The sequence below is a fragment of the Mycobacterium sp. OAS707 genome (assembly GCF_014873705.1).
Lineage (GTDB): Bacteria > Actinomycetota > Actinomycetes > Mycobacteriales > Mycobacteriaceae > Mycobacterium.
In genome coordinates this window covers 1701650-1758597 of record NZ_JADBDS010000001.1, presented here as the reverse complement: position 1 = coordinate 1758597, position 56948 = coordinate 1701650, and the positions used below count along the sequence as shown (strand labels likewise).

At 65.8% G+C, this 56948-nt stretch carries 57 protein-coding genes (2 of these 57 running past the window's edge); 43 read left to right on the top strand and 14 right to left on the bottom strand.

Annotated features, from left to right (window positions below; translation table 11 throughout):
* On the bottom strand, positions 1-936 hold the 5' portion of the coding sequence (locus GGC64_RS08715) for a DMT family transporter (RefSeq protein WP_192721985.1). It extends 60 nt beyond the left edge of the window; the window shows 936 of its 996 coding nt (coding positions 1-936); the start codon lies at positions 934-936; its stop codon lies beyond the left edge, outside the window.
* Positions 937-1011: 75 nt separating this feature from the next.
* On the opposite strand from GGC64_RS08715, the gene GGC64_RS08710 reads away from it, so the two are divergent.
* On the top strand, positions 1012-1566 hold the full coding sequence (locus tag GGC64_RS08710; protein ID WP_192722467.1) for a CGNR zinc finger domain-containing protein: 555 nt from the start codon (positions 1012-1014) through the stop codon (positions 1564-1566).
* A gap of 6 nt (positions 1567-1572) precedes the next feature.
* Here GGC64_RS08710 and GGC64_RS08705 read toward each other — a convergent pair whose 3' ends face one another.
* From GGC64_RS08705 to GGC64_RS08690, 4 genes are read right to left on the bottom strand one after another with little or no spacing between them, the layout of a single operon-like run.
* Positions 1573-3630 carry an FAD-dependent oxidoreductase gene (locus GGC64_RS08705; RefSeq protein WP_370582028.1) on the bottom strand — a complete coding sequence of 686 codons (2058 nt, stop codon included), beginning with the start codon at positions 3628-3630 and terminating at the stop codon, positions 1573-1575.
* Positions 3627-6830, bottom strand: a complete 3204-nt coding sequence (locus GGC64_RS08700; RefSeq protein WP_192721984.1) for an adenylate/guanylate cyclase domain-containing protein — start codon at positions 6828-6830, stop codon at positions 3627-3629. The genes GGC64_RS08705 and GGC64_RS08700 overlap by 4 nt, the downstream gene beginning before the upstream one ends.
* The gene (locus tag GGC64_RS08695; protein WP_192721983.1) at positions 6827-7387 is read right to left on the bottom strand and encodes a hypothetical protein; all 561 of its coding nucleotides are present in this window, start codon (positions 7385-7387) and stop codon (positions 6827-6829) included. Before GGC64_RS08695 ends, GGC64_RS08700 begins: the two co-directional genes overlap by 4 nt.
* Positions 7384-8949 (bottom strand): hypothetical protein, encoded by a 1566-nt coding sequence (locus tag GGC64_RS08690; RefSeq protein WP_192721982.1) that lies wholly within the window; start codon positions 8947-8949, stop codon positions 7384-7386. The genes GGC64_RS08695 and GGC64_RS08690 overlap by 4 nt, the downstream gene beginning before the upstream one ends.
* A gap of 84 nt (positions 8950-9033) precedes the next feature.
* Between GGC64_RS08690 and GGC64_RS08685 the strand changes: the two genes are divergently transcribed.
* Both GGC64_RS08685 and GGC64_RS08680 read left to right on the top strand, forming a co-directional pair.
* Positions 9034-9720 carry a hypothetical protein gene (locus GGC64_RS08685; protein WP_192721981.1) on the top strand — a complete coding sequence of 229 codons (687 nt, stop codon included), beginning with the start codon at positions 9034-9036 and terminating at the stop codon, positions 9718-9720.
* Positions 9717-10769 (top strand): polyprenyl synthetase family protein, encoded by a 1053-nt coding sequence (locus tag GGC64_RS08680; RefSeq protein ID WP_192721980.1) that lies wholly within the window; start codon positions 9717-9719, stop codon positions 10767-10769. The genes GGC64_RS08685 and GGC64_RS08680 overlap by 4 nt, the downstream gene beginning before the upstream one ends.
* A gap of 3 nt (positions 10770-10772) precedes the next feature.
* Here GGC64_RS08680 and GGC64_RS08675 read toward each other — a convergent pair whose 3' ends face one another.
* Positions 10773-11780: a DUF4331 family protein gene (locus GGC64_RS08675; protein ID WP_192721979.1), complete on the bottom strand. Its 1008-nt coding sequence runs from the start codon at positions 11778-11780 to the stop codon at positions 10773-10775.
* Positions 11781-11983: 203 nt separating this feature from the next.
* Here GGC64_RS08675 and GGC64_RS08670 point away from each other — a divergent pair, with 203 nt between their 5' ends.
* Genes GGC64_RS08670 through eccB form a run of 3 tightly spaced genes read left to right on the top strand, consistent with a single transcriptional unit; the run spans position 11984 to position 14801 of the window.
* Positions 11984-12892 (top strand): Rieske 2Fe-2S domain-containing protein, encoded by a 909-nt coding sequence (locus GGC64_RS08670; protein ID WP_192721978.1) that lies wholly within the window; start codon positions 11984-11986, stop codon positions 12890-12892.
* Positions 12889-13368, top strand: a complete 480-nt coding sequence (locus tag GGC64_RS08665; protein ID WP_192721977.1) for a hemerythrin domain-containing protein — start codon at positions 12889-12891, stop codon at positions 13366-13368. Before GGC64_RS08670 ends, GGC64_RS08665 begins: the two co-directional genes overlap by 4 nt.
* Positions 13369-13424: 56 nt before the next feature.
* The gene (gene eccB, locus GGC64_RS08660; RefSeq protein ID WP_192721976.1) at positions 13425-14801 is read left to right on the top strand and encodes a type VII secretion protein EccB; all 1377 of its coding nucleotides are present in this window, start codon (positions 13425-13427) and stop codon (positions 14799-14801) included.
* Here the strand turns inward: eccB and mycP are convergent.
* Positions 14766-16133, bottom strand: coding sequence for a type VII secretion-associated serine protease mycosin (gene mycP, locus GGC64_RS08655; RefSeq protein ID WP_370582027.1), 1368 nt, complete (start codon positions 16131-16133; stop codon positions 14766-14768). The two genes, eccB and mycP, sit on opposite strands and share 36 nt — an antisense overlap.
* Positions 16130-17434 (bottom strand): type VII secretion integral membrane protein EccD, encoded by a 1305-nt coding sequence (gene eccD / locus GGC64_RS08650; RefSeq protein WP_192721974.1) that lies wholly within the window; start codon positions 17432-17434, stop codon positions 16130-16132. Before eccD ends, mycP begins: the two co-directional genes overlap by 4 nt.
* A 119-nt stretch (positions 17435-17553) precedes the next feature.
* Between eccD and eccCa the strand changes: the two genes are divergently transcribed.
* From eccCa to GGC64_RS08625, 5 genes are all read left to right on the top strand, one after another.
* The gene (gene eccCa / locus GGC64_RS08645; protein ID WP_192721973.1) at positions 17554-21132 is read left to right on the top strand and encodes a type VII secretion protein EccCa; all 3579 of its coding nucleotides are present in this window, start codon (positions 17554-17556) and stop codon (positions 21130-21132) included.
* Positions 21114-22265: a type VII secretion-associated protein gene (locus tag GGC64_RS35250; RefSeq protein WP_192721972.1), complete on the top strand. Its 1152-nt coding sequence runs from the start codon at positions 21114-21116 to the stop codon at positions 22263-22265. The genes eccCa and GGC64_RS35250 overlap by 19 nt, the downstream gene beginning before the upstream one ends.
* Before the next feature lie 83 nt (positions 22266-22348).
* Positions 22349-22672, top strand: coding sequence for a WXG100 family type VII secretion target (locus tag GGC64_RS08635; RefSeq protein WP_192721971.1), 324 nt, complete (start codon positions 22349-22351; stop codon positions 22670-22672).
* Positions 22673-22683: 11 nt separating this feature from the next.
* Complete coding sequence (locus GGC64_RS08630; protein ID WP_192721970.1) at positions 22684-22980, top strand: WXG100 family type VII secretion target; 297 nt, start codon at positions 22684-22686, stop codon at positions 22978-22980.
* Positions 22981-23154: 174 nt separating this feature from the next.
* Complete coding sequence (locus GGC64_RS08625; RefSeq protein ID WP_192721969.1) at positions 23155-23448, top strand: hypothetical protein; 294 nt, start codon at positions 23155-23157, stop codon at positions 23446-23448.
* On the opposite strand, the gene GGC64_RS08620 is transcribed toward GGC64_RS08625, so the two are convergent.
* Positions 23445-23642, bottom strand: coding sequence for an excalibur calcium-binding domain-containing protein (locus GGC64_RS08620; protein WP_192721968.1), 198 nt, complete (start codon positions 23640-23642; stop codon positions 23445-23447). The genes GGC64_RS08625 and GGC64_RS08620 overlap by 4 nt on opposite strands.
* Before the next feature lie 204 nt (positions 23643-23846).
* On the opposite strand from GGC64_RS08620, the gene GGC64_RS08615 reads away from it, so the two are divergent.
* The 11 genes from GGC64_RS08615 (at position 23847) to GGC64_RS08565 (ending at position 34165) form a co-directional block, all read left to right on the top strand.
* Entirely contained in the window at positions 23847-25109 is a 1263-nt protein-coding gene (locus GGC64_RS08615; protein WP_192721967.1) for a helix-turn-helix domain-containing protein, read from the top strand.
* A gap of 100 nt (positions 25110-25209) precedes the next feature.
* Positions 25210-26733: an aldehyde dehydrogenase gene (gene adh / locus GGC64_RS08610; RefSeq protein WP_192721966.1), complete on the top strand. Its 1524-nt coding sequence runs from the start codon at positions 25210-25212 to the stop codon at positions 26731-26733.
* 52 nt (positions 26734-26785) lie between these two features.
* Positions 26786-27847 (top strand): alcohol dehydrogenase AdhP, encoded by a 1062-nt coding sequence (gene adhP / locus GGC64_RS08605; RefSeq protein WP_192721965.1) that lies wholly within the window; start codon positions 26786-26788, stop codon positions 27845-27847.
* A 139-nt stretch (positions 27848-27986) separates the two neighbouring features.
* Positions 27987-28445, top strand: a complete 459-nt coding sequence (locus GGC64_RS08600; RefSeq protein WP_225951214.1) for a hypothetical protein — start codon at positions 27987-27989, stop codon at positions 28443-28445.
* 173 nt (positions 28446-28618) lie between these two features.
* Positions 28619-29062, top strand: coding sequence for a 50S ribosomal protein L13 (rplM, locus tag GGC64_RS08595; protein WP_192721963.1), 444 nt, complete (start codon positions 28619-28621; stop codon positions 29060-29062).
* On the top strand, positions 29059-29550 hold the full coding sequence (rpsI, locus tag GGC64_RS08590) for a 30S ribosomal protein S9 (RefSeq protein ID WP_370582026.1): 492 nt from the start codon (positions 29059-29061) through the stop codon (positions 29548-29550). Before rplM ends, rpsI begins: the two co-directional genes overlap by 4 nt.
* Positions 29551-29713: 163 nt before the next feature.
* Entirely contained in the window at positions 29714-30133 is a 420-nt protein-coding gene (locus GGC64_RS08585) for a hypothetical protein (RefSeq protein ID WP_192721962.1), read from the top strand.
* Positions 30134-30495: 362 nt separating this feature from the next.
* Entirely contained in the window at positions 30496-31056 is a 561-nt protein-coding gene (locus GGC64_RS08580; RefSeq protein ID WP_192721961.1) for a hypothetical protein, read from the top strand.
* 112 nt (positions 31057-31168) lie between these two features.
* Entirely contained in the window at positions 31169-32506 is a 1338-nt protein-coding gene (glmM, locus tag GGC64_RS08575; protein ID WP_192721960.1) for a phosphoglucosamine mutase, read from the top strand.
* Between the two features lie 43 nt (positions 32507-32549).
* The gene (locus tag GGC64_RS08570) at positions 32550-32846 is read left to right on the top strand and encodes a type VII secretion target (RefSeq protein WP_192721959.1); all 297 of its coding nucleotides are present in this window, start codon (positions 32550-32552) and stop codon (positions 32844-32846) included.
* A gap of 2 nt (positions 32847-32848) precedes the next feature.
* A complete protein-coding gene (locus GGC64_RS08565) occupies positions 32849-34165 on the top strand; it encodes a hypothetical protein (RefSeq protein ID WP_192721958.1) in 1317 nt (438 codons plus the stop codon).
* A 508-nt stretch (positions 34166-34673) separates the two neighbouring features.
* Here GGC64_RS08565 and GGC64_RS08560 read toward each other — a convergent pair.
* On the bottom strand, positions 34674-36104 hold the full coding sequence (locus tag GGC64_RS08560; RefSeq protein ID WP_192721957.1) for a PLP-dependent aminotransferase family protein: 1431 nt from the start codon (positions 36102-36104) through the stop codon (positions 34674-34676).
* 28 nt (positions 36105-36132) lie between these two features.
* Here GGC64_RS08560 and GGC64_RS08555 point away from each other — a divergent pair, with 28 nt between their 5' ends.
* Both GGC64_RS08555 and GGC64_RS08550 read left to right on the top strand, forming a co-directional pair.
* Entirely contained in the window at positions 36133-36555 is a 423-nt protein-coding gene (locus GGC64_RS08555; RefSeq protein ID WP_192721956.1) for a hypothetical protein, read from the top strand.
* Positions 36552-36914, top strand: a complete 363-nt coding sequence (locus GGC64_RS08550) for a hypothetical protein (protein WP_192721955.1) — start codon at positions 36552-36554, stop codon at positions 36912-36914. The genes GGC64_RS08555 and GGC64_RS08550 overlap by 4 nt, the downstream gene beginning before the upstream one ends.
* Before the next feature lie 20 nt (positions 36915-36934).
* Here GGC64_RS08550 and GGC64_RS08545 read toward each other — a convergent pair whose 3' ends face one another.
* Positions 36935-37807 (bottom strand): LysR family transcriptional regulator, encoded by an 873-nt coding sequence (locus GGC64_RS08545; RefSeq protein ID WP_192721954.1) that lies wholly within the window; start codon positions 37805-37807, stop codon positions 36935-36937.
* Positions 37808-37878: 71 nt separating this feature from the next.
* Here GGC64_RS08545 and GGC64_RS08540 point away from each other — a divergent pair, with 71 nt between their 5' ends.
* From GGC64_RS08540 to GGC64_RS08520, 5 genes are all read left to right on the top strand, one after another.
* On the top strand, positions 37879-38595 hold the full coding sequence (locus GGC64_RS08540) for an SDR family oxidoreductase (protein ID WP_192721953.1): 717 nt from the start codon (positions 37879-37881) through the stop codon (positions 38593-38595).
* A 168-nt stretch (positions 38596-38763) separates the two neighbouring features.
* Entirely contained in the window at positions 38764-38901 is a 138-nt protein-coding gene (locus tag GGC64_RS08535; protein WP_192721952.1) for a hypothetical protein, read from the top strand.
* 32 nt (positions 38902-38933) lie between these two features.
* Positions 38934-39710, top strand: coding sequence for a PASTA domain-containing protein (locus GGC64_RS08530; protein WP_192721951.1), 777 nt, complete (start codon positions 38934-38936; stop codon positions 39708-39710).
* 30 nt (positions 39711-39740) lie between these two features.
* A complete protein-coding gene (locus GGC64_RS08525; protein WP_192721950.1) occupies positions 39741-40214 on the top strand; it encodes a DUF6636 domain-containing protein in 474 nt (157 codons plus the stop codon).
* Complete coding sequence (locus tag GGC64_RS08520; protein ID WP_192721949.1) at positions 40204-40887, top strand: hypothetical protein; 684 nt, start codon at positions 40204-40206, stop codon at positions 40885-40887. The genes GGC64_RS08525 and GGC64_RS08520 overlap by 11 nt, the downstream gene beginning before the upstream one ends.
* A gap of 3 nt (positions 40888-40890) precedes the next feature.
* Here the strand turns inward: GGC64_RS08520 and GGC64_RS08515 are convergent, their stop codons facing one another.
* Together GGC64_RS08515 and GGC64_RS08510 are read right to left on the bottom strand one after the other, a co-directional pair.
* Positions 40891-41931: an LLM class F420-dependent oxidoreductase gene (locus tag GGC64_RS08515; protein ID WP_192721948.1), complete on the bottom strand. Its 1041-nt coding sequence runs from the start codon at positions 41929-41931 to the stop codon at positions 40891-40893.
* 37 nt (positions 41932-41968) lie between these two features.
* Complete coding sequence (locus tag GGC64_RS08510; RefSeq protein WP_192721947.1) at positions 41969-42814, bottom strand: hypothetical protein; 846 nt, start codon at positions 42812-42814, stop codon at positions 41969-41971.
* A 55-nt stretch (positions 42815-42869) separates the two neighbouring features.
* On the opposite strand from GGC64_RS08510, the gene glmS reads away from it, so the two are divergent.
* Complete coding sequence (gene glmS / locus GGC64_RS08505; RefSeq protein WP_192721946.1) at positions 42870-44732, top strand: glutamine--fructose-6-phosphate transaminase (isomerizing); 1863 nt, start codon at positions 42870-42872, stop codon at positions 44730-44732.
* 51 nt (positions 44733-44783) lie between these two features.
* Positions 44784-45161 (top strand): DUF1622 domain-containing protein, encoded by a 378-nt coding sequence (locus tag GGC64_RS08500; protein ID WP_192721945.1) that lies wholly within the window; start codon positions 44784-44786, stop codon positions 45159-45161.
* Here GGC64_RS08500 and GGC64_RS08495 read toward each other — a convergent pair.
* Positions 45150-46019 (bottom strand): alpha/beta fold hydrolase, encoded by an 870-nt coding sequence (locus GGC64_RS08495; protein WP_192721944.1) that lies wholly within the window; start codon positions 46017-46019, stop codon positions 45150-45152. The two genes, GGC64_RS08500 and GGC64_RS08495, sit on opposite strands and share 12 nt — an antisense overlap.
* A gap of 84 nt (positions 46020-46103) precedes the next feature.
* On the opposite strand from GGC64_RS08495, the gene GGC64_RS08490 reads away from it, so the two are divergent.
* The 12 genes from GGC64_RS08490 to groL all read left to right on the top strand — a co-directional run.
* Positions 46104-46574 (top strand): CGNR zinc finger domain-containing protein, encoded by a 471-nt coding sequence (locus GGC64_RS08490; RefSeq protein WP_225951211.1) that lies wholly within the window; start codon positions 46104-46106, stop codon positions 46572-46574.
* Positions 46575-46615: 41 nt separating this feature from the next.
* Positions 46616-48037 carry an NAD(P)H-hydrate dehydratase gene (locus GGC64_RS08485; RefSeq protein WP_192721942.1) on the top strand — a complete coding sequence of 474 codons (1422 nt, stop codon included), beginning with the start codon at positions 46616-46618 and terminating at the stop codon, positions 48035-48037.
* Positions 48038-48049: 12 nt separating this feature from the next.
* Entirely contained in the window at positions 48050-49432 is a 1383-nt protein-coding gene (locus GGC64_RS08480) for a glutamate decarboxylase (RefSeq protein WP_192721941.1), read from the top strand.
* Positions 49433-49486: 54 nt separating this feature from the next.
* Positions 49487-50653, top strand: coding sequence for an alanine racemase (alr, locus tag GGC64_RS08475; RefSeq protein WP_192722464.1), 1167 nt, complete (start codon positions 49487-49489; stop codon positions 50651-50653).
* Positions 50654-50667: 14 nt separating this feature from the next.
* Positions 50668-51771 (top strand): alpha/beta fold hydrolase, encoded by a 1104-nt coding sequence (locus GGC64_RS08470; protein WP_192722463.1) that lies wholly within the window; start codon positions 50668-50670, stop codon positions 51769-51771.
* Positions 51764-52261 carry a tRNA (adenosine(37)-N6)-threonylcarbamoyltransferase complex ATPase subunit type 1 TsaE gene (gene tsaE, locus GGC64_RS08465; RefSeq protein ID WP_192721940.1) on the top strand — a complete coding sequence of 166 codons (498 nt, stop codon included), beginning with the start codon at positions 51764-51766 and terminating at the stop codon, positions 52259-52261. Before GGC64_RS08470 ends, tsaE begins: the two co-directional genes overlap by 8 nt.
* Positions 52246-52839, top strand: coding sequence for a tRNA (adenosine(37)-N6)-threonylcarbamoyltransferase complex dimerization subunit type 1 TsaB (gene tsaB, locus GGC64_RS08460; RefSeq protein WP_192721939.1), 594 nt, complete (start codon positions 52246-52248; stop codon positions 52837-52839). The genes tsaE and tsaB overlap by 16 nt, the downstream gene beginning before the upstream one ends.
* Positions 52836-53288 (top strand): ribosomal protein S18-alanine N-acetyltransferase, encoded by a 453-nt coding sequence (rimI, locus tag GGC64_RS08455; RefSeq protein WP_192721938.1) that lies wholly within the window; start codon positions 52836-52838, stop codon positions 53286-53288. Before tsaB ends, rimI begins: the two co-directional genes overlap by 4 nt.
* Positions 53285-54310, top strand: a complete 1026-nt coding sequence (gene tsaD, locus GGC64_RS08450; protein ID WP_192721937.1) for a tRNA (adenosine(37)-N6)-threonylcarbamoyltransferase complex transferase subunit TsaD — start codon at positions 53285-53287, stop codon at positions 54308-54310. Before rimI ends, tsaD begins: the two co-directional genes overlap by 4 nt.
* Positions 54307-54804, top strand: a complete 498-nt coding sequence (locus tag GGC64_RS08445) for a nuclear transport factor 2 family protein (protein WP_192721936.1) — start codon at positions 54307-54309, stop codon at positions 54802-54804. Before tsaD ends, GGC64_RS08445 begins: the two co-directional genes overlap by 4 nt.
* A gap of 177 nt (positions 54805-54981) precedes the next feature.
* Positions 54982-55284, top strand: coding sequence for a co-chaperone GroES (gene groES / locus GGC64_RS08440; RefSeq protein WP_015305122.1), 303 nt, complete (start codon positions 54982-54984; stop codon positions 55282-55284).
* Positions 55285-55363: 79 nt separating this feature from the next.
* A protein-coding gene (groL, locus tag GGC64_RS08435; RefSeq protein ID WP_192721935.1) for a chaperonin GroEL crosses the window boundary here: on the top strand, positions 55364-56948 show its 5' portion. Its footprint extends 41 nt past the window's final position; the window shows 1585 of its 1626 coding nt (coding positions 1-1585); the start codon lies at positions 55364-55366; the stop codon falls past the right edge of the window.

Here is a 56948-nt window from a genome sequence, read left to right as displayed (position 1 = left end):
CTTCTCGGTCCGATCGCCCTGCCGAGCGAGCGTCAGCCCGACCAAAACGACGACACCGCCGATCGCCTGTGTCGGCGTCACGGCCTCGCCCAGCAAAACCCAGGCGGCCAGCACGGCGAACATGACCTCGGAGAGGCCGACCAGAGACGCGAATCGCGGCTGCAACCGGGCGATGCCCATGATGCCGAGCGTGTAAGCGATGGCGGTGGGAATCAGGGCCAGCGCGATGACGGGCACCAGCCACGACATCGTCCACCCCGCGACCACGGCCTCGGTGGTGGTGAACGTCAACGGCATCAGCCCGGTGACACCCAGGGTCGCGACGGCCGCAGCGCCGACAATCAGGCCTGCGGTCGCAAGCGTGATCGAGTTCAGGCCGTCTCCGTCGGCGGCCACCGAGGAGGACATCAAGAAGTAGCAGGCGGCGCACACGGCGGCGGCCAGCGCCCAGCCGACGCCGACCAAATTGATGTGGGCGCCCGCAAAAACGTTGAGTACCAACATGATTCCGACGATTGCCAGGGCGACTCCGGTCAGCGTCAGTGCGCTTGGCCTGCGTCGACTGGTGGCCCAGACCCACCCGACCACCAGGATCGGGGCGGTGTACTCCAATAGCAGTGCGACGCCGACGGACATGTGCGCCACGGCATTGAAATAGCAGAGCTGCGCGCCCGCAATGGGGATCAGTCCGTAGGCGACTACGGTCTTGCTGTGCTGCAGTGCCTCGCAGACCCAACCGGGTTTCAGGACTGTGGCGAAGATGATCATCAGCAGGGCGCCGCCGGCGAGGCGTGCGGTGACAGCGGCCGTCGGGCTCCAGCCCGCCTCCATCAACGACTTGGCAAACGGCCCGGAGCAGCCGAAGGCGAAGGCGGACCCGACCGCGAGCAACAGACCGACTCGGAAGTGGTCAACCGTTGGCTGTGTGGTCGCCATGGGTGCACCTCCGGGATGTAATGAGTAAAATCTGCTTTGGTCGTGACGCTACGCCGGGAAGGGGTCATGGGTCAAATGCTTTTCAGTCATGACACCGAGATCACCCTGCGCGCGGCATGTGCCCTGATCAACAGCGATCGGGTGGATGGTGAGCATCTCCATGACGCCGCCGCTCTCGAGGCGTTTCTGGATGGCTGGGGCTATACCGGTCGGCGTGACCACGACAGCGCCGAGCTGACGTCCATTCATCGGCTGCGCGAGCGGCTGGGCCTGATCTGGGCGACCGCCGACGACGAGGTCCGGACCGTCGAGCAGGTCAACGGGCTGCTGAGCGACACCAAGGCGTCGCCGTGGCTGACCCGTCACCCCGAGATGCCGGAGTGGCATCTGCACCTGGCGTCACAGCACGATCCGCTCTGGCAGCGGATGGGGGCCGAGTTCGCGATGGCGCTTGCCGACCTGATCCGCATCGGGGAACTGCGACGGCTGAAGGTCTGCGCGGCGCCGGACTGCGAAGCGGTGCTGATCGACCTGTCGCGCAACCGGTCGGGCAAGTTCTGCGACACCGGCAACTGCGGCAACCGCCAGCATGTGGCGGCGTATCGCGAGCGCCGGTCTAAAGGCGAGTGAGCGAATTCAAGGTAGGTAGAAACCGCGGATGCGGTGATACCGGCCGCGGGCGAGCAGCGCGTTGGCAGCCTGCAGGCCAGACATGACGGCGGCCTCGATGCAGCCGGCATTCATACCGCAATCGGTCCAGTCGCCCGCCAGCACCAGATTGTCGTAACCGCTTTCGTCGGGCCGCAGACGGTACCGATCGGAACCGGGCACCGACTGCACATACCGATCTGACGGATCGATGTTCACGCTGACGTGCTGGGTAGCCATCGCCGAGCGACCGCGTTGACCGTCCGCGCCGCAGAGCAGGTGCCACGCGAACCCTGTATCGCCGACGGCGTTGGGGAAGTAGAGGCCGAGGTTGGCGTCGACGTATGCAGTTGCCTGTGCGAGCACTGAGCGCACATGCCTCTCTACGTATGCGTCGGGCTCCTCGGTGACGGGCCAAGGTGCGTTGAGGCTGCCGCAGAAGTAGGCCACCGTGCCCGGCCGAGTGTCGTCTGGCCAATCCTCTGCCCACAGCGTTTGCGGCATTGAGGCCCAGGTTTCGAACGGCCTCAGGTAGGCGCTGATCGTGACGCCTGGCTCCTGCCACCCGAGAGCGGGTTCGGATGGCTGAAGCCACATCTGAAATGCCTGCGTCGCGACAGTACGGACGTGGCTGATCATTTCCCGCCATTCGGGTCGATCGCGGATGAGTTCATCGGCGACGACGGGGATCATGCCGAGCGACACGGCGAGCACCACCTGATCGAAATCCTTGCCGCGCTTAAGGACCCGTGTCTCGATGTCGTTGCGGTCGCCGAAGTGCGATTCGAGGTCCTTGATGCCCGGCCGAGGCTCGATTTGTTCGGCGATCGGCGCGTCGGGGAATACGGGAAGCCCACGAACGGTCGACAGCGGTTCGTAATGGCGGCGGCCGCCGGCCAGGCGCACCTGCCGACCAATGGTTATCGCTCCGATGGCGTGGTGGTTGGCGTCAAGATGCAACGCGTCGAGCCGATGAAAGAACTCGAACTCCACTCCGCGCCGGCGCAAGGCCTGATAGAGCGGTGCGATTACGACGTCGCCCATTCCCGCAGACATCTTCCAGAAGATCGCGCCCTTGTACTCGAACAACACCAGACCGATGAGGAAGATCATCAAACCCGCTGCGACGGCTGGTCGTTCGGGATCGGCTTCTTCGTAACCGAACACCAGATCGTAAACACCACGCACCAACGGAAACTCGAGTACGTCAGGGTGTCCGCCATGGCGAAGGATCCACTGCCCGAAATCCTCGTCGTTGATGGCGCGGAAGCCGCGCGGATCCGTGACCAGGTTGTCGACGATGATGCCGCGGACCACCGAGGTGACGAGCGATATCAACAACCAGGACCGTTTGTGGTCGGGGCGGTGGTCATAGTCGATGGCGCAGCGGATGGCGTCCATCGCATGCTCGAAGAGCTTGACGGGGGTGGTTTCGAGGGTGTGTGGATTGGGAAGCGTCAGCATGGCCGCGATCAGCGCGCGTTGCACCGTTGCGATCCAACTGCCCGGAGCGTATGGCGCTGTTGTCATTGCGAGGCCGACGGGCGTCGCGTCTCGTTGCGAGTCCGCGAAGTCGAGCACGAGCTGCACCGCGCGTTGCACGAATCCCACCACGGTCATCTCGCGACCGTTGCCGTCCTGATCGCCTGGCAGCCGGCTGTTTCTGCTGAACGTGCCCAGCCAGGTCAACCAATCGTCGCCCCACTGGTCAGCAAGGCCCAAATTGTCGGCAGGAAGCATCGCTTGATCCCAGGTGTGGATCGGCGCGCCGGGATCGGTTGTTGCCCTGTCGAGTTCGGCATAGCAGTCACGCAGAAGCGCGAAAGCGTTCTCGTAGGATCCGAGCCAAATGTGTAAACCGTGCTCCTCGATGCGGCCGTTGGCACCGCGGCTGGATGCGCCCTTGCCGCCAAGGCGCCATCCTCGTTGGTACACGGTGATCGATTCGAAGCGGTCGCGCCATCCGGCTTCGCTGAGGCGCCATGCAGCGCTCAACGCGGCCATCCCGCCGCCGAAGACGACGACCTTTTCTCTCGGCCGCTTCACCCGAGAAGTGCCCGGGCGCGGGTCAGTTCGGGCCAGGTACTGCCCTGCGGAAAGCGTGCGAGCGCGTCGATCAGCATCTGATGCGCCGAGTCGGCATGGAGTTCGAAACTGTCTGCGGCAATGCGCAATTCGAAGATGGTCGCGGCCTGACGGCGCGCCAGGTCTGCGGCGGCGCTCAAGTCCGCTCGACGCGAATCCAAGTCGTCGGTCGTGTGGGCGCGCAACCGCAACAACTCGGCGTCATAGAAATGCATACCTGTCTCATCGGCGAGTTGCAGCGCGATCTGCAAACGATCGCGCGCGGCATCGCGCTGACCGGCCGCGGTCAGCAGGCGGGCCAGCGCCGCGTCATAGATCGTGATGAGTGACCTGACGGCCAACGCACGCCACAGGTCGACATAGGAGGTGATGGTCGCGATGTGCATCTGTAACTCTGCCGGGTCAACCGCGTCGCTGGCGAGCGACGACAGTGCGCTGATCATCGATTGCTGTGCGGCGCCGACCATTGCCCATGAGTCGAAGCCGTGTTGCATACCGCCGTTGGCCAGTGCGGTGGCGACCTGCATCGCGCGATCCAGTTGGCCGGCTTCCATCCGGATCAGCACCTCCATCTGGCGGGCATACGCCAAACTGAACGCGCCTTGGGGAAACGCGAGTGCCTCGCATCGGCGTTCGGTCCGCTCCAGTTCAGCCTCGGCGCTGGCCAAGTCACCCTGGATGTAGTAGGCCAGCGCGAGATGTGTGTAGATCGATGCCGTCCCCTCATTGGGCATGAACCAGACCGCCTCGAGTTCCTTTGCTCCTTCTTCGTTTCGTGATGACGCGGCTCCTTCGAGCCTCTCGCGCGCAGTGTCGAAATCGCCGCGGTACCAAGCCAGCATGCCGAATCCGGCGTCGTTATAGGGCAGAAACCACTTGCGCCGCCCGGTCAAACTCGCTCGTACGGATTGCAGCAGTCGTTCCACTCGGTCGAGATCGGCGCGCATCGCGTAGTAGCCGTACAGCGCGACCAACGTGGAGAAGAACTCGTCGTCAGCCAAATGACTGCTGGACAACTGAAGACACCGTTCGAAGTCGGCGGCGGCGTTCGGGCTCGCCACGCCTTCCGCTGCCGAGACGAGAAAGCCGCGCCTGAGGCGGAGAGCGATCTCGAGCTGATCTCGGTCCTGCCCGGCCGGTGAGCGCTCGGCCTGTTCGACCGCGTGGCCAAGATACGTGCGGGCCTCGCCGAGCGCGCCTCGGCGCCGCGCGTCTGTCGACGCTTGCCGAAAGGCCTTCGCTGCTTCTGCGTACCGCTCTGCGTGCTCGTAATGCCGTGCCACCAATGGCCAGTCGGGGTTGGTGTCGCTGGCGGCGGCGAGGGCATCGGCGACCCGGCTATGCAGTCGCCGACGGAGACTCGGCGGCGAAAGTTCGGCCGCGACTTCGCGTATCAGTTCGTGCCGGAACCGCCAGCTGTGCTCATCGAGCGGCTCGAGAACCCGACCGTCGGTGAGTTCGCGTAGGACGCGGTCTGCGTGCTGCGGGTCAAGGTCGACGACAGATAACAGAAGGCCTCGGTCGATGCGGCCGCCGATGACGGCGGCGGCCTCGCCAACGAGCACGGCATCCGCGCTGGACCGCAGCCGCGCGATCAGCGCTTCATAAAGGGTGTCGGGCACCCCGACGCTTTCTGCCGCATCAGTCTGCTGATCCTTCAGCTTCGCCACGACTTCCTCGATGTAGAGCGGGATTCCGTCACAACGCCGACGTACCGCCCCGCGGGTATCCGTAGTCATCTCAGGATGAAGCGCGACTATCAACTCATCCGACTCATCGTCGGTCAACGGGTTCAGATGAAAGACCCGAGCTTTGGGACTGTCGGGTAACGATGCTAAATCCCGCCCGGTCATGACCATTAGCATGCGGCCGCCGAGGTCGGTGTCCAGCAAGGAATTCACCAGTTCAGCACTGTCTTCATCGAACCAGTGCATGTCTTCCACAAGTAGCAACACGGGACCATCGCGCATACATGCGACGAGATAGTTGCAGACCGCGGCGACGATCTGCTCGTAGAGCGCTCTGCCCTCCGCGTGCACCTGTTCGTAGCCGTATCGCGCATCGATGCCAAGTACAGGTGCCAGGAGTGGGACTACCGTCGCCGGATTCAGCGACTGCCGCCGGATCTCGGCTTCGAGATGCTCAAGGCGCTCTGTTGGATCTGACGTGCGGCTGATGCGGCATCGCCGCTCGAGCAGTCGGCGTACCGGCCACAGGCCCACGTCCGAATGGAAAGGCGATCCAATCAGTTGGAGCACCATGGCATTCGACCGCTCGGCCATCTCGACTGCCGCCCAGGCAAGCCGGCTCTTCCCGATCCCCGCCTCTCCCTGAAGCACCACGCCCGGGGTCCGAAGGCCACCCGATTGCGCCTCGTCCCAGCGGTCCGTCAGATAAGCGATCTGGCTGCGGCGGCCGATCAACGGGCCGAGCACCACCTTGGACACTTCGCGCTCACCGATGATGCGGAAGTGCCGGACCAAGCCCTCCACTCCCTTGACCCGTTCGGGCAGTTGCGCTTCTAGTTCGAAGCTGTCGCGAATCAGCGGCTCAATCGAGTCCGACACGGCGACGGTTCCGGGGTCGGCGAGACCACACATCCGCTCCGCCAGATTGGCCGCGAATCCGTAGACGTCAAGTTGTGCGGTATCCAGGTAAACGACTCCACGGTGAATGCCCACCCGCACATCGATCCCGAAACCGAATTGCTGCCGCACACGATCGCTCAGATCCGATACGGAGCGGATGATGTCGATCGCGGCCGATGCCGAGCGCTGCACGTCGTTTTCGTGCGCCTGGGGATGGCCGAACACAGCGAGGAGTCCGTCACCCTTCGTAGCACCGATGTAGCCCTCGTACTGTTCGACGATGCTGCGCACTTCGTCGCGGTAGCGACCAACGACGGTGCGATAGATCTCGGGCTCGACCCGGGTCGACAGTGCCGTCGAGCCGACCAGATCCGCGAACAGGATCGTTATTCGCCGGATCTCGCCGTGTCCAGACGGCGCCGCCAGCAGCTCTTCGGCGTCGCTGTTGGTTCGGTCGAGGTCGAGCACCTGACCGGCCAATGCGTCCGCCGCTGCGCGATCTCCGCTGTTGATCGCGTCGACGGCCCGGTCCAGCAGCTCGTCGATACTCGGCTGATTAACGTGATCAGTCACAGGCCGATGGCAACGTCCACGACTTGCTGGTCGCCTGCATCCGCTTTGGTCGCGGGTCGCGCCACCATCGTCACCTGGCCGAAGTAAAAACCGCTTTGAAGATTGGTTCGGTCGACGACAAGCCGGAAGTGTTCGGTTCCAGTTGGAAGGATCCCTGATGTCAGTCTGTCGTCCTCGCCGCTCTTCACCGCTTCGAAACCGATTCGAGCGCCGGGGATGGCGTCGCCAAACCCTCGACTCAGCGGAGACGTAACCGTCACTTCGTATTCGGAGTTCTGGTAGGGGCCAACGGGATACGGGTCCGACCGAGCCACATTAGCCGCCGACTTGAATCCGGGACCGGCAAGAAGCGTTTCGGCCAGCTCCATGCCGTCGAGCAGATTGCCGTCGACGAGTTGCCTTACAGATCGTACGTAGTCGTCGTAACCGTACTTGCCGGCCGACATCTTTTGGGAAGCATCTTCGGCGATCGCACCGCTTCGCCGAAGCATCCTGACCCAGATCTTTGCCATGTACTCGGCAAGCACGACAGGCTTGCTGGTTGCCGGATTCGTCATGGCGAACCATCCCCCTGCGGTTCGTTGGCTGGTGGGCTGCCTGCAGCGGGCCGGGTCGGAACACGGTTGAGCATGTCCTGCAACAGTCGCCATGGCTCGCTCGCCAGCTGCGCGCCGACCTTGCTGGTGTAGTCGACCATTTCCTTGACGGAGAGGTCGCCCTTGACCCACTTGTCAGCAATGACAACCGCGTCCTTCGTGGTGCTTTCGATGAAGTCGGCCATCCGGGTCGACGCTTCGGCCATCAGGATTCCCGCGACAGGAGGCACGCCAGCTCCGCCATCATCGGATGCCGTGGTCGCAGACGCGCGGTTGGAGCCTTGGCCTGCGGGGTCAGGCTCAGGTGAGAGCTGCCATGGAACCAGGGCGTCATCGGCGTCTTGGAGGGCGCCGCCCCTAAGTGCACAGTCGAACATCATCATTTCGCCGATCGAAACCCATCCGAGCACAGAGGCGTAGATGGCGACGGCCGTCGGGCTGAGGCCATCGATCGCGACCATCTTGCTGGTGAGGACCCGGGTGCCCTGGCCGTCGTTTGTTGGGATCAGAACGATGTATCCGCTGTCGACGCGCACCTGACCGGTGTCGCCGGTGCCCTTGCGCTTATCAGCGAGGTCGTAATTGATAATCGCGCTGCCACCCCGCTCCTGCTTCCAATACTTCAGCGCTGTCTTGATGACGTAAAGGTCCTTGTCGGTGCTGACCAACTCCAGCACCTGGCTGCGGCCTGCGGCCGGCTTCAGCTTCTGCATATCGACGAAGAAGGTGTTGCAGTTGTCCCAATTCAGAGGATCGACTATCGCCTTGACCTGGTCGATGCTGATAGCTGACCGCTCGAATTCGGTAGTGAGCAACGCGGCCAGGACGCCATCAGACTCGATCACCTCACCGGTGCACTTGCCCCGATACTCCCCACGTAGGGCGTCGGGCGCGTTGTCCATGCGGACGACGGGCCCGGTGCTCTCGCCGTGTACGGAGATCGCGGGGATCGCCGCGACCTGCGGCGCCACCAGGCCCTCGTCCGCAGCTTGGGCCATCATGACGGCCCAGTCGCCGCGGCCGGTAAACGCTTGCGTCATCTCGTTGAGGCGATCCACGCGACCATGGCGAGGCATCGGTGCGGAATCGGCACTGCTCAGCGCGTTGTCGTCGCCAGCCTGGCCGAGGGCCTCGTCCAGTCGGGTCGTATCGACGGTCTCGAGCACGGGGATGCGCTCACGAGGTACCAAGTCAGTGCCGATCAGGCTTCGCATCGCGGCGGTCGCATAAGTGAGACGAGCCCGCTCTCGCGGACCCATCACCTGTGATGCGGCGTCGAATCCTCCACCGCCGCCAGTGAGTTCGTCGAGCGCTTCGTCGAGGGTGGGGAACTCTGCGGCCGCCGGGTCAGTCGCATGCCGACGCACGAAATCCTGAATCTCGGCGTACCAGCCGCGTTGGCCCGGTCCTGTCGTGCCCGGCAGAAACTGCTCGATCTGCTGTCGCACCTGGCTGTCCGGGTTTTCCATCACGACTTGGTCGAAAGCGCCATACACCGCTAACAGAGAATGGCCGACAGCCATTTGCTCCTCCTACCCCCCGCTGGCGCGCTTAGCATACCGTGGAGCGTACGCAAACCAGTCTGATTTGCGGGGGAGGATCTGCAGGTGAGCCGGGGTTTTGGCGATGACGGCAACATAACGGAGGTGCCGTGGGCGTCGGTCTTCGACCCGGCCGCCAATGTGCGCGCGCTGAACGCAATCCAGGCCCAGGGTTTCCGTGCTGCCAGCAAGCTGGTCGACCGCTTCGTCGGGGCGATCAATGACAAAGGTCCGGGAGAAACGTCCACGGGTTCTGCCGCAGATCTGGCCGAGGAGAATGGCGCCGGCCGGCGAAACAATCCGGATATCGAGAGACTGATGAATATCTGGTGGGCGATGGCGGGTCAGTTTCTCGTGGGTTCGGCGAAGTTCTCGAATTTGCCATTTGCCGGCCCGGCGACGCTTGAGTTCGGCCGGACCGGCGGCAACGGGACTCTTGAGCTTCACGCCGACGCGCCGGGTCGAGCGAGCACAGAGGTGTGGCTGCACAACAATGGTCCCGATCAGCTCGGCGAGATTCGGCTGCGGTGCAGCGATTTACTGGCCCACGACGGCGACATGGTGCCGGCGGCCACAGTGCACTGCGATCCGAATCCTGTTCCTATGCCGCGACGTTCGAGTCGAGGCGTCGAGATCGGGGTTGACGTGACCGGGGACGTCCGGCCTGGCGTGTATCGGGGAAACCTTCTGGCCGACGGTCATCCCGACGTCTGGCTTCCAGTAGTACTGACCGTCACATCGCTGCTGCCGTGACGAGCACCGCCGACCGTGCCGAGCTCGTCGCTGAGGTCGACGCCCACCTGCGCGGAGTGGCCAAGGTGGTTCGTCGCGCGATGCTCGACGCCATGCCGGACGGTGAACCGGCGCAATGGCTGTACGGGCCGATGCGCGAGTACCCGTCGCGGCCGGGCAAGGCGCTGCGGCCCGCGCTGTGTCTGTCCGCCAGCAGGGCGTTCGGCGCAGAGCCCGAAGCTGTCATGGGTATAGCGGTCGCAATTGAACTGCTGCACAACGCTTTTCTGGTTCACGACGACGTCGCCGACGGCAGCGAGATGCGCCGTGGCCGACCGACGCTTGCCGCAACGCACGGCATGGCCGCCGCGCTCAACGCCGGTGACGGCCTTGCCATCATTGCTGGGCAGGTGCTGCGAAAGGCGACCCGGCGACTGGATGGCGATCTCGCCGACCTGGTGTGGCATGAATTCGACACCATGGCCATGCGCACGCTGGAGGGCCAGGCCATCGAAGTCGGCTGGCAACTCGACAATGTCGAGGATCTAGGGCCCGACGACTACCTCGAGCTGATCATGCACAAAACGTGCTGGTACACCACGATCCACCCGCTACGTGTCGGCGCATTGGTGGGATCAGGCGGTAAGGCCGACCTGGCGCCGTTGGTGCGCTTCGGGTTTCACTTCGGCGCCGCCTTCCAGATTCGCGACGACCTACTCAACCTCGTCGGGGACGAGCGTTCCTACGGTAAGGAGATCCTCGGCGATCTGTACGAGGGTAAGCGCACGCTTCCGCTCGTCCATCTGCTCGCCAACGCGTCGGGCGTCGACCTCGAGTTTGTTCGAGACTATTTATGGCGCAACCGTTCCGAACGATCAGCTGACATGGTGAACGCGGTGCGCGCGCTGATGGACGACTACGGCAGCATCGCGTTCACCTCCGAATACGCCGAAGGCATTCTGTTGGTCGCCGAGGAGTATTTCGAGCAGGCGTTCGTCGATGCCCAACCGGGTCCAGATCTCGATTTTCTGCGCGCCTTGGTGCCTTATGTGTGGGCCCGCTGGCGCTGACGGTCACTGGTGCGGCGGTCCGAGGTACGGGAACTCCGCCAGGGTGTCGGTGTGCGGGCTCAGACCCGACGGCGGGCACTCGCCCTTGGTCAGGAACGCCAGCCGGTAGTCGATGACGTCGTCGGTGAAGACGCGGCCATTCGGGTACTTCGCCGGCTTCGACGGGTTGAACGTCAACATGTCGGGCAGCGTGCCTTCGGTGTCGATGGCCGCGATGGCTTCCTCGCGCGAGTAGTCACCGGTGTGGCCCAGTTGGTGGATGAACATGTCGATCCACCGCTCCCGGTCGTGCACCGGCTCGCTGGCGTTGTACTCCTCTTTGGTGTCGTCGGTATTGAAGAAGCTGCTGACCGACGGGTGACCTGCGCGGTCGACGTGAAGCAGCCTGCCGTTTTTCCGCACGCTGCAACGGCCCCAGATCCGGATGTCGGGGTCGGCCCCCAAAAAGCTGGTCGGCATCTCGATGGCGGTGGAGAACACGTTGGCCTTGGTGTTGGAATCGACTCCGGTCCAAGGGGATTCGCCGGGCAGCGTCAGATCGGTGAAGTTGCGCTTACCGGAGGTGTCGAACAGCTGCTTGACGCCGTCGAAGTCGAAGAAGAATGCGTCACTGCGGGCGCCTGCGAAGAACGTGAAGTCGCCTGAGGTGGCGATGTAGGGCTCGTCGCCGACGAACGAAACCGGAACGTTCGTGAAGATCCGTTCGCCGACGGCTTCGGCCTCTTCGGCTTCGTCATTGGCCGCCAAGTAGACGTCGACGGTCTGCTTGCCGTCCTTGGGTTCTGAGAAGACGTAGCTGAAAGCTATGTCGTTCAACAGATCTCCGTCGTTGTCGATCGCGACCCGGTAGATCGCGTCGGGGTGCAGCGCGTCGGCCAGCGGGTTGGCATTCATGATGATCACGGTCCGGCCCGGGTCGGCGGGCGAAACGAACGCGTAGAGATCGCACAGATCGAGACGCTGATCGCCGAGCGGCGGTCCAAGGGACAGGCCGGTGAAATGGTTGGACATGCAGCGGAACGTACATCTGTTTTGTCGCGGCTCGCGACATATCAGGGAAAATTCACGTAACCGTCAGGTACGTCTACCGGCTTGCCGCCACCGTGCTTCCGATTGAACCGAAGCCGGCGGCGTTTCGTGTTTCTGGTGACGGGTCAGGGTGTGCGGGGACGGCCGGCCGAAGTTTCAACACGCAGAACCTGGGGAGGGCTGCCGTGGTACATCAGCCGCGTTCCAGACCGGATCACACGCGACAAATCGGATTCCGAGCAATCGAGAAGCTTGGTCGTCAACGGTGGCTGGATCGTCCGAGCTATCGACTCGAACACGTCCTTGCGGTGAGCTTCGCAGCGCTCGGCCGCAATCGGGAGCGTGTGAGCAACGCGCTGCACGGGACGTGGCTGGGGCATCCGCTTCACCCGGCCTTGACCAGCCTGCCGACGGGCGCAGTCGCCACGGCGGTGACGTTGGACGCAGTGAGCGTGCTCCCGGGCCGCACGACCATGCGCGACGCGTCGACGGTGGCGCTGGGCGTTGGCATTCTCGGCAATCTCGGCGCCGCCGCAACGGGTGCGACCGATTGGCAGCACACCCACGACGAGTCCCGGCGAATCGGGATCGTGCACGGCCTGTTGAACGTTGTCGCGACCGGGCTGTATGCGGTGTCGTGGTGGGATCGTCGACGAGGCCGTCATCTCCGCGGCATGGCCGGGACGGCGCTGGGCTACGGCCTCACTCTCGGAAGCGGCTATCTGGGTGCCTCGCTGGTGTACGGGTCGGGTGTGGGTGTTGACCAGTCGGGTCCACGTTTGCAGACCGCGGACTGGACGCCGGCCTTGCCGGTGAACGAGTTGGATGGGCGACCGCAGCGAGTCGAGATCGACGGCGTCGGCGTGGTATTGCACCGCGACGGCGGCAATGTGCTCGCGGTCGGCGAGTATTGCCCTCACCTCGGCGCTCCGATGTCGGACGGTTGGGTCGACCGCGGCCGTGTCGTATGCCCTTGGCACGGTTCACGATTCGAATGTGAATCCGGCAACGTACTGAAGGGGCCGGCCACCGCGCCGCTGCCCAGCTACGCGGCCCGCGTCCGCGACGGAATGGTGGAGGTGCGCGCGCAATGAACGCCTTCGACGTGCTGTTCGAGCACCACAACACGTTGCGCGGGCTGTGCAAGAAGATCACCGCGATGCCGCCCGTTTCGGACGAACGGCAGGAAACCCTCGACGAGTTCTTGGTCGAGTTGGACATCCACATGCGTATCGAAGACGAACTCTTCTACCCTGCCGTGCAGGCGGCCAGCAAGCTCGTTGCCATCGCACACGCAGAGCATCGACAGGTCTTTGACCAACTTGCCGTGGCACTGAGGACAGCGCCCGATGCGCCTGGCTACCAAGAGGAGTGGGAATCGTTCGTCACGGTGCTGGACGCACACGCCGCCGAAGAAGAGCGTGACCTGTGTCCACCGCCAGTGGAGATGAGCGACGACGAGCTGGACGCTCTCGGTGACGAAATGCGGCGGCGCATGGAGGAATTACGCGGCTCGAGCATCGAGAAGCTTCACATCAAGGGTCGAACCGCTCTGCTCCGCACGTTCTGACGAAATCCGTGACATCGGCCTCCCTTGGCCGCGGTTAGGCTGGCCGCGGGGGAAGTATGACTCGGCAATCACCTATGCGGCTGCAGGTCAGCGGCCAGCGGTTCCTGCTGCGCCGGATGGAGCACGCGCTGGTGCGCGGCGACGTGCGAATGCTCGACGATCCGCTTCGCGCGCAATCGCTTTCGTTGAGCGCAGGCACCGTCATCACCGCGATCGTCGTCGCGGTCTGTGTGGTGCTGGCGTTCTTACGCCCACCGGACCACCTTGGCAGCGCCCCGATAGTGGTGGTGCGGGAATCGGGTGCCCTCTACGTCCGCATCGGTGACGTCGTTCATCCAGTGCTGAATCTCGCGTCCGCGCGCCTGATCGCTGACACGCCCGCGAATCCCGAAGCGGTGAGCGCGGCGGCCATCAGCAACTCCACGCGTGGTCCGCTTCTCGGCATTCCCGGCGCGCCCGCCGAGATCGCGCCGCCGCTGCGAGAGGACGAATCCGGCTGGGCGGTCTGCGAGGACGCGGCCAAGACGACCGTGATCGCCGGAGCGCTGCCCGAAGGTGGCCTCGCGACGGGTCCCGCGGTTCTCGTCACGGCTCGCGGGGAGAGCGCGGCTTCGACGTATCTGCTCTATTCCGGGTTGCGGGCCAAGGTGGACCTGCGCAACCGTGCGGTCGTTCGAGCGTTGCAACTGGACGGCGTCACCCCTCGCTCGGTTTCGCGGACGCTTCTGGACGCGACACCCGAAGCGCCGCCCATCGCCGCGCCCCACATTCCCGGTGCGGGCGCACCGAGTCCGCTGCGCGGGTTTGCCGTCGGCAGCGTGGTGCGAATCGCCCGCGCGGGCGCCGACGAGTACTATGTCGTACTCGCCACAGGGGTGCAGCGGGTCGGCCAGGTCACCGCGGACCTCGTCCGCTTCACCGACTCACAGGACGACCGTGACATCGATGTGGTGACACCAGACGTCATCGCGGCCATGCCTGGTGTCGACACGCTTCGAGTCTCGACGTATCCGGATACCGCCGGTGTCTCACCCGCTGCGATGGTGTGTGCCCGATGGCAACTGACTGTGACGGACACCAAAATAGCTGTGCTGGTGGGTGATTCACTTCCAGCCCCCGCGAGCTCGTTGACACTGGCGCAGTCCGACGGCGACGGTCCGAACGTCGACGCCTTCTCGATTCCACGGGGTCGCGGCGCCTACATTCGGTCAGTCGGCATCGCCGACGACGGCGCGAGCGCCGGTTCGCTCTACTTCGTCACCGAGGCCGGCGTCGTATTCGGTCTTCGCGACGAACACACTGCGAAGCAGCTGGGTCTGCCAGGACCGCCCGTTCCGGCGCCCTGGCCGGTGCTGGCCCGGTTGCCACGCGGACCGGAGCTGAGCAAGGAAGCGGCGTCAATCGTGCGGGACAGTGTTGCCGGACCGTCGTAGCCGTGCCGCCGCTGTCGTCATCACGACTGCGCCGACGGATACTGCCAGACATACCGCCGCGCCGCCGACGGAAATCCGATATGCCCGATGCTCAGTGGGAGCGGGGCTCGGATAGGAGACGGGTCGTGACGGGGCATCTGCCAGGGCAGGTGTGGTACCGGCCGTCACCGCCGCCGTCGCATCGACAACCCCTTGCCCGACAACAGGATCCCAACCGGCGGCGGGCTGATGCGCTGTCGCTTTGATGCGCTGCATGACTTGCCGCGCAGTCAGTTCGGGCGAGCGCGACCGCACCAGCGCGGCGATGCCGCTCACCACTGGTGCCGCATAACTCGTACCCGTGATCGGGATCGGATCGCCGGCTGCAGGAAGGCTGCTCACCAGACCCTCACCATCGGGATCCAACGACACGACACCTTCACCCGGAGCCGCGACGTCCACCCAGGGCCCGGCAAGGCTGAACGCTGATGGCGCGCCGTGCGTATCGACCGAACCCACCGTCAACACATAGTCGTCATACCAAGCAGGACTCGCCACGACGTTCACCCGATCCCAATCTGGTCGGCCCGGGCGGGCCGGATCGGTTGCCGGATTCTGTTCGGGGCATTGACCGGCGGTGCCGACGTTTCCGGCGGCGGCGACCACAACGACGTTCTTCACGTCGACCGCGTAGGCCAACGCGGCGCCGAGGGGACGGTCGTCCAAACCGCTGTCCACGGGTAGGCACGCCACCGAGGACACGTTGATCACGGTCGCGCCCATGTCGGCAGCGGTACGCACAGCGCTCGCAAGCGTGTCGACATCGCCGAAGCCGGAGCCCGATGGATCATCGGTTGCCCGAAACTTGTTGCTGGACTGGCGAATGCTGACGATGGTGGCGTCGGGCGCGATGCCGCTGAATGTCGATCCATCTGAATCCGGTGCTGCACCGATGATCCCGGCCACGATGGTGCCGTGGCCGTCGCAATCGGTCGTACCGTCGGTGGAGGACACGTAGTCCCCGCCGGGCACCAGGTGGGGGAGGAGGCGGTGACGTTGGACGCCGGTGTCGATGACCGCGACGGTCTGCCCGGCTCCGCGGGTGAACTTCCAGACCTGCTGCAGATTCAGTCCTGCCAGTTGTCCAGCCTCAGCCTTGTCGCCGGCGGGTGCGGCCACGACGCAAGGGTCCCGTTGCTTCGTCGGCCGCGGTGGCGCAGGCGGACCCGGCTTCGGCAGCATCGAATCGTCGACCATCGGCGGTGTGACCGCGGCGGCGGGCGGCGCGAAACAGGTGGGCAATGTCGCGAGAAGGCCTGCGACACAGAACCTCGTCATCCGCTCGGCAATCATGACAGGCTCACACCGCGGACCAGCCCGTAGAGGTCGCCGACCCAGCATGCCAGTGGCAGCACAGCGGCCAGTGTCGCGTACTCCAACACCTCGACGGTGCGGCGCGCGAGTACGTTTCGCGTTGCGCCGAATCCACGAACCAGCATGCCGATGCCGACTGCGAGCGCGACGAGGCTCACCCAGACAGCGTGTTCTGGAGCCGAAATCACGACGGTGACACCACCGGCTGCGATGGCCGCGATCCCAGCCGCCACCAACGCGACGGTGCGATGCCTGTCGACGTGGGTTCGGGCGCGCAGCACCATCACCAGACCCACCACGGCCGTGAAGAGGACTGCATTCGGTCTGGTAGGTATACCGGATGCGACGAGTGCCGCACCGATCGCAGCTGCGGCCGCCGACCCGGTGACGAGTCCTGTGAAGGTTTGGTGAGCGGCGATCGCCTGTGGCGTCAGCTCAGTGAAATCGTCTTCTGCGTGGGCCAACCCGGCAGTTGCGATCGACAACCTGGCTGCCGCTGCGAGGGCTCCGAGGGCCAGCGTGGCTAGCGCCGCGCCGGTTGTGGTGATCGGCACTGCCCATGCGACACCACACAGGGCAGCAGCGGTCGTCAGTGCGGATGAGGTCGCGATAGCTGTCAAACAGATTGCACCGCAATGAGTTATGCGAATCAACACCGTCGATGTCGCGAATGCCACCGCGGCCGCGAGCAATGCGTTGGCCGTCGAGGGTCCGGCGGGCACCGCGAGAAATCCGGCCGCGCCGCCGAACGCAACGGCGATGACGCCAAGGGTGACGACGACCAGCGGGTCGGGGTATGCGCGGCGCACCGCCACCGTTGCGATCATGGCCGCGGCCGCAATGGCGGTTGCCGCCATGACGTTGCCGATTGCCTGGGTGACCACGCCTGCCCAGGCCAACGCCGCGACGCCGAACAGCGAAGCACTCAAGCATGCCGCCGCTATGGCACGCTGAGGCACAGACCGACGGTCACGGGTTTCGACGAGCACCTGCCACGGGTCGTCTGGCACACGGACGGGCGTTGGAGAGGGCGCGGTGGCGAGCAGCAACAGCTCACCGTCGTGAACAGCGTTGTCGTGCAGACTGATCGCTTCGTCCAGCGGGCCGTGGCCGACGCGGGACAGGTGCCACCGCAACCCCTCTTCGGCGGGGAGCGTGTCGGGCTTGACGAGGTCCACGACCGACGGCAGCAGTAGTCCGACCGGCGTGCTCCTCGGCAGTGCGAGCTCGACAGTGTCCGGCCCGTGCTGAACTGCCAACCGGCACATCGAATCCGGCATCGCATCACCCCCCATTGACGCCCGCGCATTCACCGTAACGCGACCCGAGCCCACGCCGGCTCGACAATTTCGGGAGCTGTGGATGGAACGAAACGGACCTACGCATCGTCCTTCAGACGATGGAGTTCTCCCGTGAGCCGCGACTGCCCGCCCCGACCATGGTGCAGGGCGACGTCACGGTCGACCCGCCGCCCGAAGTCCCGAAACCCTTGCCCGGCAATCTACTTGCGCGCCTGCTGCCGGTGGCCATGCTGGTCGCGGCAGGCGGCATGATGGCGCTGTACTTCTCGTCGGGCGGCGCGTCGGCGAGCCGTGGGCCGATGTCCATGTTCTTTCCGGTCATGATGATCGCGTCGGTCCTTGGCTCGCTCGCATACAGCACACGAGGCGCAAATCAGAACGCGCAATTGAACGAGGGCCGCCGCGACTACCTCGGCTACCTCGACGGTCTGGATCGGACAATCGCCGGCGCCGCTGCCGATCAGCATCGCTCGCTGCATTGGAGCCATCCCGATCCGGCGACGCTATGGACCTTGATCGGCGGGCAGCGCATGTGGGAGCGTGCGCTCGACGATCCCGACTTCTGTCAGGTCAGGATCGGCCTCGGCGAGCGGCCGCTGTCCGCCCGTCTCGTGACGCCGGAGCCCGGCCTCGACCCGGTCACCGCGTCGGCGGTGTCCCGATTGATCCGGCGCCGATCGGTGGTGGCCGATGTGCCGGTCGTGGCGTCGTTGCGGGACGTCTCCGCCGTTGTCTTCGACGGGGATCCGACGGTCGTGAGGGCGCTACTGCGCGCCATGCTCTGTCAGCTTGCGGTTCTGCACAGCCCCGACGATCTGCGAGTTGTCGTCGTGGCGGGACCCATGTCCGAGGACTGGGACTGGCTCAAATGGCTTCCACACCAACAGCATCCGCTGCTGGCCGACGCAGCCGGTCCGGCAAGGATGATCTACCGCAGTCTGGCCGATGCGACCGCGGCGTGCGGAAACGACGCGACGGCGCCGCATGTGGTTGTCGTCGTCGACGACGGACGGGCACCCGCACTCGAGCAACCCTTCATCGAAGGCCCGCGCCTGCGGCTGGCCCTGGACGGCGATATGCGAAGCGACGGTTTGACGCAGTCGCAGGCCTTGGTCTGCGCCAGACGTCTAGCGCCGTATCGCGACGTCGGTGCGGCCCGCCATGCCTCGATCACCGGCTGGCTCGAAATGATGGGCCTGACCGATCCGGACAGCATCGAACCCGCGCGGCAATGGCATCCACGATCGGACAGCCAACGGCTTCGGGTGCCGATCGGCGTGACCGAAGCCGGCGACAAGGTCATGCTCGACATCAAGGAAGCCGCGCAGAGCGGGATGGGACCGCACGGCCTCTGCGTTGGCGCCACCGGCTCGGGAAAATCGGAGTTCCTGCGCACTTTGGTCCTCGGCATGATCGCGGCTCATCCGCCCGACGTCGTCAATCTGGTGCTCGTCGACTTCAAGGGCGGTGCGACGTTCCTCGGCCTGGACCGCGTCTGCCACGTTTCGGCGATCATCACGAACCTGTCCGACGAAGCGCACCTCGTCGCTCGTATGCAAGACGCACTTGCCGGCGAGATGAACCGTCGACAAGAGTTGCTGCGTGCCGCGGGACTTTTCGCGAACGTCGCCGACTACGAACGAGCGCGGCGACAAGGTCGCGCCATGCCGCCGTTACCAGCCCTGTTCATCGTTGTCGACGAGTTCTCCGAGTTGCTCAGTCAGCATCCCGAGTTCGCCGAACTGTTTGTCGCAATCGGACGGCTGGGCCGTTCGCTCGGCATGCATCTGCTGCTGGCCAGCCAACGGCTCGATGAGGGCAGGCTGCGGGGATTGGAGACGCACCTGTCATATCGCATCTGCTTGAAGACGTTCTCCGCCAGTGAATCCCGAGCCGTGCTCGGTGTGCCCGACGCGTATCACTTACCCACTTCACCCGGGGCCGCGTACCTGAAGACGCCGGACTCAGAGATGGTGCGTTTCCAAACGGCGTTTGTCTCGGCACCGTACGAAAATCTGCGCGTGGCCGAAGGTTCCGTTCCGTCGAGCACGCCCCGGTTGTTCACCGCAGCGGCCGTCGGCCGGATCACCCAGCCGGTACAACCACCCGGCGCTCAGACGTTGATGGATACTGTGCTGAATCGACTGGCGGGCCATGGAACGCCGGCGCACCGGGTGTGGCTGCCGCCGTTGACGCAGTCACCGGTACTCGACGATCTCATCGTCTGCGGTTCGAGCGATCGCCCGTTGTCGGTGCCGATCGGGGTCATCGATTCCCCCTACGACCAACGTCGTGACTTGCTGATCGCCGACTTATCCGGAGCCGCAGGAAATGTCGCCATTGTCGGTGCACCACAAACTGGTAAGTCAACAACCGTGCGCACCTTGGTGACAGCACTTGCCGCAACGCACAACCCGACCGTGGCGCGGTTCTATTGCCTCGACTTCGGCGGAGGTGAATTGGCGGCGTTGCGTGATCTACCGCATGTGGGATCGGTCGCGGCACGATCCGATGCCGACCTCTGCAGGCGCGTGGTCGCCGAGATGGAGTCGATCGTGCGCAACCGAGAGGCCGGTGCCCCGCGCTCCGGTGATGTTTTTCTCGTCATCGACGGCTGGGCCACCCTGCGGCAAGACTTCGAAGCCCTCGAGTCGCGGGTGATCGCCCTGGCAGCCCAGGGCCTTTCGTATGGCGTGCATGTGGTGGTGACCGCATCCCGCTGGGCCGACATCCGCCCCGCGCTGAAGGATCAGCTCGGCACCCGCATCGAGTTGCGACTCGGCGATCCGGCCGACTCCGAAATGGACCGCAAGCGTGCCCGGCAACTGGGCCATATCCCGCCGGGTCGCGGCATCACGGGCGACGGCAAGGAAATGTTGATCGCGTGGCCACGCGTCGGCGAGGACAGGATCATGCGGTGGGGCGGGTGCTGCGCACAGCCGATCGAACTTCTGCCGCTGCACGTTGCTCACGATGCCACCGGCGGCCACGTGGTTCTCGGCGTAGGGGAGGCTGAATTGCGACCGGTGACACTCGATTTCGCGGATCAGCCACATCTGCTGGTGCTCGGAGAAACCGAGTGCGGAAAGACGTCGACACTGCGCCTGCTGTGTCGGGAGATCGTCCGCACCACTAGTGCGGACGCCGCGCAGATCGAGATCGTCGACTTCCGCCGAACGCTGCTCGGTGTTGTCGAATCGGCTCATCTAGGTGGGTACTCGATGTCGGCCACGACCCTTGCGACGCGAGTCTCTGGCCTTGTCGAGCAGTTGGAGGCCCGGTTGCCCAGTGAGACGGTGACACAACAGCAACTGCGCGACAGGTCGTGGTGGTCCGGACCTGAGATCTACCTTGTCGTCGACGACTACGATCTGGTCGCTACCGCCACCGGCAACCCGTTAACGCCACTGGCTGACTATCTCCCACATGCCAAGGATGTCGGCCTGCACGTGATCGCTGCCCGCCGCTCGGGTGGAGCAGCGCGCGCGATGTTCGATCCGGTTCTGGCGCGGCTGCGCGAGTTGGGATGCATGGGCCTGATGATGAGCGCCAGCGCGGACGACGGCGTCTTGCTGGGTTCGGTTCGGCCGTCGCGGCAGCCGCCGGGGCGGGGAACGCTTGTCACCCGCGTCCAGTCCGATCACCTGGTCCAGGTGGCGTGGACAGACCCGCCGTGAAACAGGTCGTCGTCGAGGTAGGCCCGATCACCATCCGCGGCCCGAATGAGGCTGAGCGGGAGTGGGTTTCAGCTTGTATCGACGCCATCGACGACGAGTTTGTGCTGATCGACGACCGTGCGGTACCAGCCACTCAGGTATGGCAAAGAATCATGCAGGACGTCGTCGGTGGTTCCGCCGAGACGGTTGTGCTCGTCTGTCCGACGTGGTGGTCGTCGTCGCGGGTGGAGCGGGTGTGTGGCGCCGCCGAGACAGTGGCGAACGACGTAGTTGTGCTGCGGCGGGCAGAACTGCTGTCCGACCCACAGATGTCGTTCGTGGAGTTGGCGCCCGAGTTCGTCGTCATAGCGTCGCGCGGAGCGATCGTCGACGTGGTGCGACCCGACGACACCGAGCGACTGCTGGCGAGAATTCCGACGTCGGCTGTGCTGGATACGCCGGAGGGAGTCGAGGGCGATCGTCCGCTCATAAAGGTGTTGCGGGCCAACGACATAAACGTCACCGTTGCGGATCGCGGCTGGGTTGGCCGCAGTGTTGAGTCGATGTGTTCGCCGGAAGATACAGGACACCGCGAGACACACCCATCGGTTAGGCGCAGTGGACGTGCGGCGGCGGTGCTGGCGGGAACACTGGTGTCGGCAGCCGTGATGTGCGGCGGATTTGCGGCGCGCCACCACCTGGCGACGGCCACGGCGGATCTGCCGATGACACTGTTGGTCGAGGGGCGGGTCGGCGTCATGGTGCCCGCGCAGTGGGTGGTCGAGCGCATCACCTCGGGCCCCGGATCGGCACGCGTCGAGGTTGTTTCGCCCAATGATGCGACCGTCGCGTTGCACATCACGCAGTCGACGTTGGCACCGCAGCAAGCGCATGAGCAGGTCGCGGACTCACTGCGCGACGCGCTGGAGCAGGAGCCCGATGGTGTCTTCGCCGACTTCAATCCGACCGGACGACGGGTCGACCGCGCTGTGGTGACATACCGCGAGGTGCGTCGGGACCGTCGGATCGCGTGGTTCGTGTTGATCGATCGGTCACTGAGGATCGCCATCGGGTGTCAGAGCGCGCCAGGACAAGAAGAGGTCATGCAACAGGTTTGCGATCGGGCGATTGCCTCGGCGCATGCGGTGTTCTGAAAAACCAATCGCCTCGATGGAACCGAATGCGACGGGCCGACGTCCAACCTTCATATCGCGCAGAACGACACGGAAGGATCCAAATGACGTCACCCGGGGGCGGACCGCTCGCGACCGACTTCGAGCTCATGTCGGCGGTCGCAGGCAAGACGGATAGTCGCAATGAAGAGATCCGGGCGATGTTGCAATCCTTCATCGGGCGGATGACCAGCGTGTCACCGTCGGTGTGGGGAGGTGTCGCCGCCGTTCGCTTCCGCGATGTGGTCGAGCGGTGGAACGCGGAGTCGACGAAGCTGCACGCCGCTCTGCAGCGCATTGCAGAGACCATCCGCTTCAACGAACGGACGTTGCGTGAGGCCGGCGAAAGCCATTCGCACCAAATCGGTTCCGTCGCGACCAACCTGTAAGGAGCTGGGTCATGGATCACGTGCTGTCGTATGACTTCGACGAAATCGAGTACACGGTGCGACAAGACATTCACGCGACGTCGGCGCGGTTGAACGGCGCGCTGGATGAGCTACGGTCGCAGATCGCGCCGCTGCAACAGGTGTGGACGCGGGAGGCGGCGGAGGCGTACCGCGTCGAGCAGACACGGTGGGAGCAGGCGGCCGCCGCGCTCAACGAGATCCTGGTCAATCTCGGCAATGCCGTGCGCAACGGCTCTGATGAGGTCGCAGCGACCGATCGCAGCGCGGCCAACGCCTGGGGCTATTGACGCCCAACGTCAGGACCCTGTGCGGTCCCGCTTGGAGGGGAGCCAACGGGACCGCACAGTCCTGCCTTTGGTTGCAAAAGCAAAGGGGTGCAGCGGAAGAGTCGCAATCAACAACGGTTCGTGCTCGACGAACTACCGTTATGCCAGCGGCGTGCGAACGTTCGAGGGGGTCAGATGAGTGAAGCGTTTATCGCTTACCGCGACCGGCTGCTGAGTCGTCACGAGAATCGCGCCACCGATGTGTTGTCGACTGTCGGAGACGTCCTCTTCCTAACCGCGATCGCCACTGCCGTTGCGACCAGGCGCGCACAGGTAGGGGTGATCGGCGCAGCGGGCGGCCTCGCCGTAATTGTGGGCGCCCATCTTTTTCAGCCAGGAACCATGCGGGATGAGATCACCGAGGTCCTGCGGCATCCAGTCTGGGGACTTCGAGCAGAAGCCCAGCGAGTCTTCGGTCGCCGTACCTAGCACTCGCAGGCGACGCCGTCGCCGTCGCGGTCGAGCTTCGCCAGGTACCAGGGCGAATCCGTCGTGATGTTGCAGACGCCGTCCGCCTTGGCTTGGCTGCAGTTGTTGTAGGGGCCCGATGCCGAAGCGACGGGAGCTAACGCGATTGCGGCCGCGCCGACCATGAACAGGGCAGAGCCGAGAACACGAAACATCTTCACTCCGTTGGATCTTGAACTGTGGGGAGACGGTCCAGATAACTCGGGAGTCCGTCACAGCGAAGCTATGTTGATTCCTTGCGCAAGGAATCAGGTGTTTCCCTATGTTTGCTCTCGGCGCAATAGGGCCGAAAGCCCCTGCCCGCGACCAGCGAGCTTGGGTTATCGTGGCGGCCACGCGTGCGAGGAGCGTGGTCGCCGGTGGACATCTCGAAGACTTCGGGCAACCGGGCAGCAGCCCGGGTGTCGTCTTCGTCGCTGCGCGCTGTCCATGAGCTATTCGTCTCTGGCCAGGTCGATCTGGACGCCACGCCGTTGCGCCCCCTCGTCGCTGAGAGTTGGCGGCGCAGCCTGGCCACCGGCGTCGACCCCGACCTCGGGGCTCCTCCCACCGCCACCGCTGTCCTTGACCGCATGCGCGCTTCGCATCCATTGGCGCCTGCCCTTCCGGTCATCCGCCGCCTGCTTGTTGACGACGCCACCGACGCAGGCGTCGTCGTCGCCGTGACCGCTGCCGACGGCACCCTGCTCTGGGTCGAGGGCGATCGGAAAGCCTGCCGCAAGGCCGAACGGATGAATTTCGTGCCCGGCGCCGACTGGAGTGAACGCGGCGCGGGCACCAATGCGCCCGGCACCGCACTTGCACTCGACGCCGAGCTACAAATCCGCGGGACCGAGCACTTCTCGCGGATCGTCCAGCAGTGGAGCTGCACCGCGGTGCCGGTGCACGACCCCGCTACCGGTGTGCTCATCGGCGCCATCGACCTCACCGGCGGAACCCAGGTCGCCTCGCCGCAGACCCTTGCCTTGGTCCGCGCCACTGCCGTCGCCGTCGAAAACCACCTCGCCCTGTTGCAGCTCAACCAACCCACGACAACACCCACCGCCACCCGCCTTACGGTGCTCGGCGCCGACCGGCCGCGCTGGCGCACCGAGCTCGACACCAGCACGCTGACCGGTCGCCACGCCGACATCCTGGTTCTGCTCGGCCGCCACCCCGAAGGCCTGAGCGCCGATCACCTCGCGATGCTGCTCGACGACAAGGACCTCGACGTGGTAACTATCCGCGCCGAGATGTCCCGGCTGCGCCGAGTCATCGGCGCCGACTACATCGACTCTCGGCCGTACCGGTTGCTCAAACCGATCGCCAGCGACTACGACGACGTTTCGCAAGCCCTGCACGCTGGCGACGTCGACCGCGTACTCACCCACTACACCGGCGAACTGCTACCGCAGTCGGTGTCACCCGGCATCGCGCGCCTGCGCAGAGAACTCAGCGCCAGCGTGCGCGGCGCGGTGCTGGCATCGGGAAACCTTGCGCTGCTTCGCCGTTGGCTCGACCTGCCGGAGGGGCGCGACGACCGGGACTGCTGGCGGGTGCTCTACAACCACGCCGCGCCGGGATCAGCGATGCGAGCCCAGGCCCGCGGACGCCTCGCCGGTCTCGATTTCGACCTGGCCTAGCCTGCCGGCGGTTGCAACGTCGTGCAACCGTGCTGCAACCGTCCAAAACCTACCTTCAGTGACGTCCGACACATAGACGTCGCGAAGCTAGGAGAAGCCAATGACCGTGTACGCCCGACCGGGTGCCGAAGGCTCTGTGATGACGTTCCAGTCCCGGTACGAGAACTACATCGGCGGGCAGTGGGTAGCTCCCACCGCAGGCCGGTACTTCGAGAACGCCAGCCCGGTCAACGGTCTGCCGTTCTGCGAGATCCCCCGCTCCGATGAGTCCGACATCGAAAAGGCGCTCGACGCCGCGCATGCCGCTGCGCCGGCCTGGGGGAAAACCACTGCAGCAGAACGGGCGGTGATCCTCAACAAGATCGCCGACCGCATCGAGGAGAACCTCGAGTCGATCGCCGTCGCCGAATCGTGGGACAACGGCAAACCGGTGCGCGAGACGCTGAACGCCGATATCCCGTTGGCGATCGACCACTTCCGGTACTTCGCAGGCGCGATCCGTGCGCAGGAAGGGTCGCTGTCGCAGATCGACGAGGAGACCGTCGCCTATCACTTCCACGAACCGCTCGGCGTCGTCGGTCAGATCATCCCGTGGAACTTCCCGATCCTGATGGCCACCTGGAAGCTGGCGCCGGCCATCGCGGCGGGAAATGCCGTGGTGCTCAAGCCGGCTGAGCAGACGCCCGCATCGATCCTGTACTTGTTCTCGTTGATCGGTGATCTGTTGCCGCCCGGTGTGGTGAACATCGTCAACGGCCTCGGCCTCGAAGCGGGCAAGCCGCTGGCGTCCTCGAACCGGATCGCCAAGATCGCATTCACGGGGGAGACCACGACCGGCCGGCTCATCATGCAGTACGCGTCGCAGAACCTGATCCCGGTCACGCTGGAGTTGGGCGGCAAGAGCCCGAACATCTTCTTCAACGACGTCATGGCCCAGCACGATGACTATCAGGACAAGGCGCTCGAGGGCTTCACGATGTTCGCACTCAACCAGGGCGAGGTCTGTACTTGCCCGTCGCGCAGCCTGATTCAGGCCGACATCTTCGACGAGTTCCTCGAGTTGGCCGCCATCCGCACCAAAGCGGTTCGGCAGGGCGATCCGCTGGACACCGAGACCATGATCGGCGCCCAGGCATCCGAGGACCAGATGGAAAAGATCTTGTCGTACATCCAGATCGGCAAGCGAGACGGGGCAAAACTCGTCACCGGCGGCGAACGCGCAGAACTCGGCGGCGATTTGAGTGGTGGATATTACGTCACCCCAACGGTTTTCACCGGAAACAACAAGATGCGGATCTTCCAGGAGGAGATCTTCGGACCGGTGGTCGCGGTGACGTCGTTCACCGACTACGACGACGCGATCAACATCGCCAACGACACGCTCTACGGCCTTGGGGCGGGCGTGTGGAGCCGTGACGGCAACGTCGCCTACCGTGCCGGCCGCGACATCAAGGCGGGCCGGGTGTGGACCAACTGCTACCACGCGTATCCCGCACATGCCGCGTTCGGTGGCTACAAGCAGTCGGGCATCGGCCGTGAGAACCACAAGATGATGCTCGATCACTACCAGCAGACCAAAAACCTGCTCGTCTCCTATGGAAACAAGGCCCAAGGCTTCTTCTAAGCCGGGACCAAAGACCCTTCAATAAAACCACTTTCACGATTGGAATGATGAAATGACCCAGACCCTCGGCGCCCCCGCGGCGACCACCAACACCGATACCATGCGTGCCGCCGTCGTCACCGAATTCGGTGGACCCCTACAGGTCGAGGAACTCGAGCTGCCAACGCCAGGCTACGGCGAAGCATTGGTCAAACTCGAGACTTCCGGCGTGTGCCACACGGATCTTCATGCGGCGCACGGAGATTGGCCCGTCAAGCCGCAACCACCGTTCATCCCCGGCCACGAGGGGTATGGCACCGTCGTCGCAGTCGGCGATGGCGTCGACGACCTCACGGTCGGTGACAAGGTCGGCAACGCCTGGCTGTGGTCGGCCTGCGGCACCTGCGAATACTGCAGCACCGGATGGGAAACCCTGTGCGAGAGCCAGAAGAACGGCGGCTACAGCGTCAACGGCAGCTTCGGCAGTTACATGCTGGTGAACGCCGCCTATGCGGCGCGCATCCCCGAGAACGCCGACCCGCTGGAGGTCGCACCGATCCTGTGCGCGGGCGTCACCGTCTACAAGGGCCTCAAGGTGACCGACACCAGGCCCGGCCAATGGGTGGCGATCTCCGGCATCGGCGGACTCGGCCATGTCGCGGTGCAGTACGCGCGGGCGATGGGACTGCGGGTCGTCGCGATCGACATCGACGATTCCAAGCTCGCGTTGGCCACCCGCCTCGGTGCCGAGGTCGCCGTCAACGCCCGCACGTCCGACGTCGTCGCCGAGGTGCAGAAGGCCACCGGCGGCGTGCACGGCGTGCTCGTCACCGCGGTTCACCCGCAGGCGTTCGGTCAGGCGATCGGACTGGCGCGGCGTGGCGGCACGATCGTCTTCAACGGCCTTCCGCCGGGTGACTTCCCAGCGCCGATCTTCGACATCGTGCTCAAGGGCCTGACGATCCGCGGGTCGATCGTCGGCACCCGCCAGGACATGGCCGAGGCGCTGGACTTCTACGCCCGCGGCCTGATTCACCCGACGGTGGAGAGCGCCCGCCTCGACGACATCAATGAGGTGTTCGGCCGGATGGAACGCGGTCAGATCGACGGCCGGGTGGTCATCGACTACCGGTAATCAATGGCCCCCGACGCAAACTCCCCCGACAGCTCGACGCATCGGGGGAGTTTGTCTTGTAGTCGTCGTCGCGTCGGCGTACGTTCAGCTAACTATCAGTAGCTACAAGGGGGGCTCTGGGATGAACAAACATGCGAAATTGACAGCCACGGCAATCCTCGCGCTGCCGATGCTTGGTCTGACGGCGCCGACGGCCAGCGCCGACACCACGCTGGTCCTTTTCGAGCACGACACCGTGCAATACCAAGCCGATCTCGGTGCACCCGGACCGGGCCCCGGTGACCAATTCATCTTTGCGGGCGATCTGTTCGACCGCCCCGGCGGGATGTTCCTGGGCACGACCGGCGGCAGTTGCACCACGTTGACCGGCGACAAGTCGGCGTGCAACGGCACGTTCAACCTCGCCGGAGGTCAGATCGTCATCCAGGGCGTAGACCAGACTGATGCGATTTTCAGCAGCGGCCAACCGGCACCCGTGACGATCGTCGGCGGCAACGGGATCTACCAGAATGCGCACGGCACCGGAACGGTCCAGGTGCCGCCGGAGGTGCCGAACCAGACGGATGCGAACTTCGTGCTGAACCTGGCGGGCGGATAGCCGCATCGAACGCGTTTTGACCTGCGCGGACGCTCGCAGGTAAGCTCCTCCGTTGGCGTGCGGTATGCACGGGCCTCGGGTCACTGTCGGTCGCCGAGGACCACCCTGCCGTCGACGCCTGACCGGCACCCGGGTCACACCGGGATCCAACCCGAGATAAGAAGGTAGACGCTGTGCCTACATACACGCCGAAGGCGGGTGACACCACGCGTTCGTGGTACGTCATCGACGCCACCGACGTGGTGCTCGGCCGGCTCGCCGTCGCAGCTGCAACTCTGCTGCGCGGCAAGCACAAGCCGACATTCACGCCCAATGTCGACGGTGGCGACTTCGTCATCGTCATCAACGCAGACAAGGTCGCCATCAGCGGCGACAAGCTCCAGAACAAGTACGCCTACCGCCACTCGGGTTTTCCCGGCGGTCTGCGCAAGCGTGCGCTCGGTGACGAGATGGAGAAGCACGCCGACCGGGTCGTCGAAAGGGCGATCCTCGGCATGATTCCGCACACCAAGCTCGGTCGTCAGATCCAGAAGAAGTTGAAGGTCTACGTCGGGCCCGACCATCCGCACACCGCCCAGAAGCCGGTGCCGTACGAGATCAAGCAGGTGGCCCAGTGACCGAGACCGTTGAGCAGACCGACGACAACGTGGAAACCACGGATGCCGTGGTCGAGACCGAGGCCGAGACCCAGGCGGCGCCGCGCGAGCCCGTCGTGATCGACCGTCCCATCCAGACCGTCGGCCGCCGCAAGGAGGCCGTGGTGCGGGTGCGCCTGGTGCCCGGCACCGGCCAGTTCCACCTGGACGGCCGCACTCTCGAGGCCTACTTCCCGAACAAGGTGCACCAGCAGCTGATCAAGGCGCCGCTGGTGACCGTGGATCGGCTGGAGAGCTTCGACATCTACGCCCACCTCGATGGCGGCGGCCCGTCCGGCCAGGCCGGTGCGCTGCGCCTGGCCATCGCCCGGGCGCTGATCCTGGTGCAGCCGGAGGACCGGCCCGCACTCAAGAAGGCCGGCTTCCTGACCCGCGACCCGCGGGCCATCGAGCGCAAGAAGTACGGCCTCAAGAAGGCCCGCAAGGCGCCTCAGTACAGCAAGCGCTGATCTACCTGCCGAAACGCCGGGTGTGCGATATGCACGCCCGGCGTTTTGCATTCCTGGGAATTCGTCACACCGCGTTTGAGATCGCGGGCCATCGGGGAGCCATCACGTCGGACGCGCCGTCGGGGGAACGAACCGGCGCGTCCCGACTGAAAGGAAATAACACATGCAGAACCGTGTGAAGCTTGCGTCCGCTGGTGCCCTCCTGGGTGGAGCCCTTCTGGCTGCGGGCGGCCTTGGACTCGCGCACGCAGCTCCGCCGGCTGAGTCCGTCGTCAATGACGGCAAGGTCAACGTCACCGTGACGGCGGGCGGCCAGCAGGTCGGCGTCCTGCAGGACGTGTCGCTGACGAACGCTGAGGCGCTCATTGCGTCGGCGTGCCCGAACGGAGGGATCACCACGGAGGCGCTGCAGGCGCTCGACGTCAACGGCACGCCGGTGCCCGGCACTTGTGCGGGCGCCGAGGGCGGGCTGACGTTCACGTTCGCCCAGAACGGGCCGGGTAACTCCGAGAACGCGCCTGGGCAGAACCGAACGACGAGCACGCCGTCGACTACGACGACGACCACTACTGCCGCGCGGTAGCTCTCGTTCTCAAATCTCACCGCCCGTACCCGCCCGGGTGCGGGCGGTGAGTCATGTTCGGGCACAAGCGGATTCGTTATTCGTACAGCACAGCCCCAAGAGAATTCTGCGCGGCAGTAAACATTGCGATGGTAGATAACCAGCAAATTATTGACTCGCTAGCTATTTAGGCTGTGGGCGAGATTTACGCCAACAATAATTTTTCTGGCAATTTTTGGTTTGAACCCCCGTCTGATCGAGGAAAGACCGCTGCGGAAGCAAGGTGCATCTCGCGAAAGCGGGCCGCTCCTACCTCCGGTGCGACGTCACGGAGCTGGTCGGGGACCGGTTCACTGCTTCCCGACAGGAAAAGGAGTACATCTATGACGTCACGGTTTGTGCGGCTACTCGCTCTCGTGGTGGCCGTTGCGACGCTCACGCTCGTGGGAGGTGTCGCGGCCGGCAGCGCCGGCGCAGCGCCCCCGGAGGTCGTTGGCAAGAAAACAGTGCAGGTGCGTGGTACCGCCACTGACGGGTCGAAGTTCAACGGCCAGTTCACGGTGACCAACTTCCGCCAGGCGACAGCCCCGAACGCACCCTCACCTGTAGAGGCGGTCGGAGACCTCACCGGCAAGCTGATCCACCCGGGTCAGGGAGCCGGCGCCCAGGACGTTTCGCAGTCCGGCGTGGCGATGCCCGCCGCGGTGGCGCAGTCCAGCTGCGAGATTCTCGACCTCGTTCTGGGGCCGCTCGACCTGAATCTCCTGGGCCTTACGGTGCACCTCGACACCGTGCACTTGAACATCACGGCTGTGCCGGGTGCGGGCAACCTGCTCGGCAACTTGTTGTGCGCGGTGGCCGGTCTGCTGGACCCGGCGGGGAACATCACGGATCTGCTCCAGTTCCTGAACCTGCTGAACCAGCTACTCGGGTTGCTCGGATAACACCAAGGACTCTCGCCGCCCGCATCCACCCGAGTGCGGGCGGCGAGCCTTTTCCGGTGCTGATGGCCTGGCGGTTGGCCCTTTGACCGCCATCTATGAGAAGTTTGTCGGCATGGCTCGACTGTTCGGCACCGACGGGGTGCGCGGAGTCGCCAATCAGGATCTGACCGCTGAGCTGGCGTTGGGACTGGGCTCGGCGGCTGCGCGCCGCCTCGGCAGCGTTGGTGGCCATGCCCGCCGGATAGCCGTGGTGGGTCGCGATCCGCGGGCCAGCAGCGAGATGCTCGAGGCAGCGGTGATCGCCGGGGTGACCAGTGAAGGCGTCGACGCGCTGCGCGTCGGGGTACTGCCGACACCGGCCGTGGCCTACCTGACGAGCGCTTATGACGCCGACTTCGGCGTGATGATCTCGGCGTCACACAACCCGATGCCGGATAACGGCATCAAGATCTTCGGGCCCGGCGGACACAAACTCGACGATGCCGCCGAGGACCGCATCGAGGAACTCGTCCATCAGGGGCCGGGAAGCCGGCCAACCGGCGCGGGCATCGGCCGAGTCGTGGACGCCGAGGACGCGTTGGACCGCTATCTGCGCCACGCGGGCAAGGCGGTGACCACGCGGCTCGATGGGCTGACCGTCGTCGTGGACTGCGCACATGGGGCGGCGTCATCGGCAGCGCCTCGGGCGTACCGCGCCGCGGGCGCGAACGTCATCGCGATCAACGCCGAGCCCAACGGGCTGAACATCAACGACGGCTGCGGGTCGACGCACATGGAACAACTCCGCAGCGCGGTGATCTCACACGGCGCCGACCTCGGGCTGGCGCACGATGGCGATGCGGATCGCTGTCTGGCGGTCGATGCCGCAGGCCGGGTGATCGACGGCGACGCGATCATGGTGATCCTGGCGCTGGCGATGCGGGACGCCGGTGAGCTGGCTTCGAACACCTTGGTGGCGACGGTGATGAGCAACCTCGGGCTGCATCTGGCCATGCGCGCGGCCGGCATCGAGGTCCGCACCACCGGTGTCGGTGACCGCTACGTACTCGAAGAGCTTCGGGCAGGCGAATATTCGCTCGGCGGTGAGCAATCGGGTCACATAGTGATGCCCGCCCTGGGTACGACTGGCGACGGCATCGTCACGGGTTTGCGACTGATGTCGAGGATGGCGCAGACGCGCTCGACGCTTGCCGCACTCGCCGAGCCGATGCAGACCCTGCCGCAGGTCCTGATCAACGTGCAGGTCGCGGACAAGGCCACGGTGGCCGATGCGCCGTCGGTGCGCTCGGCGGTGGCAGAGGCCGAGGCGGAGCTCGGCGACAGCGGCCGAATTCTGTTGCGGCCCTCCGGAACCGAACAGGTTGTCCGCGTGATGGTCGAGGCGGCCGACGAGGACACCGCACGGCAGGTGGCCGTCCGCGTCGCAGAGTCGGTCAGCGACCAGCGCTGAAATTCATTGGAACCGGCGGGGGTTGGCCGGCGTCCTAGCTGGTATGGGACAAGCTGATGTCGACGTGGCGGCGTTGCATGCCGTGGCCCGCCAATATCAAACAGTCGCCGACATCGTCGATGGCGTTGTCCGCACGCATCTGTCCGGGCTGCGGTTCGACGGGGCGGCGGCCGGGCGGGCGCACACCGCCGGTGGGGACGCATTGCGCACCGCTGTCGATCACGTGGTGGTCCAGCTCGGGCAATGGTCGAGGGCCGCGACCGAGATCGCTGTGGCACTGCGCGCATCCGCGGATCGGTACGCCGAAGCCGATGTCGATGCAGGCCGACGGGTGGGGTAGCGGTGGCCGAAAAGTTAGATGTCGCAGCGCGATTGGCTGAAGGATTGCCTGCTGTCGACAATGTCCAGACCTGTGTGTGGGCCTGCCAGATGCTCGGCTACACGAATCCGGATCTGACGCTCCATGCCGCGCAGGTGCGCGACTGGTACGGCAGCGAGGACGGGCTCGACCTGCGTGCGCTTGACGCCGACTGCGCTGCGCTCGAAGCCGCGGTGGCGGCGACGGAAGACGCGTTGGCGCGCCAGGACATCGGCGCACTGTCGACGGCATGGCAGGGTGACGGCGCTGACGCGTCGACGGCGTTCCTGCGTCGGCATGGTCAAGCATCGGAGGTTGCCGCGGCCGCTGTGCGCACGTCGGCGGATGCGTTGGCCGACTTGCGGGACAACCTGTGGAAGACAGTCGATCAGAAGGTGGCGGCCGCGATCGACGCCGATGGACGCGCGCAGGACGACTGGGTGGCGGCCGCGCGCACGGTGACAACGGGTGCGGGGGATCGTGCGGCAGCCAGTGAGAAGATCGACCAGGAGGTTAAGCCGTTTGTCGACAACGACATTCGCATCGGGTGGCTGACGGCGATGCGTTCGGCAACGGCTGCGGTGACGAATCTTTACGACACGGCAACGGCGGAGCTGACCGCCGAGCCGGATGCGGTGTTCGACGTGCCTGGCGATCTCGGTCCGTCGTGGACGCCACCGCAGCGCGCCGAGCAGACATCCACGGTCCCTGCGGCTTTCAGCGCGCCGCCGCCACCCGTCGCGGCGCCGCCGCTGTGGAGCGCGTCAGCCGTCCCGTCGCCGGCGCCTACGACGGCCGAGCCAATGCCGCCACCACCACCCGCGCCACCCCCGGTCGATGCGGCCTCGACCGCACCAGCGATGGCCGCACCGCCGTCGGCACCTTCACTCGGCGGCATGCCGGATCTCGGTAGCGGCCTATCGGGGTTCGGGCAGCAGCTCGCCGACGCGTTCGGCAGTCTGCTGGGGTCGGCCGACGCAGTGGACACCCCCGGCATCGACGATCCGGAGATCGACGAGCCGGGGATCGACGACGAATTGGACGATGAGACGGAAGACGACGATGAGCCGGTCGAGCCCGCGGCCGAGCTAGAGGACGAGCCCGCCGCAGAAGAGCCCGTTGAGGAGCCTGTCTGCCAACCGGCAGAGACTCCGGTCGAAGCACCGCCGCCACCGGAAGAACTCGAGCCAGCGCCGACCCCGGTGCCCGAGCCACCGCCAGATTCGCCGCCGCCTGAACCCGTCGCCGCCGAGACGCCGTGTGAAATAGCGGCCGACGAACTACCCCAAGTCGGCGAGTGACCTGGCGAGACTTTGGGTAACCAGAAGTTGTCATTGTCGTGCTGTTCGCCTGGAACTCAGAACGGGCAGCATCGGTCCAAATCGATCGTCGGGGGCAAACACGGTGACACCGTCGACGAGGAGGTTGACGATGAATCTCAAGAAAATCGCTGCTGGGGCCGCTATCGGCGCCGTCCTTGGGTTCGGAGCTCTAGGTGGCGCCGGCGTCGCGGCCGCCAAACCGCACGGTCCGGATCCCTGCGTCCCAGGGGTTGACTGTTGGGTTCCGGGTGACCCACCCGGACACAACCCCTTCGGGCCGCCTGGGCAGGTCATGCAAGGCAACGCGGGGGGTCCCGGACTGACTGGAGTTCCGCCGGGTCACTGGGGGGAGACGTGGCTTCCGCCGAATTGGACTGATCTAGGAATCCCAGGCCCGCTACCAGTCGTCTGGAACCCGGATGTGCTCGCCTGGGGCGTCTGGTGGGCTGACCAGTTCATCCCAAGTCCGCTCACCTGAACAGCTGACCTACACAGGGCATAGTGACCCGAGAGTCGCCAACCCATTGCGGATGGCCGGCTCGGCAATCGCGCCGTAACCGATCACCAGTGCGGGCGGTGCTTCCGAAGGCGTCGACCAGTTCCAGCTCGCGCCCTCGACGAGGACGCCGCGGTCGCGCGCAGCGTCTACCAGCCTGACTTCGTCGCACGCCGATGGCAGTCGCAAGTACATGTGCAGCCCGGCGGCCACTCCCGTTGGAATCGCGTCGGGCAGCGACGTAGCGACCGCGGCGAGGGCGGTATCGCGTCGCCGTCGATAAACCGGCCGGACCCGACGGAGATGCCTTGCAAAACCGCCCGATTCGACGAACCGTGCCAGGGTCAGCTGTTCAAGCAGGGTATTTCCCATGTCGTCCAGCAGCTTCTGCGCGACGACTTCGTCGACCAACCAGTCCGGCGCCGCGAGCCAACCCAGCCGCAGTGCAGGCGTGAGAGTCTTGCTCGCACACCCCGCGTAAGCCACTCGTTGCGGTGCCAGCCCTTGCAGGGCGCCGATTGGTGCTCGGTCATAACGGAATTCGGCGTCATAGTCGTCTTCGATGATCAGCCCGTCGTTGTCGTGGGCCCACTTGACGAGAGCGGTACGTCGCTCCGCGCTCAGGACGGTACCCGTCGGATAAGAGTGCGCAGGCGCCACCAGGACAGCTCTGACGTTGTGCGCCAACAACTTCGCCACATCGAGCCCGCCGTCGTCAACGGGAATCGGCACGACACCTAGGCCGGCGTTGATGATGGCCTGGCGGTGAAGTCCGAAGCAGGGATCCTCGACGGCGATTGCGTCCACCCCGCGGGCACGCAGTGCGCGGACCGCCAGCACCACCGCCTGGGTGATGCCCGACGTGATCAGCATGCGATCTGGCGTCGTCGCGACACCGCGAACACGCGCGACGTAGTTGGTGAGCGCTTCGCGCAATTGAAGTGCCCCAAGGGGACCCGGGTAGCCGAGCTGGTGGTTGGGCACCTCGTTGAGCGCGGCGCGGTAGTGGCGCAGCCACTCGGTTCGCGGAAACAGCGCCGGGTCGGGGAGCCCGCCGAGCAGGCGAACGTCAGCGACCGGTTCGGTGGTCACCGATGGTGCCCGCACCGATGCCGGAGCGATCGGCAGTACCTGCGTACCGGACCCTTGCCGCCCGCTGAGATAGCCGTCGGTCGCGAGGTGTTCATACGCGGCCACGACCACAGTGCGTGCGATACCGAGATCGCGCGCCAGTGTTCGCGTCGGCGGCAGGACCGTTCCGGCAGGCAGGCGCCCCTGTTGAATCGCCGAGCGCAACTGTTGTTGCAGCTGCGCGGACAGCCCCCGCCGGCCAGACCGATCCAGAGCGACGAGAAGGTCCGACGGAAAGCCGCGCAGATCAGAATTGGTCTGCTCAAAAAGTTGCGAATTGGATACTGACACGCACCAATTATGCGCCGACAGTGGGGCCATGTCCCCAGTGAAAAGTCCGACGGCCGCGGTAGCCGCTCCCATGTTGACCCCCTGGACGCCTGGTCCGGTCGATCCCGGTGATGCGCCGGTGACGGTCAGCGTCACCGAGTTCTCGGCGCATCACCGCCGAGTGCTTCCCGCCGTCGCCGTCAACGGGCTGCGCATGCGGATGGGCTGGTACGCCATGTCCGGAGCCGTCGGTATGTGGCTCTGGATGCTGCCGGCCGCCGGGCGCGGAGGTTCGGTCTCGGTCTGGGCGTCCGACGAAGACCTCGAACGGTTCGTCGGCCTTCCTCACCACGTCGACATCATGCGGCGATACGGCGACCGCGGCACCGTGCGGTCGACTACCTGGACGGCGGACCGTTTCGAAAGAGGCGCCATCCTGGATCGCGCTTGCGATTGGATCGCGGACTCGTGAAACCGTTGCAGCTGTATGCATTTGGCCGCATCGCCTTTGGGGTCGCCTCGCTGACCGCGCCGGCGGTCACGGGCGCGACGCTCGCCGGACCTGGTGGCGCCCTACCTGACGCGCAGGCATTTCTGCGGGGCATGGGAGCGCGCGAAATCGGACTGGGGCTCGGCCTGCTCGCCGCGATCGGTTCACGTGGGCCCGCGAGACGGTGGGTGATCGCGGGTCTGCTGGCCGATGCCGGTGACATGGCCGGTATCGCGGGTGCGTGGCGGCACATGCCGCCCGCCAAACGGTGGCTCGGTCTGGGAACCGCGGGCGCTGCGGCAGCGGCAGGTGCAGGCGCGCTGGCGAGCTTGCAGAGATAGCCGCCAAGACCGGCCGGCCGTCAGATCGTCTGCGTTCGGCACGCCAGCGCCGCGCTGACGAACGTGTCGCGAGCGGAGTTATCGGTTGCGGCATCCCAGATCAGCGTGACCTGGCTGGGGCCGATGTCCTCAATCGGCAGCACCCGCACATCGGGCCTGCGATAGAACGCCGTCGTCGACTGGGGCAGGATCACAAAACCTTCTTGTGCCGCAACGAGTTCCAACTTCTCTTCGACGGTGCGCGCCGTTTGGCCGGCGCGGCGATACTCCGGTGCGGCAATCGCATACCACTCCGGAACCGTGGCCGGGTCCTGCAACAGCCGCTTTGATGCCAGGTCTCTCAATCGGACCGACCGCTTCTTGGCGAGCGGGTCTGCGGCGGGCAGCACGGCTACTCGCGGCTCCTCCAGCAGCGGTGCCGTGCCCAACCCGTGATGATCGATCGGCTCGCGCGCGTAGACGACATCGACCTCGCCGCGGTGCACGACATCGACCTGATCGGCCCATCCCACTTGCACGACCACCGCGCGCCGCGACGGCTCGTCTGCTTCGAACGCTGCGGCGGCCGCGGTGGCCAACAGCCCGGGCATCACGCCGACCGTCACGGTCACGGTTGCCTGCGTGGCGCGGGTTAGCCTCTGCTGCAATGCTTTTGCCTCAACAAGAAGGTAGCGTGCATCGTCCAAGAGCTGCTTGCCTGCGATGGTCAGCTCCGTCCCGCGAGAATCGCGGGCGAACAGCTGCACGCCGAGTTCGCATTCGAACGAGCGGATCTGGCGTGACAACACGGGCTGCGCGATGTGCAGGCGCTCGGCGGCGCGACCAAAGTTCAGTTCCTCGGCAACGGCCACGAAATACCGCAGTTTGCGCATGTCGAGGTCGGGCACGGCCATACCGCTAGGGTATCGCTTCGCGACGAAAAGGGTCTTGGACTCCGCGCACCCTTCGACCCGACAGTGGACACATGAGCTTGAAGAACGCACGAGTCCTCGTCATCGGCGGCACCTCCGGCATCGGCCTCGCCGTCGCATCCGCGGTAGCCGACCGGGGAGCCACCCCGATCGTGGTGTCGCGGCGGCAGTCCAGTGTCGACCGGGCATTGACCCAATTGCCCGACCATGCCAAGGGCGCAACCGTCGACCTCACCGACCTCCCGGGAATGGAGGGACTCGCCATCGAGATCGGCGACATCGAACACCTGGTCTTCACTGCCGGCGAATCGCTTCAACTGGCGCCGCTTGCCGACCTCACTCCGGAGATCATCTCCGCCTTCTTCCAGACGCGGTTCGTCGGCGCGCTGACCGCGGTGCGGGTATTCGCCCCGCGTCTCACACCGGGCGGGTCGATCACGCTGACGAGCGGCACCGCGGCCGAGCAGCCGGGCTTCGGTGCTCTGCCGGTGAGCATCTGCGGCGCGATGAACGCGCTGACCAAGGCCCTTGCCGTGGAGCTGGCACCGATCCGGGTCAACGCCGTGGCGCCGGGCGTCGTGCGCACTCCGCTGTGGGACGCGTTGACCGAGTCCGACCGGCACGCCATGTATGACCAAGCCGCGCAGCAGCTTCCACTGGGCCGCATCGGAGAAGTCGCCGACACCGCCCTGGCGTACCTCTATTGCATGGAACAGCAGTTCGGCACCGGCACTGTGCTGACCGTCGACGGCGGGACCGTCCTGGTCTAGGCCCCGCTGAGGAGCAGCACGGCAAAAGATAGGGAAATCTCCCCATTCATTCGCGACCGTCTCTTCGCGCACACTTCACAGCGAGCGCGAAGGAGGCAATACATGGGGACACTGCGATCAACCTGTGAGCACGCCGGGCGAGCGGCTGGGCGCTTTTCGTTTTGTCGCATGCGATCTGCCACACAGCTGCACCTGTCATTGCCCGATTCCCTGGCATCGCAAGCCATCACCGCGCCGCAGGCGTACACCTTCCGGCTGGACTCGAGCCAAGAATCCGCCAAGGCCAAGACGGCAGTCTTCACGTGAACCCATTTCACTCACCTGGAGATGACCGAGTCATGAAGCCAAGCCCGCTGGTCGTACTGGGCATGACGGCAGGGATTGTGGCCGCGGCGGCATCCGCCCCGGGAGCCGCTGCCAGCCCGGCGCCCACGACCGTTGACCAGCTTTGCGCGGCTCAGCAGTGGCCGCGGTCCATGCCCGACGTCGTCGGGAAGAACCTCGATCAGGTGACGGGGCAAGGGGCACTGGCGTGTTGGGACAACGTTCGCGGTGTCGCGCCAGACGGACATGATCCGGTCGGCAACGCCACCGATGCAGCCGGCTATCTCATCACCGCCGTATCGCCTCCACCCGGCACGCCCATCGGCCGCCACGACGCGGTGACCGTTCAGCTGACCGGTGTCGATCGGCAGGCGCCGCCGGCGTCCCGACCCTGCGACTGGGTTACCACGGACGAAGCTGCCGGCGTCCTCGGTGGTCCGGCGACCGTCGAGCCGCTGCTCGATGAGGCCGGTTCGGTCGAATTCTCGTGCGCCTACAGAAGATCGCCGGACAGCGGCGTGGAATCCGAATTACTGATGCCTGGCGCCTTTCCAGTCGATGCCGCATCCCTGCTGGCGCTCGCGGCTGCTACGTCGAACAATCCGACGACGGTCGAGGGGCTCGGCGTCAAAGCCGCGTGCGTGTTCAACGCAGGCACCACGCCGCCGTCGACGGCGTTGCTCGTCGTGTTGAGCGGGGACCGGCTGTACCGGGCGGTCGGAAAGTACTACATGAGTTGCGACTCGCTGAAGCAGTTCGCCCAGAAGGCAATTGGCCGTATTGGCGCATAGCCCTCGTTCCCACTTGGAAAGGACCCTTTGATGACGGCCAAACTCGCATTGATCGCGACGGCGACCGCCGCTGCCGCCATCGCCCTATCGGCGACCGCGCATGCAGATGACGTTGCGGACGTGGACTTTCTGTCGCCGACGGGAAACATCAGCTGCTCGATCACGTTGTTGGCTCCCTTCGAAGCCAACGGCCAACAGTATGCGGGCAACAACGTGGTGAATTGCGAGATCGTCGACCATACGTGGTCGACACCCGATGAGTGCGGCACAACGCGCGGTCATGTCGCCCAGGTGTCGATGCGCGCCGATGCGACGAAGGCGCCGATCGTGACATGTGCCAAATATCCCAACCAGCTTCCCCTGCCATGGCCGACGCTTGACTACGGCCAAAGCCGCACTGTCGGTGTGATCACCTGCACTAGCGAGGTATCAGGGATCACCTGCACCAATAATTCCACGGGCCATTTCTTCCGTTTGTCCAACGAGTCGTTCGATGTCGGCTGAGACAGGGAAGTCACTTCGCGTCATCCGCGCGGTGTCGGCCATCGCGATGATCTTGCTCGGCATGGTCGTCGTCCCGCGCGCGTCGGCCGATGATCACTGCCGGGACGGTGGACCGCCGGCCAAGGCGGCGAGCAAGGACGTCAGCGACATCTACGGTCAGCCGGCCACACTGTGGATTTCCGACACCGTCGTCGGCCTCACCACGCCGCAGGGCTACAGCGCGGCGAAAGTCATCAGCGCCAGCCCGCTGCAGCGCCGGGCGATGTTGGTCGACGCTCAGCAGGACGGCAACCATCAAATCATCGTCGACACCGGCCGCGAGGCAATTCTGTACGTGGTGTCGGGCTGCAGAATCTACCCAGCCGTCGAGCAGACCGGCGAGGAATTCCGCTTCGACGTCGGGCATCGACGCGCGCTCGGTGACGGCATAGGTTGCAGCGATCTCGGCGATGGCAGGCACCTGGTCCAGTTACTACAGCTGCGCGACGATCAGGGCCGACCGCTACTGGCAGTGCGCCGCACCGAGATTGACCTCAACGGTGCCTGGGTCACCCTCGGCCGATCCGACACCGTCACCGCGACGTCGGAGCAGGATCCGGCGTGGACCACAGCGGCCGACCTCAGCTGCGGCGATCTGACCCTGACTCGCGATGGAGTCGCGGCGCCGTACTGACCGCTATGGCAGCAGCGACTGCAATTCCTCGACGAAGCGTACGGATTCGCGGCGGTCGCCCGAAAGCGGCTGCAGCAGAAGCGTCGTCGCACCACCTTCGGCAAACGCGGCGAGCCTCTCCTTGACGTAGCTTCGTGGCCCTACCAGGGACACGTGGCGCACCAGTTCGTCGGGCACCGCCGCGATCGCCTCCTCCTTCTTGCCGCCGAGGTAGAGGTCCTGGATGTGGTTGGCCACGTCGCCGAAACCGTAGCGCGTCGCCAGGTTGTGGTAGAAGTTGCGGCCACGCGCACCCATGCCGCCGATGTAGAGCGCCAATTGTGGCTTCACCCAAGCCAATCGGTCGTCGACATCGTCACCGATCGCCAACGGAGCACTGGCCATGATGTCGAGCGGACCCAGCGCGGCATCGCGCTTGGCGTAGCCCGCCCGCAGCGACTCACCCCATACGTCGTCGGCCTTCTCCGGGTAGAAGAACACCGGCTGCCAGCCCTCGGCGATCTCGGCGGTGAGCTCGACATTCTTCGGCCCCAGCGCGGCGATCGTGATCGGAATGCGCTCGCGGACAGGATGGTTGATCAACTGCAGTGGCTTGCCAAGCCCGCTGCCCTGGTCTGGCGGCAGCGGAATCTGGTAGTACTTGCCGTCGTATGTGACGCGTTCGCGGCGCCACACCTGACGGCAGATTTCGACCACCTCGCGGGTGCGTCCCAATGGCGCATCAAACGGCACGCCGTGGAAGCCCTCCATCACCTGCGGCCCCGATGTGCCGATGCCAAGTCGAAAACGACCGTCGGAGACGTAGTCGAGTCCTGCCGCCGTCATTGCCAGCAGCGACGGGGTACGGATGTAGATCGGAACGACGCCGGTGCCCAGCTCGATCCGCGAGGTCTTGGCCGCCAGGAAGCCCAACTGGCTGATCGCGTCGTAGGAGTAGGCCTCGGCCACCAATGCGATGTCGACGCCGATTTTCTCCAGTTCGACGACCTCGTCGACGGCCTCCAGAAAGCCACCGGCGTAGTTGAGAAATATCCCTGTCCGCATTACGAAGTTATACCCCCAACCGGTTGGTTGACAGAACTCAGGGCTTCAGTAGCGCAATGACCTTGTTCTCCATGTCCACCGGATCATCGGCGAACGGATCAACCGCCGGGGCCTTGGGCAGGTCGACCTCGGGGTCGGCGAAGTCGGCGTAGGCCTTGTCTGCGGTCAGCGTGTGCAGCAGGTAACCCGTCAGCAAAGCGCGCACGACCTTTTGCGTGCTACGGTCGGCCCCCGGCAGTCCCACGACACGCGCCAACCGCCTGCCCTCGATCAACCCACCGGCCTTGGCTTTGTTCACCGTGCGAAGCGTCGCGCCCTTCCAGACTCTGGACAGCTCGACGGCGTTGGAGCGCAACGTCATTGGGTCACCCGGCGCGGTGAGCACCAGACCAGGCACCGGCAACGAGGCCGCGGGCTGCTCCGCGGGTGGCTTGGTCACCGTCGGAAACATCGCTACGACGGCCTTCGGTTTGGCCGGCATTCCGGCCGCCGCGAACACCGCCGCCGAGCCGCCGAAGCCGTGCCCGACCACGCCCAGCTTCGTCGGGTGCACGCTGATCTTTCCCGGACCCAGTCGCACGCCCGCGACGATGTCGAGGGCGGTGCCCAGGTCGAAAGCCAGGTTCAGCACCGACGGCGCCACGCTTGTTTCCGTCGCGGGGGCGGCGGCCACGATGCCCCACGACGCCAGGTGTTCCAGCGTGCCCTCATAGCGGTCCACGCCCGCGAGCCAGTCATGCCCGAACGCCACACCCGCCAGGTTCAGCCCGGACTCCGGGGTATAGACCACACCCGGCATACCGGCGAAGGCCAGGTCACCACGCAAAACGCGGTGCGGTCCGCGGCGGGTCAGAGCTGCGAAAAGCTTCTTCGTGCTGGCCACCATCGAACCGTAGCGCAGCAGGTGTGACCCAGCCCTTGCACTACCCTGGATGCCTATGTGTGGAATCGTCGGCTACGTCGGGCAGCGCCCTGCCTGTGACATCGTCGTCGACGCGCTGCGCCGCATGGAGTACCGGGGTTACGACTCGTCGGGGGTGGCACTGCTCGACGGCCGCGGCGGGCTGACGATCCGTCGGCGCGCAGGCCGGCTGGCCAACCTCGAGGCGACACTCGCAGAGTCCAGCGACAGTCTCGTCGGCACCACCGGCCTGGGCCACACCCGGTGGGCCACGCATGGCAGGCCCACCGACCGCAACGCCCACCCGCACCGCGACGCAGCGGGCAAGATCGCGGTGGTCCACAACGGCATCATCGAGAACTACGCGCCGCTGCGCGCCGAACTGGAGGCCGCAGGCGTCGAGTTCGCCAGCGACACCGACACCGAGGTCGCGGTTCACCTGGTCTCCCGGCAGTACCGCGACGGTGAGACAGCGGGCGACTTCGCGGCCTCCGTGCTCACGGTGCTGCGCCGGCTCGAGGGTCACTTCACGCTGGTCTTCGCGAACGCCGACGAACCCGGCATGATCGTCGCCGCCCGCCGCTCCACCCCGCTGGTCGTCGGTGTCGGCGACGGCGAGATGTTCATCGGCTCCGACGTCGCCGCCTTCATCGAGCACACCCGCGACGCTGTCGAACTAGGCCAAGACCAGGCCGTCGTGATCACCGCGGACGGTTACCGCATCACGGATTTCCACGGCGATCCGAACGTCGATTTTCGTGAGTTTCACATCGACTGGGACCTGTCGGCCGCCGAAAAGGGTGGCTACGAGTACTTCATGCTCAAGGAGATCGCCGAGCAGCCCGCCGCGGTTTCCGACACCTTGCTCGGCCACTTCGCGGACGGACGCATCGTTCTTGACGAGCAGCGGCTGTCCGATCAGGAGTTGCGGGAGATCGACAAGGTCTTCGTGGTGGCCTGCGGGACGGCCTATCACTCCGGGCTGCTCGCCAAGTACGCGATCGAGCACTGGACGCGGCTACCCGTCGAGGTCGAACTCGCCAGCGAATTCCGTTACCGCGACCCGGTTTTGGACAGCCACACGCTGGTCGTGGCGATCTCGCAGTCCGGTGAAACCGCCGACACACTGGAGGCGGTGCGCCACGCCAAGGAACAGAAGGCCAAGGTGCTTGCCATCTGCAACACCAACGGCAGCCAGATCCCGCGCGAGTGCGATGCGGTGCTCTACACGCGGGCCGGGCCCGAGATCGGCGTGGCGTCGACCAAGACATTCCTCGCCCAGATCGCCGCGAATTACCTTGTCGGCCTTGCTCTTGCGCAGGCGCGGGGCACCAAGTACCCCGACGAGGTGGAGCGCGAGTACCGCGATCTCGAGGCGATGCCCGACTTGGTTGCGCGGGTGCTCGAGACCACCGAACCGGTTGTGGCGCTCGCTCACCGGTTCGCGCAGTCGCAGACGGTGCTGTTCCTCGGCCGCCACGTCGGTTATCCCGTCGCGCTCGAAGGCGCGCTCAAGCTCAAGGAATTGGCGTACATGCACGCCGAGGGTTTCGCCGCCGGTGAGCTCAAACACGGCCCGATCGCGCTGATCGAGGACGGCCTGCCGGTCATCGTCGTGATGCCGTCGCCGAAGAACTCACCGACGCTGCACGCCAAACTGCTGTCGAACATCCGGGAGATCCAGGCCCGCGGAGCGATCACGATCGTCATCGCAGAAGAAGGCGACGACACCGTCCGGCCCTACGCCGATCACCTGCTCGAAATTCCGGCGGTGTCAACGCTTTTCCAGCCGCTGCTGTCGACCATCCCGCTGCAGGTGTTCGCCGCAGGCGTTGCGCAGGCCCGTGGTTACGACGTGGACAAGCCCCGCAACCTGGCGAAGTCCGTCACAGTCGAGTAGTGCGGCGGCGTGTCGTCGCAATAGCAGCGCCGAGAGTGACACCATGACGGCGTGTCTCTCGTCGAGGTGATCGAGGGCATCGGCTCGACGATCGATGCGATCGGTGTCGCCGTCATCGCAGGCGGCGCGATACTGGCCGTCTTCCTGACGATTGGCCGGGCTCGCCAAGAAGATGGTGGCGCATATGAGTTCTTCCGCAGACGCCTCGGCCGCGCGATCCTGCTCGGGCTCGAATTCCTGGTCGCCGCAGACATCATCCGCACCGTTGCCGTCACACCCAGTGCCGAGAGCGTGGCAGTGCTCGGCGGCATCGTGCTGATCCGGACGTTCCTGAGCTTCTCGCTGCAACTGGAGGTGACGGGGGCGTGGCCGTGGCAACAACGCTCCGCCGCCGCGGTCGACAAGACGCAGGGGCGCTCAGCCGATTAAATGCCGCTCCAGGAACGGCCGGACCAACGCGACGACCTCGGCCAGCCTGCTCTCCAACAAGAAGTGGCCGCCGTCGAGCAGGTTGATCTCGGCTCCCGGGAGATCCCGCGCGAACGCCAATGCGCCGTCCGGGCCGAATATCTGGTCGTTGCGGCCCCATACCGCCAGCAGCGGTACCTGCGAGGTCCGGAAGTATTCGTGCACACGCGGGTACAGATCGACGTTGGAGCTGTAGTCCGCGAACAGTTCCAGCTGCGCGGCGATCCGTTGCGGGCTGCTCGCCACCGCTGAGTGCGCATTGACCCACGTGTCGGGGTCGACCACCGACGGATCCGAAACCCCATGGGTGAATTGCCATTTCAGCCCGTCTGTGCTGATGAGTTCGCGCAGGGCAGCGGCGTTGGTTTCGGACCGCTCGCGGCCGTAGGCGAACAGCGGCTTCATCACGTCGCCGACAAACCCGTCCACGTAGGCGTTGCCGTTCTGGGTGATGATCGCTGCGATGCGCTCGGGATGGCGCAGTGCCAGCCGCCAGCCGACGGGAGCGCCGTAGTCCTGGACGAAGATCGCATACCTCGGCAGTGCGAGGTGGTCGAGCAGCGCGTCGACATGGTCGGCGAGGTTGTCGAACGTGTAGCTGAACTCGTCGGCGCCCGGCACGTCGGAGTGCCCGAAGCCGGGGTAGTCAGGGGCGACGACGTGGTAGCGATCGGCCAGCGCAGGGATCAGGTTGCGGTACTGGTGCGAACTGGCGGGCGTGCCGTGCAGCAGAACGACGGCGGGTGCGCCGGGTGAGCCGCCCTCGCGATAGAAGATCCGGCGACCGGCGACCTCGGCGAAGCGATGGTGCGTGACCATTCCTAACCCTTTCTATTGGATATAGTGGTTAGGCGCAGTCAACACTATTGATTCTAACCCGTCAACAGCTATATGATGGTTAGCATGCCTTCGACAGTGGATTGGCAGGCCGTCCTGCTTGACCTGCTCAACACCACGCCGATGGTCGACGGGCAGATCGTCGATCGGCTGGACGCCCGTTGGCTGCGGGCCCACGGCGCTCCGAAGGGGGCCGACGTCCGGGACCTGCGCGACGACCTGCAACGAGTCGTCCTCATGGAGGCCGACGCTTCGGTGCTCCGTCACTACCTCACCGACGCCCGGCAGGTGCCCGACCTTGGGCCAGACGGTGTCCACTGGTCGCTTGAGGCCGACTGGCCCGCGCGCGTGGTGCTGGCATGGGGTGAGTTGGAAAGGGATATGCCCGGTCGATTGCGACCGTGCGCCAACGAAGAGTGTCGGCAGTTCCTCATCGACCACTCGCGCGCCGGGACCGCTCGATGGTGCTCGATGAGTGGTTGCGGCAACCGAATGAAAGCCCGCCGCCACTACAGCCGGACGAAAAGCGGAGCCTGAAACGTCGCTGTCAGTGTCGCGGGCATGGAATCCTGGCTGGAATGCGGCACTACTACACCGCCGATGAGATCCGCGAAGCCGAAGCGCCGCTGCTGGCGTCGCTGCCCGAGGGTGGGCTCATGCGACGCGCCGCGTTCGGGTTGGCCACCGCGATCGTGCGCGAACTGGTTGTGCTGACCGGCGGCCTCGCAGGACGTCGGGTATGCGCCGTCGTCGGCTCCGGCGACAACGGAGGCGACGCGCTGTGGGCAGCGACGTTCCTGCGCCGCCGTGGCGTCGCCGCCGCAGCGGTGCTGCTCAACCCCGAGCGCACCCACAAGGCGGCGTTGGCGGCGTTCACCAGGGCCGGCGGCACCGTGGTGGAAACCGTGCCGGCGACAACCGATCTGGTGATCGACGGCGTCGTCGGCATCTCCGGGTCGGGAGCGCTGCGGCCGAACGCGGCCGAGGTTTTCGCCGCCGTCGACCAGGCGGGCATTCCCGTCGTCGCGGTCGACATCCCAAGCGGCATCGATGTGCAGACCGGTGCGGCCGAAGGTCCGCACGTGCACGCCACCCTGACAGTGACGTTCGGTGGCCTCAAACCCGTTCACGCCCTTGGCGATTGCGGACGCGTCGAGTTGGTCGACATCGGCCTCGACCTCCCGTCCACCGACGTGCTCGGTTTCGACCGCGCAGACGTCGCCGCACGCTGGCCGAAGCCGGGCCCGAAAGACGACAAGTACACCCAGGGCGTCACCGGCATTATGGCCGGCTCCGCCACCTATCCCGGCGCGGCTGTGCTTTGCACTGGCGCCGCCGTCGCCGCCACCTCAGGAATGGTTCGCTACGCCGGAAGTGCGGGCCCGCAGGTGCTCGCGCAGTGGCCAGAAGTCATCGCCGCCCCAAGCCCGCAAGCATCGGGCCGCGTACAAGCCTGGGCGGTCGGGCCCGGTCTCGGAACGGACGAAACCGGTGCCGCTGCACTGGCTTTCGCGTTGGAGACCGATCTGCCGGTGATCGTCGACGCCGACGCGTTGACCATCCTCGCCGCACACCCGGACCTCATCGCTGGCCGTAAAACCCCGACCGTATTGACCCCGCACGCAGGCGAATTCGAGCGGTTGGCCGGCGCTCCGCCCGGCAGCGATCGCGTCGCAGCCACCCGCAAGCTGGCCGACCGGCTCGGCGCAACGGTACTGCTGAAGGGCAACGTCACGATCGTCGCCGAGCCCGGGGGGCCGGTATATCTGAACCGAGCGGGCCAATCATGGGCCGCCACAGCGGGATCGGGCGACGTGCTGTCGGGCATCATCGGCGCGCTACTCGCCGCCGGGCTGCCTGCCGGGGAGGCGGCCGCTGCGGCCGCGTTCGTGCACGCCCGCGCCGCCAACCTGTCGGCAGCCGACCCCGGACCACGGCCGGCGCCGACGTCGGCGTCGCGCATTCTTGCTCACGTCCGTGGTGCCATCGCTTCGCTCTAGAAAGGACTTGCCATGCCGCACAAGGCTCCTCGCGTCCCCCAGATTGCTCCCGCGTATACCGGGCGACTGGCGATGGCTCCGGTTCCGTCCCTGCGCCTGCCCGATGAGTGTATGGATGGCGACAACGCCTACCGATTCATCCACGACGAGCTGATGCTCGACGGCAGCAGCCGGCTGAACCTCGCGACGTTCGTCACCACCTGGATGGATCCGCAGGCCGAGAAACTGATGGCCGAGACGTTCGACAAGAACATGATCGACAAGGACGAATATCCGGCCACCGCGGCGATCGAGCAGCGTTGTGTCTGCATGGTGGCCGACCTGTTCCACGCCGAGGACCTGCGCGACGACGACCCGTCAAGCGCCACCGGGGTGTCGACGATCGGATCCAGCGAGGCGGTGATGCTGGCCGGCCTGGCACTGAAGTGGCGGTGGCGGGAGAAGGTGGGAAAGGACTGGAAGGGCCGCACGCCGAATCTGGTGATGGGCTCCAACGTTCAGGTGGTGTGGGAGAAGTTCTGCCGCTACTTCGACGTCGAACCGCGTTATCTACCAATGGAAGAGGGGCGCTACATCATCACGCCCGAGCAGGTGCTGGACAACATCGACGAAGACACCATCGGCGTCGTCGCGATTCTCGGCACCACATTCACGGGCGAACTGGAACCGATCGCGGAGATCTGCGCGGCACTGGACAAGCTTGCCGCGGGCGGGGGACTCGACATCCCCGTGCACGTCGACGCGGCCAGCGGTGGCTTCGTCGTGCCGTTCCTGCATCCGGATCTGGAATGGGACTTCCGGGTGCCACGCGTCGTGTCGATCAACGTCAGTGGGCACAAGTACGGCCTCACCTATCCCGGCATCGGGTTCGTGGTGTGGCGCAGCAAGGAGCACCTGCCCGAGGACTTGGTATTCCATGTGAACTACCTCGGCGGCGACATGCCGACGTTCACGCTCAACTTCTCCCGGCCGGGCAACCAGGTGGTCGGCCAGTACTACAACTTCCTGCGACTCGGCCGCGCGGGCTACAGCCAGGTGATGCAGTGCCTGTCGACGACCGCCCGGTGGCTGGGCGACGCACTGCGCGAAAGCCAGCATTTCGAGGTGGTGGCCGACGGGTCGGGGATCCCGGTGGTCAGCTTCCGGCTGGCCGGTGATCCCGGCTACACCGAGTTCGACGTGTCGCATGCGCTGCGCTCCTACGGCTGGCAGGTGCCCGCGTACACCATGCCGGAGGGTGCGACCGACATCACGATGCTGCGCGTCGTGGTGCGCGAGGGCTTCTCAGCGGACCTGGCCAGGGTCCTTCGCGACGACATGATCACCGCGCTGGGCCACCTCGACCAGCTCAAGCCCGGCGGCCACTTCGACGAGATACAGCCCTTCGCCCACTAGCACCTTCGCCGGGAGCGAGGTGTGCGTTCGGCATCTGGGACAATCGACGTGACCATGCAAACGACCGAACTTTCACTCAGCCCGACTGCTGCCGCCGAGGCCGTGGTGGACCTCGACGCCATCGCGCACAACGTGCGGCTACTGCGTGAGCACGCCGGATCGGCCCAGGTGATGGCCGTCGTCAAGGCCGACGGCTACGGGCACGGTGCCGCCGAAGTCGGACGGGCGGCGCTGGCTGCGGGCGCCGCCGAACTCGGCGTGGCCACCATCGACGAGGCGTTGGCACTACGCCGCGACGGCATCCGCAGTCCTGTGCTGGCATGGCTGCACGCCCCCGGCACTGACTTCGGTCCCGCGCTGGACGCCGAGGTCGAGCTGGCGGTGTCGTCGGTGCGCCAGCTCGGCGAGGTGCTCGATGCGGTCGAGCGCACCGGCCGCACCGCGACCGTCACGGTCAAGGCGGACACCGGCCTGAGCCGCAACGGCGTGAGCGCAGCAGAGTATCCCGAAGTACTGAGCGTGCTGCGCCGCGCGCAGTCCGACGGCGCGGTCCGGGCCCGCGGCATCATGTCGCACCTGGCGCACGGCGACGATCCAGACAATCCGTTCAATGACCTTCAGGCGCAACGGCTTACCGACCTGGCCCGGCAGGCGCGCGAGCAGGGCGTGGACTTCGAACTCGTACACCTGTGCAATTCGCCTGCCGCGATGACCCGGCCCGATCTGGCTTTCGACATGGTGCGACCCGGCATCGCCGTGTACGGCCAGACCCCGATACCCGAGCGCGGTGACATGGGATTGCGGGCAGCGATGACGCTGAAATGCCCTGTCGCGCTTATCCGTTCCGTGCAGGCAGGAGACGGGGTGTCCTACGGCCACATCTGGGTCGCCGAACGCGACACCACGTTGGCCCTGCTGCCGATCGGCTATGCCGACGGTGTCTTCCGGACATTGAGCGGCCGCATCGACGTGCTGATCAACGGTCGGCTCCGGCGCAGCGTCGGCCGCATCTGCATGGACCAGTTCGTCGTCGACCTCGGTCCAGGCGCGGTCGACGTGGCCGAGGGCGACGACGCCATCCTCTTCGGGCCCGGCACGCAGGGTGAGCCAACGGCACAAGAATGGGCCGAACTTCTCGGCACCATCAACTACGAGGTCGTCACCAGTCCGCGCGGCAGGGTCACCCGAACGTATCGTGGAGCGACGGGCCAAAGTCGTTGAGTGACAGCGAGACTGTGCAGCCGCGCGCCCGAAGGTCCAACGCGCCATGGCTGGCCGGAGCCGCTGGGTTGACGGCGGTCGGCACGGCCGCCGGCGTGTCGGTGGCCAGGTCTCTGCGCAGGCGGGTGACCACCGACGATCCGTACGACCACGAGGACTTCGAACTACTCGACGCTGACCGCGGTTTCGTCGTCACGACTCCCGACGGTGTCGACCTGGCTGTGCGCGAGGTGGGTCCCGAAGACGCCCGATTGACCGTGGTGTTCGCCCACGGCTTCTGTCTTCGGATGGGGGCCTTCCACTTTCAGCGTGCCAGGCTGGCCGAGCAGTGGGGCTCCCAGGTGCGCATGGTGTTCTACGACCAACGCGGCCACGGCCAGTCGAGCGAGGCGTCGCCGGAGTCCTATACCGTCGAGCAGCTGGGCCGCGATCTGGAGACCGTGCTCGCAGTCATGGCGCCGCGCGGGCCGGTGGTACTGGTCGGACACTCGATGGGCGGCATGACGGTGCTGTCACACGCTCGGCAATTCCCGCACCGCTATCCGACCCGCGTCGTCGGCGCCGCGATCATCGCCTCTGCCGCCGAAGGGGTTTCGCGGTCGCCGCTGGGGGAGATCCTGAAGAACCCGGCACTCGAGGCGGCGCGGTTCGCCGTCCGCTACGCCCCGAAGACGGTGCACCGCACCCGCGGTGCGGCCAAGGCCGTCATCGGTCCGATCCTTCGAGCCGCATCCTACGGCGACGAGAAGATCAGCCCCAGCGTCGTCGCGTTCTCCGAGAAGATGATGCACGAAACACCGATCGCCACGCTGGTGGAGTTCCTGCATGCGCTCGAGGTGCACGACGAGCTCGCGGCGCTGCCGACGCTTGCGAAGGTGCCCACCCTGATCGCCTGTGGCGATCGCGACCTGCTCACCCCGGTGGAGCACTCGCAAAGCATGGCGGCCGCGTTGCCGAAGTCCGAGCTGGTGATCGTCGGCGGCGCAGGGCATCTGGTACAGCTCGAAGCGCCTGAGGCAATCGACGACGGCCTCGTCCGCCTCGTCGAACGCGCCACGCCATCCAAACTCGTCGCGCTCACCAGGCGGGTTCGTGATCGGGTGCGCAACCATGGTTGAGCATCAGTCCGGCACCGGCGCCGCTCCGGCGGCGACATCAGGCACCGCAGAGCTCGCCACAGCCGCGGACACCATCGCGTTCGGAGCACAGCTGGGCCGTCAACTGCGCGCAGGCGATGTGGTGGTGTTGTCTGGCCCACTTGGCGCGGGAAAGACGGTGCTGGCCAAGGGAATCGCTGCGGCGATGGACGTCGAAGGACCGGTGATCTCGCCGACGTTCGTGTTGGCGCGTGTGCACCGTGCCCGCCGGATCGGTGCTCCGGCGATGATCCACGTCGACCTGTACCGGCTGCTCGACCACGGGACGGTCGACCTGCTCGCCGAGCTCGACTCACTGGACCTCGACACCGATCTGGAAGATGCGGTTGTCGTCGTGGAGTGGGGCGAGGGCCTTGCCGAACGACTTTCGGACAGTCACCTCGACATCCGACTCGAGCGCGGACCGCAGACTGAGGTGCGCACCGCGATCTGGCAGTGGAGCCGACAGTGACGCTCATCCTGGCAATCGACACCGCGACACCCGCGGTCACCGCGGGAGTCGTGCGGCTTGACGGTGTCGAGGTGCTCGCCGAGCGGATCACCGTCGACGCCCGCGGCCACGCGGAGCGCCTCACTCCGAATGTGCTTGGTGCACTCGGCGACGCGGGTGTGACCGTCAACGACCTGAATGCCGTTGTCGTGGGCTGCGGCCCAGGCCCTTTCACCGGTCTGCGGGTCGGTATGGCGACGGCAGCGGCCTACGGTCACGCGCTCGACATCCCCGTGCACGGGGTGTGCAGCCTCGATGCGATCGGTGTCGACACAACGAGCGACGCGCTCGTGGTCACCGATGCCCGCCGCCGCGAGGTCTACTGGGCGCGTTATCGCGACGGCGTCCGCGTGGCGGGTCCTGCTGTCAACGCACCAGCCGATGTGCCTGGGGCTGAGGATGCCTTGGCGCTTCCGCCCAGGTATCCCAGCGTCGCGGGGCTGGTGCGGGTGGTCGCCGACTGGGCGGCCGCACCCGAGCCGTTGATACCGCTGTATCTGCGCCGTCCCGACGCCAAACCATCGGTGGTGGCCCGATGACCGTCGTGTACACGTCGCTGACCCCGCGTGACGCCGCGCGCTGCGCGGAGTTGGAGAAGCAACTGTTCGACGGCGACGACCCGTGGCCCGCGCGGGCCTTTCTGGCGGAGCTGGAGGCCAAACACATCCGCTACGTCGCGGCCCGGGACGGCGACAAGCTCGTCGGCTACGCAGGCATCTCCCGGCTCGGCCGGAAAAAGCCGTACGAGTACGAGATTCACACCATCGGGGTGGACCAGGCATACCAGGGTCAGGGCATCGGCAGAAAGATGATGACCGAATTGCTCGACTACGCCGCGGACGGGGCGGTCTTCCTCGAGGTGCGCACCGATAACGAAGCCGCGATCGTTCTGTATGAGAGTTTGGGCTTCGTCAACGTCGGGCTGCGCCGTCGGTATTACCGCGCCAGCGGCGCCGACGCATACACCATGAGACGAGATCCGCAATGACGACCATCTTGGCTATTGAAAGCTCGTGCGACGAAACAGGTGTCGGCATTGCGCGCCTCGACGACGATGGCACCGTGACCCTTCTCGCCGACGAGGTCGCCTCCAGCGTCGACGAGCATGCGCGGTTCGGCGGCGTGGTCCCCGAGATCGCCTCGCGGGCACATCTGGAGGCGCTGGGACCCACGATGCGGCGCGCGCTGGAAGTCGCTCGGATCGGCAAGCCGGATATCGTCGCGGCCACCATCGGCCCCGGACTGGCCGGCGCCCTGTTGGTGGGAGTTGCTGCGGCCAAGGCGTATTCGGCCGCGTGGCAGGTGCCGTTCTACGCCGTCAACCACCTCGGTGGCCACCTCGCCGCCGACGTGTACGACCACGGCCCGCTGCCCGAGAGCGTCGGCCTGCTCGTTTCGGGCGGCCACACCAACCTGCTGCACGTGCGGTCGCTGGGTGAACCGATCGTCGAACTCGGCAGCACCGTCGACGACGCCGCAGGCGAGGCCTACGACAAGGTCGCGCGGCTGCTCGGGCTCGGCTATCCCGGCGGCAAGGTGCTCGACGATCTTGCGCGCCAAGGAAACCGCGACGCGATCGTGTTCCCCCGCGGCATGACCGGCCCTCGCGACGATCCGTATGCGTTCAGCTTCTCCGGGCTCAAGACCGCGGTCGCCCGATACGTGGAGAGTCATCCTGACGCGCCGCAGGCCGATGTGGCTGCCGGGTTCCAGGAGGCGGTAGCCGATGTGCTGACACTCAAGGCCGTGCGCGCTGCCAAGGAACTGAACGTGTCGACGCTGTTGATCGCGGGCGGGGTGGCGGCCAACTCGCGGCTGCGTGAACTGGCAGAGGAGCGCTGCAACGCCAACGGACTGACGCTGCGGATCCCGCGGCCGCGGCTGTGCACGGACAACGGCGCGATGATCGCCTCGTTCGCCGCGCATCTGATCGCCGCCGGGGCGCCGCCCTCACCGCTGGATGTGGCCAGCGATCCCGGTCTGCCTGTCGTAAGGGGACAAGTCGCATGAGCCCGCGAGGAGCCGAAGAGGGATCGCAAGTCACAGACAAGCTGGCGATCACCGAACTGCTGTACCGGTACGCCGAGTTGATCGACGCCGGCGACTTCGAGGGGGTGGGCAGGCTGCTGGCCCGGGCCACGTTCGCCGGCACGAGGTCGGCGTCCACGTCGAGCGCCGAGGCCATCGCCAAGCTGTTCGGCGCGACAACCCGCCGCTATCCCGGACACGGCAATACCCCGCGCACCAGGCATCTGGTGCTCAATCCGATCATCGAGATCAGCAGCGAGATCAGCGGAGCGCGAACAGCCAAATGTCGCTCGACCTTCTGCGTTGTGCAGAACACCGAGACCGTGCCGCTGCAGCCGATCGTCGTCGGACGCTATTTCGATAGCTTCACCTGCGACGATGATGGCTGGTACTTCACCGAGCGGCAGGTCGACGTCGAGATGATCGGCGACATCTCGGCGCATCTGATGTTCGATCCGCGCGACTTCGACCGTTAGTAGCGGGGTGACCTTGAGTGCTAGCACTCTCGTGTATAGAGTGCTAGGTGGCACGCGGCCAACCCCTGCTCCGGCACCCGCGACGACGGCGCGAGGGCACGGACGCTTGCCGAACACCTGTAATGCATCCGGGGATTGGCTCCGGATCGACAACCCGAACTACTGGAGGGCTCCATCGTGGCGAGCGTGAACATCAAGCCACTCGAGGACAAGATCCTCGTTCAGGCCAACGAGGCCGAGACCACGACCGCATCCGGTCTGGTCATCCCTGACACCGCCAAGGAGAAGCCGCAAGAAGGCACCGTCGTCGCAGTCGGCCCCGGCCGCTGGGATGAGGACGGCGAGAAGCGGATTCCGCTGGACGTCTCCGAGGGCGACGTCGTCATCTACAGCAAGTACGGCGGCACCGAGATCAAGTACAACGGCGAGGAGTACCTGATCCTGTCCGCCCGCGACGTGCTGGCAGTCGTCAACAAGTAATCAGTCGTGTCCCGCCCCGGAGATCCCCGTACCCACGGGCGATTTCCGGGGCGGTATGCGTCATAGGAGAAAGCCAACTATGAGCAAGCAGATTGAGTTCAACGAAACTGCGCGCCGCGCAATGGAAGCCGGCGTAGACAAGCTCGCCGATGCGGTTCGTGTGACCCTGGGCCCACGCGGTCGGCACGTCGTGCTGGCCAAGGCGTTCGGTGGACCGCAGGTGACCAACGACGGCGTCACCGTCGCGCGCGAGATCGACCTCGAGGACCCGTTCGAGAACCTCGGCGCACAGCTGGTGAAGTCGGTCGCCACCAAGACCAACGACGTCGCAGGCGACGGCACCACCACCGCGACAGTGCTGGCGCAGGCCATCGTTAAGGCCGGACTGCGGCAGGTGGCCGCCGGTGCCAACCCGATCGCGCTGGGTTCTGGCATCAGCAAGGCCGCCGACGCCGTGTCGGAGGCTCTGCTTGCCTCGGCCACCCCGGTGTCCGACAAGACCGCGATCGCCCAGGTCGCGACCGTTTCGTCGCGCGACGAGCAGATCGGTGAGCTGGTCGGCGAGGCGATGACCAAGGTCGGTCACGACGGCGTCGTGTCCGTCGAGGAGTCGTCAACCCTGAACACCGAGCTGGAGATCACCGACGGCGTCGGCTTCGACAAGGGCTTCATCTCGGCGTACTTCATCACCGACTTCGACGCCCAGGAAGCGGTGCTCGAGGACGCGTTGGTACTGCTGCACCGGGAGAAGATCAGCTCGCTGCCGGACCTGCTGCCGCTGCTGGAGAAGGTCGCCGAGAGCGGTAAGCCGCTGCTGATCGTCGCCGAAGACGTTGAGGGCGAAGCGCTTTCAACGCTGGTGGTCAACTCGATCCGCAAGACCCTGAAGGCCGTCGCGGTCAAGGCGCCGTTCTTCGGTGACCGTCGCAAGGCGTTCCTCGACGACCTCGCGATCGTGACCGGTGGTCAGGTCGTCAATCCGGACGTCGGGTTGCTGCTGCGCGAGGTGGGACTCGAGGTGCTCGGCTCGGCTCGCCGCATCGTGGTGGACAAGGACAGCACCACGATCGTCGACGGCGGCGGCACCAAGGACGCCATTGATGCCCGCGCCGCTCAGCTACGAGGCGAGATCGAGAACACCGACTCCGACTGGGATCGCGAGAAGCTCGAAGAGCGACTGGCCAAGCTGGCCGGTGGTGTCGCGGTGATCAAGGTCGGCGCGGCCACCGAGACCGATCTCAAGAAGCGCAAGGAAGCCGTCGAAGATGCGGTCGCGGCGGCCAAGGCCGCGGTCGAAGAGGGCATCATCACCGGCGGCGGCGCGGCGCTCGTGCAAGCGCGCAAGGCGCTGGCTCCGCTGCGCGAATCGGTGACCGGCGACGAAGCAGTCGGCGTCGAGGTGTTCAACGCAGCGCTGTCGGCCCCGCTGTACTGGATCGCCGCCAACGCCGGGTTGGACGGCTCCGTGGTAGTGAACAAGGTCGCCGAGCTGCCGACGGGCCACGGGTTCAACGCCGCGACGCTGGAGTACGGCGATCTGGTCGCGGGTGGCATCGTCGACCCGGTCAAGGTCACCCGCTCGGCGGTGCTCAACGCCGCGTCGGTGGCCCGGATGGTGCTGACCACCGAGACGGCTGTGGTCGACAAGCCGGCGGAGCCGGAGG

Bases quoted from the DNA above. Each gene is read 5' to 3' on its own strand.
- GGC64_RS08710 (WP_192722467.1), top strand. From the start codon at position 1,012: ATGCTTTTCAGTCATGACACCGAGATCACCCTGCGCGCGGCATGTGCC.
- GGC64_RS08695 (WP_192721983.1), bottom strand. From the start codon at position 7,387: ATGACGAATCCGGCAACCAGCAAGCCTGTCGTGCTTGCCGAGTACATG.
- GGC64_RS08690 (WP_192721982.1), bottom strand. From the start codon at position 8,949: ATGGCTGTCGGCCATTCTCTGTTAGCGGTGTATGGCGCTTTCGACCAA.
- GGC64_RS08675 (WP_192721979.1), bottom strand. From the start codon at position 11,780: ATGTCCAACCATTTCACCGGCCTGTCCCTTGGACCGCCGCTCGGCGAT.
- GGC64_RS08665 (WP_192721977.1), top strand. From the start codon at position 12,889: ATGAACGCCTTCGACGTGCTGTTCGAGCACCACAACACGTTGCGCGGG.
- eccB (WP_192721976.1), top strand. From the start codon at position 13,425: ATGACTCGGCAATCACCTATGCGGCTGCAGGTCAGCGGCCAGCGGTTC.
- mycP (WP_370582027.1), bottom strand. From the start codon at position 16,133: ATGATTGCCGAGCGGATGACGAGGTTCTGTGTCGCAGGCCTTCTCGCG.
- eccD (WP_192721974.1), bottom strand. From the start codon at position 17,434: ATGCCGGATTCGATGTGCCGGTTGGCAGTTCAGCACGGGCCGGACACT.
- eccCa (WP_192721973.1), top strand. From the start codon at position 17,554: ATGGAGTTCTCCCGTGAGCCGCGACTGCCCGCCCCGACCATGGTGCAG.
- GGC64_RS08635 (WP_192721971.1), top strand. From the start codon at position 22,349: ATGACGTCACCCGGGGGCGGACCGCTCGCGACCGACTTCGAGCTCATG.
- GGC64_RS08630 (WP_192721970.1), top strand. From the start codon at position 22,684: ATGGATCACGTGCTGTCGTATGACTTCGACGAAATCGAGTACACGGTG.
- GGC64_RS08625 (WP_192721969.1), top strand. From the start codon at position 23,155: ATGAGTGAAGCGTTTATCGCTTACCGCGACCGGCTGCTGAGTCGTCAC.
- GGC64_RS08620 (WP_192721968.1), bottom strand. From the start codon at position 23,642: ATGTTTCGTGTTCTCGGCTCTGCCCTGTTCATGGTCGGCGCGGCCGCA.
- adh (WP_192721966.1), top strand. From the start codon at position 25,210: ATGACCGTGTACGCCCGACCGGGTGCCGAAGGCTCTGTGATGACGTTC.
- adhP (WP_192721965.1), top strand. From the start codon at position 26,786: ATGACCCAGACCCTCGGCGCCCCCGCGGCGACCACCAACACCGATACC.
- GGC64_RS08585 (WP_192721962.1), top strand. From the start codon at position 29,714: ATGCAGAACCGTGTGAAGCTTGCGTCCGCTGGTGCCCTCCTGGGTGGA.
- GGC64_RS08580 (WP_192721961.1), top strand. From the start codon at position 30,496: ATGACGTCACGGTTTGTGCGGCTACTCGCTCTCGTGGTGGCCGTTGCG.
- glmM (WP_192721960.1), top strand. From the start codon at position 31,169: ATGGCTCGACTGTTCGGCACCGACGGGGTGCGCGGAGTCGCCAATCAG.
- GGC64_RS08570 (WP_192721959.1), top strand. From the start codon at position 32,550: ATGGGACAAGCTGATGTCGACGTGGCGGCGTTGCATGCCGTGGCCCGC.
- GGC64_RS08555 (WP_192721956.1), top strand. From the start codon at position 36,133: ATGTCCCCAGTGAAAAGTCCGACGGCCGCGGTAGCCGCTCCCATGTTG.
- GGC64_RS08545 (WP_192721954.1), bottom strand. From the start codon at position 37,807: ATGGCCGTGCCCGACCTCGACATGCGCAAACTGCGGTATTTCGTGGCC.
- GGC64_RS08540 (WP_192721953.1), top strand. From the start codon at position 37,879: ATGAGCTTGAAGAACGCACGAGTCCTCGTCATCGGCGGCACCTCCGGC.
- GGC64_RS08535 (WP_192721952.1), top strand. From the start codon at position 38,764: ATGCGATCTGCCACACAGCTGCACCTGTCATTGCCCGATTCCCTGGCA.
- GGC64_RS08530 (WP_192721951.1), top strand. From the start codon at position 38,934: ATGAAGCCAAGCCCGCTGGTCGTACTGGGCATGACGGCAGGGATTGTG.
- GGC64_RS08525 (WP_192721950.1), top strand. From the start codon at position 39,741: ATGACGGCCAAACTCGCATTGATCGCGACGGCGACCGCCGCTGCCGCC.
- GGC64_RS08520 (WP_192721949.1), top strand. From the start codon at position 40,204: ATGTCGGCTGAGACAGGGAAGTCACTTCGCGTCATCCGCGCGGTGTCG.
- GGC64_RS08515 (WP_192721948.1), bottom strand. From the start codon at position 41,931: ATGCGGACAGGGATATTTCTCAACTACGCCGGTGGCTTTCTGGAGGCC.
- glmS (WP_192721946.1), top strand. From the start codon at position 42,870: ATGTGTGGAATCGTCGGCTACGTCGGGCAGCGCCCTGCCTGTGACATC.
- GGC64_RS08495 (WP_192721944.1), bottom strand. From the start codon at position 46,019: ATGGTCACGCACCATCGCTTCGCCGAGGTCGCCGGTCGCCGGATCTTC.
- GGC64_RS08490 (WP_225951211.1), top strand. From the start codon at position 46,104: ATGCCTTCGACAGTGGATTGGCAGGCCGTCCTGCTTGACCTGCTCAAC.
- GGC64_RS08485 (WP_192721942.1), top strand. From the start codon at position 46,616: ATGCGGCACTACTACACCGCCGATGAGATCCGCGAAGCCGAAGCGCCG.
- GGC64_RS08480 (WP_192721941.1), top strand. From the start codon at position 48,050: ATGCCGCACAAGGCTCCTCGCGTCCCCCAGATTGCTCCCGCGTATACC.
- alr (WP_192722464.1), top strand. From the start codon at position 49,487: ATGCAAACGACCGAACTTTCACTCAGCCCGACTGCTGCCGCCGAGGCC.
- tsaE (WP_192721940.1), top strand. From the start codon at position 51,764: ATGGTTGAGCATCAGTCCGGCACCGGCGCCGCTCCGGCGGCGACATCA.
- rimI (WP_192721938.1), top strand. From the start codon at position 52,836: ATGACCGTCGTGTACACGTCGCTGACCCCGCGTGACGCCGCGCGCTGC.
- tsaD (WP_192721937.1), top strand. From the start codon at position 53,285: ATGACGACCATCTTGGCTATTGAAAGCTCGTGCGACGAAACAGGTGTC.
- GGC64_RS08445 (WP_192721936.1), top strand. From the start codon at position 54,307: ATGAGCCCGCGAGGAGCCGAAGAGGGATCGCAAGTCACAGACAAGCTG.